Origin of the sequence: Halorarius halobius (genome assembly GCF_024298865.1) — an archaeon.
In the GTDB taxonomy this organism is placed as follows: domain Archaea; phylum Halobacteriota; class Halobacteria; order Halobacteriales; family Haloarculaceae; genus Halorarius; species Halorarius halobius.
The window spans coordinates 55,030-108,937 of sequence record NZ_CP101161.1 but is presented as its reverse complement, the minus strand read 5'-3'; the positions used below and the strand labels follow the sequence as shown (position 1 = coordinate 108,937).

At 70.5% G+C, this 53,908-nt stretch carries 61 protein-coding genes (2 of these 61 running past the window's edge); 39 read left to right on the top strand and 22 right to left on the bottom strand.

The window, feature by feature from the left end:
* The 9 genes from NL112_RS00580 to NL112_RS00540 form a co-directional block, all read left to right on the top strand.
* A protein-coding gene (locus NL112_RS00580; protein WP_255150676.1) for a type II secretion system protein crosses the window boundary here: on the top strand, positions 1-243 show its 3' end. Its footprint begins 1,443 nt before the window's first position; 243 of the gene's 1,686 nt are visible here — the last part of the coding sequence; its start codon lies off the left edge, out of view; the stop codon is at positions 241-243.
* Positions 244-275: 32 nt separating this feature from the next.
* Positions 276-746 (top strand): DUF7283 family protein, encoded by a 471-nt coding sequence (locus NL112_RS00575; protein ID WP_255150675.1) that lies wholly within the window; start codon positions 276-278, stop codon positions 744-746.
* Positions 727-1,104 (top strand): DUF7285 family protein, encoded by a 378-nt coding sequence (locus tag NL112_RS00570; protein WP_255150674.1) that lies wholly within the window; start codon positions 727-729, stop codon positions 1,102-1,104. The genes NL112_RS00575 and NL112_RS00570 overlap by 20 nt, the downstream gene beginning before the upstream one ends.
* A complete protein-coding gene (locus tag NL112_RS00565) occupies positions 1,101-1,967 on the top strand; it encodes a DUF7284 family protein (RefSeq protein ID WP_255150673.1) in 867 nt (288 codons plus the stop codon). Before NL112_RS00570 ends, NL112_RS00565 begins: the two co-directional genes overlap by 4 nt.
* Complete coding sequence (locus tag NL112_RS00560; protein WP_255150672.1) at positions 1,964-4,981, top strand: DUF7286 family protein; 3,018 nt, start codon at positions 1,964-1,966, stop codon at positions 4,979-4,981. The genes NL112_RS00565 and NL112_RS00560 overlap by 4 nt, the downstream gene beginning before the upstream one ends.
* A 22-nt stretch (positions 4,982-5,003) precedes the next feature.
* Positions 5,004-5,429: a DUF5791 family protein gene (locus tag NL112_RS00555; protein WP_255150671.1), complete on the top strand. Its 426-nt coding sequence runs from the start codon at positions 5,004-5,006 to the stop codon at positions 5,427-5,429.
* Positions 5,426-6,310 carry an NAD-dependent epimerase/dehydratase family protein gene (locus tag NL112_RS00550; protein WP_255150670.1) on the top strand — a complete coding sequence of 295 codons (885 nt, stop codon included), beginning with the start codon at positions 5,426-5,428 and terminating at the stop codon, positions 6,308-6,310. The genes NL112_RS00555 and NL112_RS00550 overlap by 4 nt, the downstream gene beginning before the upstream one ends.
* Before the next feature lie 119 nt (positions 6,311-6,429).
* A complete protein-coding gene (locus tag NL112_RS00545; protein WP_255150669.1) occupies positions 6,430-7,554 on the top strand; it encodes a DHH family phosphoesterase in 1,125 nt (374 codons plus the stop codon).
* A 24-nt stretch (positions 7,555-7,578) separates the two neighbouring features.
* Positions 7,579-8,652, top strand: coding sequence for an aldo/keto reductase (locus NL112_RS00540; protein WP_255150668.1), 1,074 nt, complete (start codon positions 7,579-7,581; stop codon positions 8,650-8,652).
* A 17-nt stretch (positions 8,653-8,669) separates the two neighbouring features.
* Here the strand turns inward: NL112_RS00540 and NL112_RS00535 are convergent, their stop codons facing one another.
* A complete protein-coding gene (locus tag NL112_RS00535; protein WP_255150667.1) occupies positions 8,670-9,023 on the bottom strand; it encodes a DUF7344 domain-containing protein in 354 nt (117 codons plus the stop codon).
* A gap of 131 nt (positions 9,024-9,154) precedes the next feature.
* Positions 9,155-9,325, bottom strand: a complete 171-nt coding sequence (locus NL112_RS00530) for an HVO_0758 family zinc finger protein (protein ID WP_255150666.1) — start codon at positions 9,323-9,325, stop codon at positions 9,155-9,157.
* Positions 9,326-9,425: 100 nt separating this feature from the next.
* On the opposite strand from NL112_RS00530, the gene NL112_RS00525 reads away from it, so the two are divergent.
* From NL112_RS00525 to NL112_RS00510, 4 genes are read left to right on the top strand one after another with little or no spacing between them, the layout of a single operon-like run.
* Positions 9,426-10,622 carry an MFS transporter gene (locus tag NL112_RS00525; protein ID WP_350356144.1) on the top strand — a complete coding sequence of 399 codons (1,197 nt, stop codon included), beginning with the start codon at positions 9,426-9,428 and terminating at the stop codon, positions 10,620-10,622.
* A 27-nt stretch (positions 10,623-10,649) separates the two neighbouring features.
* Complete coding sequence (locus NL112_RS00520; RefSeq protein ID WP_255150665.1) at positions 10,650-11,741, top strand: glycosyltransferase family protein; 1,092 nt, start codon at positions 10,650-10,652, stop codon at positions 11,739-11,741.
* Entirely contained in the window at positions 11,738-12,211 is a 474-nt protein-coding gene (locus NL112_RS00515; RefSeq protein WP_255150664.1) for a DUF7109 family protein, read from the top strand. Before NL112_RS00520 ends, NL112_RS00515 begins: the two co-directional genes overlap by 4 nt.
* A gap of 24 nt (positions 12,212-12,235) precedes the next feature.
* Positions 12,236-12,883 (top strand): NUDIX hydrolase, encoded by a 648-nt coding sequence (locus NL112_RS00510; protein ID WP_255150663.1) that lies wholly within the window; start codon positions 12,236-12,238, stop codon positions 12,881-12,883.
* On the opposite strand, the gene NL112_RS00505 is transcribed toward NL112_RS00510, so the two are convergent.
* Positions 12,880-13,119 carry a hypothetical protein gene (locus NL112_RS00505; RefSeq protein WP_255150662.1) on the bottom strand — a complete coding sequence of 80 codons (240 nt, stop codon included), beginning with the start codon at positions 13,117-13,119 and terminating at the stop codon, positions 12,880-12,882. The two genes, NL112_RS00510 and NL112_RS00505, sit on opposite strands and share 4 nt — an antisense overlap.
* A 211-nt stretch (positions 13,120-13,330) precedes the next feature.
* Here NL112_RS00505 and NL112_RS00500 point away from each other — a divergent pair, with 211 nt between their 5' ends.
* Both NL112_RS00500 and NL112_RS00495 read left to right on the top strand, forming a co-directional pair.
* Positions 13,331-14,107 carry a DUF7388 family protein gene (locus NL112_RS00500; RefSeq protein WP_255150661.1) on the top strand — a complete coding sequence of 259 codons (777 nt, stop codon included), beginning with the start codon at positions 13,331-13,333 and terminating at the stop codon, positions 14,105-14,107.
* Positions 14,108-14,137: 30 nt separating this feature from the next.
* Positions 14,138-15,268, top strand: coding sequence for an NAD(P)/FAD-dependent oxidoreductase (locus NL112_RS00495; RefSeq protein WP_255150660.1), 1,131 nt, complete (start codon positions 14,138-14,140; stop codon positions 15,266-15,268).
* A 3-nt stretch (positions 15,269-15,271) separates the two neighbouring features.
* Here the strand turns inward: NL112_RS00495 and NL112_RS00490 are convergent, their stop codons facing one another.
* Positions 15,272-15,790, bottom strand: a complete 519-nt coding sequence (locus NL112_RS00490; RefSeq protein WP_255150659.1) for an Hsp20 family protein — start codon at positions 15,788-15,790, stop codon at positions 15,272-15,274.
* Positions 15,787-15,945 (bottom strand): DUF7559 family protein, encoded by a 159-nt coding sequence (locus NL112_RS00485; RefSeq protein WP_255150658.1) that lies wholly within the window; start codon positions 15,943-15,945, stop codon positions 15,787-15,789. Before NL112_RS00485 ends, NL112_RS00490 begins: the two co-directional genes overlap by 4 nt.
* An 80-nt stretch (positions 15,946-16,025) precedes the next feature.
* Here NL112_RS00485 and NL112_RS00480 point away from each other — a divergent pair, with 80 nt between their 5' ends.
* Positions 16,026-16,832: a DUF429 domain-containing protein gene (locus tag NL112_RS00480; protein WP_255150657.1), complete on the top strand. Its 807-nt coding sequence runs from the start codon at positions 16,026-16,028 to the stop codon at positions 16,830-16,832.
* Here NL112_RS00480 and NL112_RS00475 read toward each other — a convergent pair.
* On the bottom strand, positions 16,823-17,665 hold the full coding sequence (locus NL112_RS00475) for a VOC family protein (protein ID WP_255150656.1): 843 nt from the start codon (positions 17,663-17,665) through the stop codon (positions 16,823-16,825). The genes NL112_RS00480 and NL112_RS00475 overlap by 10 nt on opposite strands.
* Before the next feature lie 79 nt (positions 17,666-17,744).
* Between NL112_RS00475 and NL112_RS00470 the strand changes: the two genes are divergently transcribed.
* Complete coding sequence (locus tag NL112_RS00470; protein WP_255150655.1) at positions 17,745-19,469, top strand: radical SAM protein; 1,725 nt, start codon at positions 17,745-17,747, stop codon at positions 19,467-19,469.
* A 156-nt stretch (positions 19,470-19,625) separates the two neighbouring features.
* Here the strand turns inward: NL112_RS00470 and NL112_RS00465 are convergent, their stop codons facing one another.
* Positions 19,626-19,859, bottom strand: a complete 234-nt coding sequence (locus tag NL112_RS00465) for a CDGSH iron-sulfur domain-containing protein (protein WP_255150654.1) — start codon at positions 19,857-19,859, stop codon at positions 19,626-19,628.
* A gap of 59 nt (positions 19,860-19,918) precedes the next feature.
* Here NL112_RS00465 and NL112_RS00460 point away from each other — a divergent pair, with 59 nt between their 5' ends.
* Positions 19,919-21,763, top strand: coding sequence for a flippase-like domain-containing protein (locus tag NL112_RS00460; protein WP_255150653.1), 1,845 nt, complete (start codon positions 19,919-19,921; stop codon positions 21,761-21,763).
* On the opposite strand, the gene yjjX is transcribed toward NL112_RS00460, so the two are convergent.
* A complete protein-coding gene (yjjX, locus tag NL112_RS00455) occupies positions 21,744-22,247 on the bottom strand; it encodes an inosine/xanthosine triphosphatase (RefSeq protein WP_255150652.1) in 504 nt (167 codons plus the stop codon). The two genes, NL112_RS00460 and yjjX, sit on opposite strands and share 20 nt — an antisense overlap.
* A gap of 219 nt (positions 22,248-22,466) precedes the next feature.
* On the opposite strand from yjjX, the gene NL112_RS00450 reads away from it, so the two are divergent.
* The 4 genes from NL112_RS00450 to NL112_RS00435 all read left to right on the top strand — a co-directional run bounded on the left by NL112_RS00450 (position 22,467) and on the right by NL112_RS00435 (position 25,501).
* Positions 22,467-23,408, top strand: coding sequence for a transcription initiation factor IIB (locus NL112_RS00450; RefSeq protein WP_255150651.1), 942 nt, complete (start codon positions 22,467-22,469; stop codon positions 23,406-23,408).
* 110 nt (positions 23,409-23,518) lie between these two features.
* A complete protein-coding gene (locus NL112_RS00445; protein WP_255150650.1) occupies positions 23,519-24,298 on the top strand; it encodes a hypothetical protein in 780 nt (259 codons plus the stop codon).
* A gap of 33 nt (positions 24,299-24,331) precedes the next feature.
* Positions 24,332-24,517 (top strand): DUF7333 family protein, encoded by a 186-nt coding sequence (locus tag NL112_RS00440; RefSeq protein WP_255150649.1) that lies wholly within the window; start codon positions 24,332-24,334, stop codon positions 24,515-24,517.
* Between the two features lie 90 nt (positions 24,518-24,607).
* Positions 24,608-25,501 (top strand): ArsR/SmtB family transcription factor, encoded by an 894-nt coding sequence (locus tag NL112_RS00435; RefSeq protein ID WP_255150648.1) that lies wholly within the window; start codon positions 24,608-24,610, stop codon positions 25,499-25,501.
* Between the two features lie 108 nt (positions 25,502-25,609).
* Here NL112_RS00435 and NL112_RS00430 read toward each other — a convergent pair whose 3' ends face one another.
* Positions 25,610-26,581, bottom strand: a complete 972-nt coding sequence (locus tag NL112_RS00430) for a phosphoadenosine phosphosulfate reductase family protein (protein WP_255150647.1) — start codon at positions 26,579-26,581, stop codon at positions 25,610-25,612.
* 332 nt (positions 26,582-26,913) lie between these two features.
* Between NL112_RS00430 and NL112_RS00425 the strand changes: the two genes are divergently transcribed.
* The 3 genes from NL112_RS00425 to NL112_RS00415 are packed head-to-tail and all read left to right on the top strand — an operon-like array spanning position 26,914 to position 29,463.
* Positions 26,914-28,311, top strand: a complete 1,398-nt coding sequence (locus NL112_RS00425; RefSeq protein ID WP_255150646.1) for a selenium-binding family protein — start codon at positions 26,914-26,916, stop codon at positions 28,309-28,311.
* 8 nt (positions 28,312-28,319) lie between these two features.
* A complete protein-coding gene (locus NL112_RS00420; protein WP_255150645.1) occupies positions 28,320-28,637 on the top strand; it encodes a 2Fe-2S iron-sulfur cluster-binding protein in 318 nt (105 codons plus the stop codon).
* Positions 28,638-28,662: 25 nt separating this feature from the next.
* Positions 28,663-29,463 carry a DUF2182 domain-containing protein gene (locus tag NL112_RS00415; protein WP_255150644.1) on the top strand — a complete coding sequence of 267 codons (801 nt, stop codon included), beginning with the start codon at positions 28,663-28,665 and terminating at the stop codon, positions 29,461-29,463.
* A 54-nt stretch (positions 29,464-29,517) separates the two neighbouring features.
* Here the strand turns inward: NL112_RS00415 and NL112_RS00410 are convergent, their stop codons facing one another.
* A complete protein-coding gene (locus tag NL112_RS00410) occupies positions 29,518-30,165 on the bottom strand; it encodes a DUF7110 family protein (protein ID WP_255150643.1) in 648 nt (215 codons plus the stop codon).
* A 120-nt stretch (positions 30,166-30,285) separates the two neighbouring features.
* Positions 30,286-30,627, bottom strand: coding sequence for a glutaredoxin family protein (locus NL112_RS00405; protein ID WP_255150642.1), 342 nt, complete (start codon positions 30,625-30,627; stop codon positions 30,286-30,288).
* Between the two features lie 94 nt (positions 30,628-30,721).
* Between NL112_RS00405 and NL112_RS00400 the strand changes: the two genes are divergently transcribed.
* Together NL112_RS00400 and NL112_RS00395 are read left to right on the top strand one after the other, a co-directional pair.
* The gene (locus tag NL112_RS00400; RefSeq protein WP_255150641.1) at positions 30,722-31,765 is read left to right on the top strand and encodes an NAD(P)/FAD-dependent oxidoreductase; all 1,044 of its coding nucleotides are present in this window, start codon (positions 30,722-30,724) and stop codon (positions 31,763-31,765) included.
* Positions 31,766-31,956: 191 nt separating this feature from the next.
* On the top strand, positions 31,957-33,402 hold the full coding sequence (locus NL112_RS00395) for an amidase (RefSeq protein WP_255150640.1): 1,446 nt from the start codon (positions 31,957-31,959) through the stop codon (positions 33,400-33,402).
* Here NL112_RS00395 and NL112_RS00390 read toward each other — a convergent pair whose 3' ends face one another.
* Positions 33,403-34,260: a hypothetical protein gene (locus tag NL112_RS00390; RefSeq protein WP_255150639.1), complete on the bottom strand. Its 858-nt coding sequence runs from the start codon at positions 34,258-34,260 to the stop codon at positions 33,403-33,405.
* 63 nt (positions 34,261-34,323) lie between these two features.
* Complete coding sequence (locus NL112_RS00385) at positions 34,324-34,662, bottom strand: 2Fe-2S iron-sulfur cluster-binding protein (RefSeq protein WP_255150638.1); 339 nt, start codon at positions 34,660-34,662, stop codon at positions 34,324-34,326.
* Between the two features lie 109 nt (positions 34,663-34,771).
* Between NL112_RS00385 and NL112_RS00380 the strand changes: the two genes are divergently transcribed.
* Positions 34,772-36,139 (top strand): geranylgeranyl reductase family protein, encoded by a 1,368-nt coding sequence (locus NL112_RS00380; RefSeq protein ID WP_255150637.1) that lies wholly within the window; start codon positions 34,772-34,774, stop codon positions 36,137-36,139.
* A gap of 199 nt (positions 36,140-36,338) precedes the next feature.
* Here the strand turns inward: NL112_RS00380 and NL112_RS00375 are convergent, their stop codons facing one another.
* The 3 genes from NL112_RS00375 to NL112_RS00365 form a co-directional block, all read right to left on the bottom strand.
* Entirely contained in the window at positions 36,339-36,851 is a 513-nt protein-coding gene (locus tag NL112_RS00375) for a hypothetical protein (protein WP_255150636.1), read from the bottom strand.
* Positions 36,852-36,959: 108 nt separating this feature from the next.
* The gene (locus NL112_RS00370; protein WP_255150635.1) at positions 36,960-38,240 is read right to left on the bottom strand and encodes an amidohydrolase; all 1,281 of its coding nucleotides are present in this window, start codon (positions 38,238-38,240) and stop codon (positions 36,960-36,962) included.
* A gap of 57 nt (positions 38,241-38,297) precedes the next feature.
* Positions 38,298-38,621 carry an uS10/mL48 family ribosomal protein gene (locus NL112_RS00365; RefSeq protein WP_255150634.1) on the bottom strand — a complete coding sequence of 108 codons (324 nt, stop codon included), beginning with the start codon at positions 38,619-38,621 and terminating at the stop codon, positions 38,298-38,300.
* A 97-nt stretch (positions 38,622-38,718) separates the two neighbouring features.
* Here NL112_RS00365 and NL112_RS00360 point away from each other — a divergent pair, with 97 nt between their 5' ends.
* Positions 38,719-39,219, top strand: a complete 501-nt coding sequence (locus NL112_RS00360; RefSeq protein WP_255150633.1) for a hypothetical protein — start codon at positions 38,719-38,721, stop codon at positions 39,217-39,219.
* 7 nt (positions 39,220-39,226) lie between these two features.
* Here NL112_RS00360 and NL112_RS00355 read toward each other — a convergent pair whose 3' ends face one another.
* Together NL112_RS00355 and NL112_RS00350 are read right to left on the bottom strand one after the other, a co-directional pair.
* Complete coding sequence (locus NL112_RS00355) at positions 39,227-40,972, bottom strand: GMC family oxidoreductase N-terminal domain-containing protein (RefSeq protein ID WP_255150632.1); 1,746 nt, start codon at positions 40,970-40,972, stop codon at positions 39,227-39,229.
* Positions 40,972-42,048, bottom strand: coding sequence for a hypothetical protein (locus NL112_RS00350; protein ID WP_255150631.1), 1,077 nt, complete (start codon positions 42,046-42,048; stop codon positions 40,972-40,974). Before NL112_RS00350 ends, NL112_RS00355 begins: the two co-directional genes overlap by 1 nt.
* A 150-nt stretch (positions 42,049-42,198) precedes the next feature.
* Here NL112_RS00350 and trpC point away from each other — a divergent pair, with 150 nt between their 5' ends.
* The 7 genes from trpC to NL112_RS00315 all read left to right on the top strand — a co-directional run bounded on the left by trpC (position 42,199) and on the right by NL112_RS00315 (position 47,503).
* Positions 42,199-42,957, top strand: coding sequence for an indole-3-glycerol phosphate synthase (trpC, locus tag NL112_RS00345; RefSeq protein ID WP_255150630.1), 759 nt, complete (start codon positions 42,199-42,201; stop codon positions 42,955-42,957).
* A complete protein-coding gene (trpB, locus tag NL112_RS00340; protein WP_255150629.1) occupies positions 42,944-44,185 on the top strand; it encodes a tryptophan synthase subunit beta in 1,242 nt (413 codons plus the stop codon). The genes trpC and trpB overlap by 14 nt, the downstream gene beginning before the upstream one ends.
* Positions 44,182-45,024 (top strand): tryptophan synthase subunit alpha, encoded by an 843-nt coding sequence (gene trpA / locus NL112_RS00335; protein ID WP_255150628.1) that lies wholly within the window; start codon positions 44,182-44,184, stop codon positions 45,022-45,024. Before trpB ends, trpA begins: the two co-directional genes overlap by 4 nt.
* A 24-nt stretch (positions 45,025-45,048) precedes the next feature.
* Entirely contained in the window at positions 45,049-45,843 is a 795-nt protein-coding gene (locus NL112_RS00330; protein WP_255150627.1) for a 2-amino-3,7-dideoxy-D-threo-hept-6-ulosonate synthase, read from the top strand.
* A 67-nt stretch (positions 45,844-45,910) separates the two neighbouring features.
* Positions 45,911-46,336 (top strand): hypothetical protein, encoded by a 426-nt coding sequence (locus tag NL112_RS00325; protein ID WP_255150626.1) that lies wholly within the window; start codon positions 45,911-45,913, stop codon positions 46,334-46,336.
* A complete protein-coding gene (locus NL112_RS00320) occupies positions 46,333-47,058 on the top strand; it encodes a DUF7546 family protein (protein WP_255150625.1) in 726 nt (241 codons plus the stop codon). The genes NL112_RS00325 and NL112_RS00320 overlap by 4 nt, the downstream gene beginning before the upstream one ends.
* Positions 47,059-47,104: 46 nt before the next feature.
* A complete protein-coding gene (locus tag NL112_RS00315; protein WP_255150624.1) occupies positions 47,105-47,503 on the top strand; it encodes a hypothetical protein in 399 nt (132 codons plus the stop codon).
* Positions 47,504-47,507: 4 nt separating this feature from the next.
* Here NL112_RS00315 and NL112_RS00310 read toward each other — a convergent pair whose 3' ends face one another.
* From NL112_RS00310 to coxB, 3 genes are read right to left on the bottom strand one after another with little or no spacing between them, the layout of a single operon-like run.
* A complete protein-coding gene (locus tag NL112_RS00310) occupies positions 47,508-47,777 on the bottom strand; it encodes a cytochrome C oxidase subunit IV family protein (protein WP_255150623.1) in 270 nt (89 codons plus the stop codon).
* A 2-nt stretch (positions 47,778-47,779) separates the two neighbouring features.
* Positions 47,780-50,335 carry a cbb3-type cytochrome c oxidase subunit I gene (locus NL112_RS00305; RefSeq protein WP_434084192.1) on the bottom strand — a complete coding sequence of 852 codons (2,556 nt, stop codon included), beginning with the start codon at positions 50,333-50,335 and terminating at the stop codon, positions 47,780-47,782.
* The gene (gene coxB, locus NL112_RS00300) at positions 50,332-51,099 is read right to left on the bottom strand and encodes a cytochrome c oxidase subunit II (protein ID WP_255150622.1); all 768 of its coding nucleotides are present in this window, start codon (positions 51,097-51,099) and stop codon (positions 50,332-50,334) included. Before coxB ends, NL112_RS00305 begins: the two co-directional genes overlap by 4 nt.
* 85 nt (positions 51,100-51,184) lie before the next feature.
* Here coxB and NL112_RS00295 point away from each other — a divergent pair, with 85 nt between their 5' ends.
* On the top strand, positions 51,185-51,709 hold the full coding sequence (locus tag NL112_RS00295) for a DUF6789 family protein (protein ID WP_255150621.1): 525 nt from the start codon (positions 51,185-51,187) through the stop codon (positions 51,707-51,709).
* Here the strand turns inward: NL112_RS00295 and NL112_RS00290 are convergent.
* Positions 51,701-52,375 carry an HAD family hydrolase gene (locus tag NL112_RS00290; protein ID WP_255150620.1) on the bottom strand — a complete coding sequence of 225 codons (675 nt, stop codon included), beginning with the start codon at positions 52,373-52,375 and terminating at the stop codon, positions 51,701-51,703. The genes NL112_RS00295 and NL112_RS00290 overlap by 9 nt on opposite strands.
* Before the next feature lie 104 nt (positions 52,376-52,479).
* Between NL112_RS00290 and NL112_RS00285 the strand changes: the two genes are divergently transcribed.
* Both NL112_RS00285 and NL112_RS00280 read left to right on the top strand, forming a co-directional pair.
* Positions 52,480-53,640: a 3-dehydroquinate synthase II gene (locus NL112_RS00285; protein ID WP_255150619.1), complete on the top strand. Its 1,161-nt coding sequence runs from the start codon at positions 52,480-52,482 to the stop codon at positions 53,638-53,640.
* Between the two features lie 44 nt (positions 53,641-53,684).
* Positions 53,685-53,908, top strand: the 5' end (the start) of a protein-coding gene (locus NL112_RS00280; protein ID WP_255150618.1) for a potassium channel family protein. The gene runs 2,377 nt beyond the window's last position; only the first 224 of its 2,601 coding nucleotides appear in the window; it begins with the start codon at positions 53,685-53,687; its stop codon lies off the right edge, out of view.

The following is a 53,908-nucleotide window of genomic DNA, read 5'->3' as shown; positions in this document are numbered from 1 at the left end:
GTCACCGTCGCGCTGGCCGGTCGGATGCACGGCGCCGAACTCGGTCGCGGCGTGGCCGTCGCGGCGCTCGGCCCGGTTGTCGGCTGGTACGTGCTCGTGCTGGCGGCGGTGTTGACAGCGCTCGCGGTCGGTCTCGAACGCGGATTCGACCGCGCCGTCGTCGGCTTCCGTGTCGGCGTCGCCCTGCTGGCCGCGACGACGACGTACCTCGTGGCGGTGCACGCCACCCGTCTGGTGGCCTGAACTTTATTACCCGGAACGCGGCCAGACGCCCCGTGTTCGAAACGACGGTCGACGCGTGGTACGTCTGGCTCGGAGTGAGCCTCGCCGGCGCCGCGGCGTTCGGCGTCGCGGCGTCGCTACCGACGACGGCACCCCCGGACGCGACGGCCGCGGCCCGAGTCGTTGACGGGGTCGCGGACAGTCGCTACGCCGCGACGGGTGAGGCTCCGCTGTCGCGAGCGACGGAGATTCGGCTCTCGCCGGCCGGCATCGGGCTCCGGGGGGCCGCGGGCGCGGCCCACGCGAGTTTTCGGGCAGAGTCCGTGACGCCCGTCGGGAGGGACGAACGTCTCCGCCGAGTGCTCGATGGTGCACGTCCCGGCGACGCGTTTGCGGGCCCGGAGTCGTTCCGTGCGGCGACCCGCTCCGCCCGTGCCCGTGCGCCGGCGTGGCGACCAGCGCCCGAGACGCTCCGCGTCCGCCACGTCACCTGGAGGGGTATCGATGTCACGCTCGTCGGATAGGGCGCAGGTCGACCCGCTGGTGGCGCTCGTCGGCGTCGCGGCGGTCGGCCTCGGGCTCTCGCTGTACGCCGGAGTGGTCGCGGACACGCTGGAGGAGCCTACCGGTCGAGCGCCGACCGACGCCCTCGATGCGGTCCACGACCGGACCGCACCGAACGGGGTGGTCGACCCCGGTCGCCTCGATGGTGCGACGGCGTGGCGCGGCAAACGGGTGAACGCCACGCTCCGGACCCGGAACGGGCGGTGGTCGGTCGGCCCCGTACCCCCCAGGACGGCCGACAGCGCCGCCCGGCGTGTGAGCGTTCGCCGCGGCCCGGCCCGAATCAAGGCGGGGCGTCTCCGGGTGAGCGTCTGGTGACCCGCGCCGTCTCGACGGCGCTCGATGCCGCGGTGTTCCTGCTTCTGGTGTCCGCGGCGGCCGCGACGCTTACGCTCCCAACGGGGTCGCCGGCCGCACCCGACGCGACGCCCGGACGGACCGTCGTGGCGACGACGACGGCGTCGGTGCACTACTCGCTGGCACCGGGTGCACGCGCCGGCCCGGACGAACGGTTCCCGCGGACCGCCGGCCCCGAGTTCCGCCGGCACGCACACGGCTCGCTGGCCGGCTTGCTCGCCGACGCGGCGGCCCGGAACGCGTCGGTCGACGGCCGGTCGGTCGACCACGCCCACGACGGGTTCCGCCGGGCCGTCGTGGCGGCGGTGCGGAACGCGACCGGTCCGCGGACGCGGGTCCGCGCGGCCTGGCGACCGTTCCCCGGTGCCGGGGTCGAGGGGCGAGTCACCGCGGGCCCCGCCCCGCCGGCCGACGCGCGGGTCGCGAGCGAGACGCTCGTCCTCGACAGCGGTGCCCCCGACGCCCGCAAGCGGGCGATTCGGGCGGCGAACCGCTCCGGCTACGCCGGCGTCGCGGACGTCGTCGCCACCGCGACGGTCCGGGCGCTCGTCCCGCCGGCGGGGATGCGACTCGCGCTCCACGGCGACTACCCGGTCGACCGACTGGCACGGCACCGCTATCGTCGCCTCGGCCGCCTATTCGGCGCCGACGTCTCGCCGGCGGTCGCCCGTGAGCGTCCCGCGCCGGCGAACGCGAACCTGCGTGGCGCACTCGCGGCTCGGTTCGAGCGGACGCTCCGAACGCGGTTCGATTCGCCAGCGGCGGCGGCCCGTGCCGTGCGCGTCGGCCGCGTCCGCATCGTCGTCCGGCGGTGGTCAGCGTGAACGACCGCGCCCGCGTCCCGTTCGCGCTCGTCGGCGTCCTGTTGCTCGTCGGGAGCGCGACGCTCTCGGCGTCGCTGGTGGGTCACGACCCCGTGACTGAACCCCGGACGGAGGCCGCGATGGAGGACGCGCGGGCGACGACGCTCTCCGCGCTCCGGTCGGCCACGCGGGCGGCCGCGAGACGGGCCGCCCGCGAGCCGGTGGTCGCGCCCGCGAACACCACCGTCGGCCGGGCGGTGAACGGCTCCGACACGTTCCGGGCGTATCTCCGGTTGCGGGTGTATCGGGCGTTCCGCGATACGCTGGACGGAGTCCGCGGCGACGCTGGCGTCCGCGTCGAGGCGCGACTCCCCGGCGTCGGGAACGCCTCGACGCTCCAGCGGGCACTCGACCGCGTCTCGGTCGCGGGTGCCGACGCGAACGGCACCGCCGTCAGGGTCACCGTGGCGAACGTCACTCTCGTCGCCGTCCGCGACGGCCGGGTCGTCGAGCGGGTCCACGTCTCCCCGACCGTCACGGTCGCCACGCCCGTCCTGCTGTTGCACGACCGGACGGCCCGATTCGACCGTCGGCTCGACCGCCCGGCGACCGCGCCCGGACTCGCTCGAGGCGTCACCGCTCGCCTCTACCCCCTGGCGTGGGGGCGTGGCTACGCCCAGTACGGCGGCGCGCCGGTGGCGAACGTCCTCGCGAATCGCCATCTCGAGGTCGCGGTCAACCACGCACTGCTCGCACAGCAACGGGCGGCGTTCGGTCGCACCGACCCGGCCGCCCGACGGGGCGTCACGACGCTCGCCGCGCGGACGCTCGGCACCGACCTCCTCACGGCCAGCGGCTACTCGGCCAAGCAGGCCGCGTACCTCCGCGAGCAGGTCGACGCCGCCACTCCCAACTCCACGCTGTCGCCCATCGAGTCGTTCAATCGAGAGTCGCAACCGGGTCCCGAGGAGCCGATGTCGGTCGGGGTAAATCGAACTGCGACCCGCGCGTTCCGCGGGTTCGTCGACGGACGGCTCGCTCGCGTCCTCGACCGGACGTACTCCGCCGAGGTGCGCCTCGTCGCGGCCACCGACCGCGTCGCGTCGTCGCGCTCCCGCGAGGGAAGCCCGGGACCGGAGTGGACGCTCGTCGCCACCGACCGGACGACACGCACGTCGACGGCCCGCCGCGACCTCGCGCCCACGTCGCCGCCCAACGGGACCCACACGCTCGCATCGTTCGACCGCCGGGTCACGGCACGGACGGTCATCCGCCGGACGTGGCGACGCGAGAACCGCACGACCGTCACGCGGTCGGTCCGGCGACGGGTGACGGACGTCGCCGTCAGCGTCGTCGGACGCCACGCCCCGAGCGACCGGGTTCCGGCGGCCCCCATCCGGGGCGTCCACCAGCGGGGCGCCGGGCCGCTCGACGGCCCCAACCTCGGCGGCATCGAGGCCCGCGCAGTCGCCCGACTCGTCGGGGAGCGCGGCGGGCCCGACGCCGTCGCGAAGCGGGCCGCCGCGGGCTCGCTCTCGACGGACGCGGTCCGCGCCGACGGCGCCCGCCCCGACGACCTGCGCGCGTGGGTGTACGCCGACCTGCGGGCGTTCCGCCGGCGTCTGGCGACCGTCTCGGTCAAGGTCGAACGGGGCGCGGTCGGCACCTACGCGGCGAACCCGGCGGCCGACCTGGCGAGCGAACTCCGGTCGCGCCGCAGGGCGCTCGTCGGGACTCCCGGCGAGTACGACGGCGTCGCCACCAAGGCCCGGTACGCCGCCCGCGCGGCGTACTTCGAGTCCGTCCTGGCTCGCCTCGACCGGCGCGCGTCCGACCGAAAATCGGTCGGAAGCCGGGTCAGCGACCGCCTGCGGTCGCTCGGCACCTCGCTGTCCCACGTCCGCGGGGCGATGGCCAACCGGTCGCTGGCCGTCGCTCCGTCCCGACGCGCCCCGTCGGGCGTCGCGGGGTCGGTCGAACTGTCCGTCGACGGTGCGCCGCCCGTGGTGACGCTCGCGGCGCTCGACAGGCGACGGCTCGACGTCGGCGGGACCGGTAGCTACCGGCCGCTGGTCGCGCGAAACCTGAACGTGTTCACCGCGCCACACGGCGACATCGCGGACAGCGTCGTCGGGTCGCTGTTCAGGTCGCGTCGCTCCCGGCTTCGGGTCGCCGCGGAGACGCTACGTGCCTCCCGGCGGCTCCCCGACGACGCAGTGACGGAAAAGCTTCGCGCTCGCCGGTCGGAACTCGCTCGCCGCCTCGATGCGGCCGTCGCGTCCCGCCGCGAGCGGCTCCGGCGGACGCTCACCGAAGCGGGCGTCGGCGCCGACCGGGCCGCGCGTCGGACGCTCGTCGGGGACGCGCTCGACCACTGGTCCACGCTCCCCGGGCGAGCGCTCGCGCTCGCCAACGGTTCCGCCGCCGACCGGGTCGCCGACCTCGCGGCGACCCGCTACCCCGACGCGCTGGTCGGCGTCGAGGCGCGCGACCGGCTCCGGCTGTCGCTGGACGCGGCCAGCCGGCGGGGCGAGGGCATCCCACAGCGGCCGGTGAACGAGACGGCGAGCGCGGTCCGTGCGGTCGGTCGGACCGTGGTGGGTGAGATGGCAAAGCAGGCGGCCGGGAGCGCCGTCAACGCCACGGCCGAGCGCGCTCGGCAGGCGTTCCGGCGGCGGACCGGCCGGTCGCTCGCGCGGGTGCCTGCCGGGCTACCGGTCACGCCGGTGCCGGCGTACTGGTACGCGACGACGAACCTCTGGCTGGTGGAGGCCCGTGGCGCGTACGCTCGCTTCACGGCGCGGGTCCCCCGCGGCACGCCCGGCCGTGGGCTCCGGTACGTGCGCGACGGCCGGGCCGTCAGGTACGACTGGGACGGCGACGGCACGCGTGAGCGGGTCGGAACGGCCAGCCGCGTCGACCTGCAGGTCCACACCGCCGTCGTGGTGGTCGTGCCGCCCGGCGGTCGCGGCGTGGGCGACACCGACGGCAACGCCGACGAGCGGTCGGCCGGCTGGAATGCCGCACGCACTTAACCCACGGCCCCGTAGCGGAGCCATGTTCCACGAACTCGCGGACGCGCCAGGGGAGCGCACGCCCGAGGAGCTGTACGCCGCCTACGAGGCGGAGTTGGTCGCCGTCATCGAGGACGTCGGCGTCGAGGCGGTCGCCGCCGAGTCCGGGGTCGACCCCGAGACGCTCCGGGCGCTCGTCGACGGCGAGTCGCCCGAACTGGAGTTGGAGGACGCGGCCGCGGTGCTCGCGGTCGGTGTCGAGGAGAGCGCCGACGACGTGACCGTGCTGTCACGCGACGCCCTCCTCATGGGCATGACGAACGCGGTGTACGACGTGGAGGCGCTGTCGCGTGAACTCGACGGTGAACTCGAGCCCCGCGAGATACAGTCGAAGGTCGAGGGGCGGTTCCCGATGACGCTCCGGGAGTTCGCACTACTGCACGCGACCATCCAGGAGCGAACGCGATGAGGGTCGCCATCCTCGGCTGTGGCTACGTCGGGCTCGAACTTGCCCGCCAGTTGACCGCCGACGCCCACGACATCGTGGGGGTCCGGCGCTCGGCGTCCGGACTGGACGCGGTCCGCGAGACGGGGGCGACGGCGGTGGAGGCCGACGTGACCGACGCCGACGCGCTCGATGCGGTGCCGGATGTCGACGCCGTCGTGTTCGCCGCTTCGTCCGGCGGGCGGGGCGCCGACGCCGCCCGCGAGGTGTACGTCGACGGGTTGCGGACGGCCGTCGACGCCTTTGCCGGCCGGGAGTCGCCGCCCGAACGGCTCGTCTACACCTCCTCGACCGGCGTGTACGGCGACCACGGCGGCGACTGGGTGGACGAGTCGACGCCCATCGAGCCGACGACGGAGAAGACGCGCGTGCTCGCGGAGGCCGAACGGGTCGCGACCGAGCACGCCGCCGAGCGTGGCATCGACGGCACCGTCGCGCGGTTCGCCGGCCTCTACGGGCCGGACCGCTACCGACTGGAGCGGTATCTGGAGGGGCCGGTGACGGCCGGCTACCTGAACATGGTCCACCGGGACGACGCCGCGGGCGCGGTCCGGTTCCTTCTGGAGCGCGACGGCCGCGAGGACGCCGTGGTCGTCGTCGACGACGAACCGGTCGACAAGCACGTCTTCGCCGACTGGTTGGCCGACGAGTGCGGCGTCGACCGGCCGGCCAAGCGGTCGAAACGGGAACGGCTCGACGCGGGTGACCTCTCGGAGGCGGCCGAGCGCCGCGTGCTGACGAGCAAGCGGTGTTCGAACGCCCTGCTCCGCGAGTTGGGCTACGAGTTCGCCTATCCGACGTATCGGGAGGGGTATCGAGCGGCCATCGAGGCGTACCGGGGGTAAGCGGCGTCTGTGGCAGGTTCTGTGGCTCGAAGCGGGTGGTAACCGACCGGTACGTACCGGGGGTAAGCCCCGGATAAACACGGGAAACTTCTTGTTGTAAACGACCAGTTGTACCCCGTATGGTCGAGGCCCTGGGGAGGGCGCTCGCGTCCGACCCGCTACTGGTGGGTGCGGCGGCGCTCCTTCTCGTCTGTGCCGCTATCGCCGGCGTCTGGGCCGTCCGGCGCTGGCGCGAACCCCCGGTCGCGCGGCTCGAGCGCGTGCTTGCGCGCCGCGAGGAGGTGGTAGTGCTGATGCACCCGAACCCCGACCCCGACGCGATGGCGTCGGCGATGGCGGTGGCCCACCTCGCCGAGTCCGCCGGCACGGAGGCGACGCTCCAGCACGCCGGCGCGGTCCGTCACCACGAGAACCGCGCGTTCGTCTCGACGTTCGGCCTCGACCTCGAACCAATCGAGGACGTCAACTGGCTCGCCTGCCGGGAGGTGGTACTCGTCGACCACAACGAGCCCCGCGGGTTCGCGGGCGCGGCGGGCATCGCCCCCATCGCCGTCGTCGACCACCACCCCGGCAACGGCGAGGGCGAGTCGTTCACCGACGTCCGGCCCGAGTACGGCGCCTGCGCGACGATACTCGCCGAGTACCTCCGCGACCGCGCCGACGGCGACGCGCTCCCGACGGAGCTGGCGACGGCGCTGCTGTTCGGCATCCAGTCGGACACGAAGTCGCTGACGCGCGGCTGTTCGCGCGCCGAGTTCGAGATGAGCGAGTATCTCCACGGGTTCGCCGACGCCGCGTTGCTCGACCGCGTCGCGTCGCCGCCGGTGCCCGCGGAGTTCCTCGACGTGCAGGCACGCGCCATCAGCGACCGGCACGTCGCCGGCTCCGTCGCGGTCAGCGACGTGGGCGAGGTGGACAACGTCGACGCGCTGGCGGCCGCCGCGGAGGAACTGCTTCGCCTCCAGGGCGTCGAGGCGGTGGTCGTTCTCGGGACCGACGACGGAACGCTCCACCTCTCCGGGCGGTCCAGCGACGAGCGCATCCACGTCGGGGAGGCGCTCCAGTCGGCCGTCGACGGCATCCCGATGTCGAGCGCCGGCGGCCACGCCCGCATGGGCGGGGGGCAACTCTCGGTGCCGCATCTCGACGGCATCGGTCCCGGGTCGGGCGTCGGCCGGAGCGAACTCCGTCGCCGCCTCGTCGACGCGCTCCGCTCGGACGCCGCCGCCGAGCGGCCGACTTAACCCCGCCCGGCCGGTAGCGGACACATGGCCACCCGAGAGGCGACGTGGGCGTACCGAAACGAGTTCCACGAGCAGTTCGCGCGCACGTACTTCCGCCGGTTCGCGGACGGCCTCGTCTCCTCGGTCGGTGCGGGGACGTATCTTGGCGACCCGACCGACGCGGCCGACGACCGCTACCACGCGGCGCTCGTCGAGGCGTTCGAGTCCGGCGTCAACGTCGTCGACACCGCCGTCAACTACCGGCACCAGCGCTCCGAGCGGGTGGTCGGCCGTGCCGTCGCCGACGCCGACGTCGACCGCGAGGCACTGCTCGTGGCGACGAAGGGGGGGTTCGTCCCGTTCGACGGCGCCCGGCCCGACGACCCGGCCGCGTACGTCCGCGAGCAGTTCCCCGAGCACGCCGACGCGTTCGTCCGGGGCAACTGCATCGACCCCGGGTTTCTGGGCCGGTCGCTCGACCGCTCGCTCGACAATCTGGGGCTCGACGCCGTCGACCTCTACTACGTCCACAACCCCGAGACGCAACTCGAGGCTCACGACCGCGAGACGGTGTACGGGATGCTCGAGACGGCGTTCGAGCGGCTGGAGCGGCGGGCCGCCGCCGGCGACCTCCGCCACTACGGCGTCGCCTCCTGGGAGTCGTTCCGGGTCCCGGAGGGCCACGAGTCGTACCTGTCGTTGCCGGAGGTGGTGCGGCGTGCGCGAGCGGCCGCGGAGTCGGTCGGCAACGCCGCCACCTCGTTCCGGGCGGTCCAGCTCCCGTTCAACGTGCGGATGGCCGACGCGTTCACCGTCGCCGCCCACGAAGGCGCCGAGGGCACACAGAGCGTGCTCTCCTTTGCCCGCGAGGCGGGCATCGACGTGTTCACCAGCGCCTCCATCCTTCAGGGCGACCTCGCGGCCGGCCTGCCCGACGAGGTGGCCGCCGAACTGGCCGGCGACACGCCGGTCCAGCGGGCCATCAACTTCGCCCGCTCGGGGCCGGGCGTGACGAGCGCGCTCGTCGGGATGGGCTCGCCCGAACACGTCGGTGAGAACGTCGCCGCGGGGACGCATCCTCCGCTGGGGGCCGACGCCTTCGACGCCGTCTTCGAGTGAGCGGACGCCGGGCGGTGCTACTCGGCGAAGACGGTTCGCATCTCCCCGAGTAGCCGGGCGACCCCGTCGTGACCGTAGTAGCGGACGAGTTCCTGTCGGGGGTCGTAGTCGATCCAGTCGTGGTCCCGGAGTTTGGGCAGGTGCGCGTGGGCGAACGTCATCCGCAGTTCCTCGCGGTCCCCGCCGGGGACGCGTCCGGCCACGTGTGCGACCAGCGAATCCAGGGTCGCGGTCGGCTCATCGGTATGGTTCTCGAAGTAGTGGACTATCTCGCGGCGGTGTCGGTGTCCGAGCACGTCCAACAGGTCGTCTATGCGCTGTGCCTTCTCGGGGTAGCACTCGGAACCGGACATCCCACTGACGTTTCTCATTATTGCACTTGTATCTGTGGCTTGACTATACGTTCTAGAGGCTAACGTCGCCGGGCCGAACACACGTTCGGGGAGGGGTGGTGTGGTGGGTCCGGGGGGCGTGTCGATGCCGTCTTCGAGTGAGCGGTCGGCTATCCGACCTGTTTGTACTCGCGCCCGCAGTCGGGGCAGGCCCGCACCTTGAACACCTCGTCCGGTGGGTTCCGCGTGTTCAGTCGCTCGTCACAGTGGGCACACAGCAGTCGCTCGTAGGTGTCCTTCTCGATGTCGCCAGCCCGTAACCCCTGCCGGACGGTGTCCATGCCCCGCGATATGCGGGGCGGGGTCAAAAGCCCGACGCCGCCCCGGAGGGGTCGACGACCGTATCGTGGCTCTCAAGCCTCCCCGCCGCGAACGCCCGCCGTGTCACGCCGACGGCTGTTCGGGTCGCTGTGTGCGATGGTGTTCCTCGTGAACTTCGGGCGGGTCGTGTTCGCCCCGCTTCTGGAGACGCTGGCGGCCGACTTCGCCGTCTCCGTCGGGTCGCTGGGGGTCGTCGCCAGCGCCGCCTGGGTCGGGAGCGCGCTCTCGCGAGTGCCGACCGGTTGGCTCCTCACCCGGACGACGCGGGTCCGGGCTGTCGCCGGCGCGGGGAGCGTGCTGTTCACCGCGGCCCTGCTCACCTCCTTCGCGCCGAACGTTCCGCTGTTGACCGTCGGCGCGTTCCTGATGGGGCTGGCAAGCGGCGTCTACTTCATCGCCGCGAACCCGCTCGTCTCGGAGCTGTTTCCGGCGAACGTCGGTCGGATGCTCGGCGTCCACGGGATGGCCTCCCAACTCGCCGCGGCGGGCGCCGGTGCCGTCGTCCTCGGCGTGCTCGCGGTGGGCGACTGGCGGCTCACGTTCCTGCTGACCGCGCTCGCGGCGGCGCTGGCGACGGTCGGCTTCCTCGCGGCCGCACGGCGTGCGGACCTGCCGGCCGCCGGCACCGAGGACCGCGACCTGCTCGGCGCGACGCTCGCGCAGTGGCGAATCGTGGCGACGGGTATCGTCGTCGTCGGCACCGTCGGCTTCGTCTGGAACGGCCTGTTCAACTACTATCCGACGTACATGGAGGCGAAGGGGCTCCGGCCGGGGACGGCGAAGTTGATGCTGACGGTGCTGTTCGGCGCCGGCGTCCCCGCGTTCGTCGTGACGGGCCGGCTGGCCGACCGCCTGCCGAACGTCCCGCTTCTGCTCGGGGTCGTGGTCGGGTTCGCCGGGGGGCTCCTGCTTCTGACCGCGACGACCGGTCTGTGGCCGCTCGTGGCCGTCACTCTCCTGCTCGGCTACGTCATCCACTCGCTGTTTCCCGCGGTGGACACCTACCTGCTCGCCTCCCTCCCCGACCACCACCGCGCGTCGGCGTACACCGCCTACAGCGCGACGGCGATGCTGACCCAGGCCGGCGGGAGCGCCGTCGTCGGGCGGCTCTCGGACGCCGGCGTCGGCTTCGACGCGGTGTTCAGCGTCGCGGCCGGCGCGCTGGGCGTCGTGTTCCTCGGCCTCGTCGCTCTCCACGCGACCGACCGACTTCCGGCCGGGCGGGTGCCGACGGAGGCCGGTTCCCACAGGTCTTAGGGGTCGCCCGCCCTTCCGACCGCACGAATGGAGTACGTCCAGGAGCGGGTTGCGACGCTACACGACTTCACCGACCCGGTGCCGGACGCGCCGACCGACCGCGCCGCGGTGGTCGTCCCGATGACCGAACGGGACCACGCCTCGCTGGCCGCCGAACGCGTGTTCACCGCGCTCGAACGGGTCGGCCCCGACCGCGTAGTGGTGGCACTGCGGGCCGACGAGGCGACCGCGCCCCGGGTCGTCGACTGGCTCGACAGGTTCGACCTCGCGCTCGACGTGCTGTGGTGTGACGGCCCCGAGGTGAACGAGGCGGTCGATGCCGCGGGGCTGGACGGCGAGCGCGGCAAGGGGCGTGACGTCTGGCTGGCGCTGGGGGTCGCGGCCCGCTCCGAGTACGTCGTCGTCCACGACGCCGACACGAAGACGTACTCGAAGCGGCACGTCCCCCGTCTCCTCTTTCCGCTCGACCACGGCCGCTCGTTCTCGAAGGGGTACTACGCCCGCGTCGAGAACGACCGACTGTACGGCCGGCTGTTCCGCCTCTTTTACGCGCCGCTGGTGCGGGCGCTCGCCGACGCCCACGACGCGCCCGTCGTCGAGTACCTCGGCGCGTTCCGCTACGCGCTGGCCGGCGAGTTCGCCGCGACGTGCGAGGTGGCCCGCTCGCTACGCGTCCAGCGTGGCTGGGGGCTGGAGGTGGGGACGCTCGGCGACGCGTTCGACGCCGCGGGCGTCGCAGGCACCGCGCAGGTCGACCTCGGCAAACACGAGCACGACCACCGCGCCGTCTCCGGGCCCTCCGGGCTGTCGACGATGAGCCAGCAGGTGGGCGCGGCGCTGTTGCGCGTCGTCGAGGAGGGTGGCGTCGCCCCCGACTACGGGACGCTGTCGAACCGCTACCGCGAGGCCGCGGCCACGCTGGTCGACGGCTACGCGCTCGATGCGGCGTTCAACGGCCTCTCGTACGACGCCGCCGACGAACGCGAACAGGTCGAGACGTACGCGGACGCCGTCGCCCCGCCCGGGGAGGACACCCGCCTGCCAGCCTGGAGCGAGGCGCCGCTTTCGGCCGACGAGGTGGTCGCGGCCGCCGAGCGCGACCTGGAGGCGATACGATGAACCTCGACACCGACGAGGTGGCGGGCATCGTCGACCTGTTCGGCGCGCTCTCGCGGGCGGAACTCGACGAGGCGCTTTCGGAACTCGCCTACCGCCGGGACGCCGACCCCCCCGACGGCGCGGTCGAAGCGGCCGTCGACGCCTACGCAGTCGTCGCGTTCGAGACGGCGGCGTTCGGCGACGAGGGGACGTATCTCGCCGTCGGACCGGCGGCGTTCCCGACGCTTCCGGAGGGCGCGACCGACCTGCCCCACATCCTCGACGTCGACTCGCGGACCCCGGACCGCGAGGCGCTGGCGGCGGCCGTCGAGTCGCGGTTCCGCGGCGACGTGGCCCGCGCCGTCGCCGCGGACGACGCCGCCGAGATGCGGCGCCTGCTCGACGTGAGCTACGACCTCGAAGCCTGGGGACCGGTCGAGTTGGCCGACATGCGCGCCCGCCTCGACGACGCGCTGGAGGGGGCAAACTAAGAGCCGTCGGCCCGTTGGCGGGGTATGGACCTCTCTCGGGTGGTCGGCCACGACCCCGTCGCCGTCACGGACGAGAAGCGCGAGGCGGCGGTGCTGGTGTCCGTCGTCGAACCCGAGAGGAGCGCCTCGACAGCGGCCGGCGAGCGGAGCGACCCGGGTGCCGGCGACCCACACCTCCTGTTCATCAAGCGCGCGGACCACCTCGGGGAGCACGCCGGCCAGATGTCGTTTCCCGGCGGCGGTCGCGAACCCTCGGACGACGACCTGCTGGCGACGGCCCTCCGGGAGTGCCGCGAGGAGGTGTCGATGAACTCCGAGGGCGTGGAGGTGGTCGGGCGACTCGACGACATCCGCACCGTCACCCGGTACTCGGTGCGGCCGTTCGTCGCCCGCGTCCCCGACCAGGAGTGGCGGGGCGACGACCGCGAGGTCGCCGAAATCGCGCTCCTGCCGGTCGCCGGACTCACCGACCTCGACAACTACGAGAGCGAGCGGCGCGACCATCCCCACTACGGCGACATCCGCATCCACTTCTTCCGGGTCGACGGCTACACCGTCTGGGGGGCGACCGGCCGGATGCTCGCGCAGTTCCTCGAACTCGCGACCGACTGGGAGATGCCCGCCGAACCGGACCGGGTGGTCGACCCCGACGCCGACTTTCCCGTCGACTAGCCGGGTTCGTACCCCGCGAGGAGATGTGCGACGCCGACCGACACCAGCGGCGTCACGGCGTAGATGAGCATCACCTCCAGCCATAGCTCCCCGAACAGCGTGAAATCCAGGGTGACGACGCCGCCGGTCCCCGCGGCGTAGAACACGATGCCGGCCAGCATCGAGAACGCCGCCAGTAGCCACAGCACTGCGTTCACCACGAGCGCCGTCACCACGAGTCCGCGGTTGGGGAACACGCTCCTGCGGGTCTGGGCGCCGCGAGGGGTTTGTTATGGAGGACCAAACCCTCGGAAGGCGGTTCCTGAAACCCGCACCGGCGGCGTCGGGGTTCGGCAAGCCTCGCAGGAAGCGACGGCTATTAGCCCGCGAGTGGCCGACCCCGGACACGGTCGCGGACGCGGTCGGTCGCGGTCCGCGCCCCACTCACGCCATGACAGGTGATACGGCATGCTGACCGAGGAGTCGCTCGCCGCCCGGGCGGGCCTCGACGCGCTCGCGCTCAAGCCGACGGAGCACGACCTCTCGCGGGCGGCCGACCTGCCGGTCGATACGCTGAACGTCGACTACGAGGGCCACGAGCACGTCCCCGACCCCGACGCGATGCGGGCGCTCGCGGCCGACCGAGAGCTACTGGTGACGACGCCGGTGCGCGCGGACGGGTTCGACCCGCTCGGTGACGACTCCCTGCTCCCGCTACCCGACGAGGTGAGTCGCGTGCTCGTCGCCGGCCACCGGGCGTATCTCTCGGCGGCGGAAGCCGAGAAGGCCATCGCGCCGCGACTGGGCGCCGCCCGCGAGGCCGCACCCGACGCCTGGGTCGGCACCGAGGGTGTCGAACGGCTCGCGCTGGCGGCCGGCGGCACCCAGTACGAACTGCTCGCCCGCGATACTGCCCGTCGCGTCCGCGGACTCCGCGCGGCGGGGTTCGACGGCGAGGTGGCGGTGTACGCGCCGGTCGTCCTCGAGGACGCGGAGGACGCCATCCTCGATGCGGTCGGCGGCTACGCCGCCCGCCGCGGCCCGGTCGCACGAGCCCTGCCCGAGGGCGCCGCGACGGACGGCACCGCGACCGCCCGCGCCCGCGAGGTGCTGTCGGCGGCGGTCCGCGACTACGCGCTCGTCGGCGACACCGCGACGGTTCGCGAGCGGGTCGACGCGCTCCGCGAGGCGGGCGTCGACACCGTCGTCGGCTACCCCGCACGCGGCCTCGACGCGTTCTTGTAGCCTTTTTACTCCCCGCCCCGAACCGCCGGTATGCACGTCGCAGTCGTCGGCGGTGGTGCGGTCGGCGTGACGGTCGCACACGACCTGACCGAGCAGGACGCCGAGGTGACGCTGTTCGAGGCCGACGAGGTGGCCGCCGGCGCCAGCGGCCGCGCCGCCGGGCTCTGTTACGACGCCTTCTCCGACGAACGGGACGCCGCACTCGGCGTCCGTGCCCTCGAGCGGTTCCGCGAACTGTCGGGGGGCGGCAGTTTCAGCTTCGAGGAGTGCCCGTACGTCTGGCTGGCCCGCGAGCCACGGCCGGGGGACGACGGTCGCGCCGACGAGCGGGTCGCGACCATCCGCGAGCACGTCGACCGGATGCGCGACCACGACCTCGACGTCTCGCTTCTGACGGGCGCGGACCTCGCCGAGCGGTTCCCGGGCGTCGTCGGCCGCGACGTGTCCGTCGCCGCCGTCGCCGAGAACGCCGGGTACGTCGACCCCGAGGAGTACACCCGGACGATGGCGCTCATGTCGCGGATGGCCGGGGCCGACATCGTCGAGGACGCACCGGTCGGCGTGACCACCGACGGGACGGTCGAGACGCCCGACGGCGAGCGCGCGTTCGACGCCGTCGTCGTCGCCGCCGGCGCCCACACGCCGCAGGTGGTCGCGGACCTCGCGCCGATTCCGGTGAAACCGTACCGGGTGCAGGCGCTCACGACCGAGGCGGCCGACGTCGACCCGCCGATGCTGTTCGACGCGACCAACGGCTTCTATCTCCGCCCGCACGGCGACGGCCTGCTGGTCGGCGACGGCACCGAACCGGTCGAACAGGACCCCGACGACTACGACGCTGAGGCCGACGAGGCGTTCCTCACCGAGTGTGCGATGTACCAGGAGCAGGCGCTCGGGTGGTCGTGGCCGACGGACCGCGCGTGGGCCGGGCTCTGTACGGCGACGCCCGACGGCGACCCACTGGTGGGCGAACTCGCAGACGGCGTCTACGTGGCGACCGGCTGGCAGGGCCACGGCCTGATGCGTGCGCCCGCAATCGCGGAGCGGCTCGTCGGGCAACTGCTCGACGACGCCGACCCGATTCCGGGGTTCGAGCCGGGCCGGTTCGACGGCGACGAACAGTTCGAAATCGTCGAAGGAATGGACGTCGAGCGCCGATAACGGCTACTCCTCGTCCGCGTCGTCGTCGTCGGCCGCCTCATCGTCGACCGACTCGGTCTCCTCGTCCGCGGCGTCCGGCGTCTCCTCGTCCGCGTCCCCGTTCTCTTCTTCCTCCTCGCCGACGGTGATGGGGCCGTCGCCTTCGTCGACTTTCGGCACCTCGACTCGGAGCGTGCCGTTCGCCGCCAGCGTCGCGCTGGCGGCCCGCGGGTCGACGACGGCGTCGTCGGGCAGGTCGGCCTGGCCCTCCAGCGTCAGGCCGCGGCCGGGAAACAGCATCTCGTACCCCTCCTGGAACTCGCGGAACCGCTCGACGCGGACGCGGACGACCCCGTCCTCGTAGCGCACGTCGATGTCGGCCATCTCGGCGCCGGGCGCGTCGAACACGACGAGGTAGGCGTCGTCGCTCTCCAGCAGGTCCGACGCGAGCGGCCGCCGCTCCTGGACGCGGGCGGAGACCCGCCCGACGCCGTCGAGGACGACCTGTCCGAGCGATTCGGTTACCTCGCGGAGCCGCGTCATGCCCGTATCTCCTCCAGCCCCTCCGACTGCTCGCAGTACGGACAGCTGAACGCCTCGACGCCCGTCCCGTCGGGCATGTCGTACGTGTAGTGGAGTTCGAACATGTCCAGTTCGCAGTCGGGGCGCGTACAGACGACCTCCAGGGTCTTCGGCATGTACGCGTGTAGGCCGTCGCGGGTATTCAAGTCCCCGGCCGGCCACCGCGCTTTTCCGGTATCCCCGGATACTCCCGCGGGTGCAGGTTCACGGCGTCGACTTCAGCGCCGCGCGCTCGGCGGGCGAAAAACTGTGGCTGGCGTCGGCCGACGACGACGGTGAGCGGCTCCGAGTTGAGCGCGTCCGGCCGGCCGCCGACGCCTACGGCCCGGACCGCGAGGCGGCCCACGCCGGACTGCGGGCGTTCGTCCGCGACTGCGAAGCCGACGCGGCGGTCGGGCTCGACTGCTCGTTCGGCCTCCCGCGGGCGGTGGCCGACGCCGAGAGCTGGCGGGCGCTCGTGGACGGGTTCGGCGACCGCTTCGACGCCGTCGACCGTCTGAAAGGCGACTGCGCCGAGCGCGCCAAGCGGCGCACCGGCGGCGAGCGGACGTATCTCAAGCGCGCCACCGACGCTCGGACCGGCGCGCAGTCGCCGTATCACTGGCTCGTCGCCGCACAGACGTTCTACGGCATCCGGGACGTGGTCGCGCCGCTCGCCTCCGAGGTGAGCGTCGAACCGATGGCGCCGTCTCCGGACGCCACCTCGCTTCTGGAGGCGTACCCCGCGGCGACGCTCCGGGCGCTCGGCCTGCCGAGCCGACGGTACAAGAACGACGGCGACCATCCCGGGGCGCACGAGCGCCGAGAGACCATCCTCGAGGGGCTCCGCGAGTGGGGCGTTAGCCTCGCGAACGGCGTCGAGCGGGTCCTGCTGGACGACACAGGCGGCGATGCGCTCGACGCGGTGGTCGCGGCCGTCGCCACCGCACGGGCCGCGCGCGAGGAGTTCGCCGTCGAGGACACCGACGCCTACGACCCTCTGGAGGGGTACATCTACGTCTGACCGGCGACGCGCACCCGCACCGGAATCCCATCCGGGTCGGCCGCGACGACGGCACCGTCGTCCGCGTCGAACGTCACTCCCCTCTCGGTCAGTCGCTCCCGGACCGCCGCCAGCGCCGCCTCGTCGGGTACCAGTAGTTCCCACTCGGCGAGTCCGCGGCCCGAAAGCGGTTCCGTACATTCGTTCCAGGTGTTGAGGCCGACGTGGTGGTGGTAGTCGCCCGCGGCGACGAACAGCGCGTCGGCGCCCCAGTCGTCGCGGACGCCGAACCCGAGGCCGTCGACGTAGAACTCGCGGGCCGCCGCTGTCGACGACACTTCGAGGTGGACGTGGCCCACCGCCGTCGCGTCGGGGACGTGGCTCGCGCCGTCGCTCTCGGCCGCCAGCGCCTCCACGTCCAGGGGCAGGGTGTCCATCTCGACGGTGCCGTCGGGCGTCGTCGGCCACGCTTCCCGGGGCCGGTCCCGGTATATCTCGATGCCGTTCTCCTCGGGGTCGGAGATGTACAGCGCCTCGCTGACGCGGTGGTCGGAGGCGCCGTCTATCAGCCACCGGTCCGCGACCCGGTCGACGACCGCCCCGAGCGCCGTCCGGTCGGGCACGCGGAACGCCGTGTGGAACAGGCCAGCCTCCTCGCGGCCGCGCTCCGGCGCGTCGGGGTCGGCGCGGAGCACCAGCAGGGGGTCGCCGCCCGCACCCAGCACCGCCCGGTCGGGCGTCCGCTCCTGCACGTGGAGGCCGACGACACGCGCGTAGAAGTCGGCCAGTCGGTCGAGGTCGTTCACGCGCAGGGTGACGCGGCCGACGCGCGCGTCGGCGGGGAGCAGGCTCATAGATACTGTTGGGTCGCTCCCGCGAAAAGTCTCACTCCCCGACCGGCGGCGTTTTACTTCTCGAACCGTTTCCACCGGTATGACCGACCCCGCGGACCTCTCCGTCACCCTCGTCGACGGCTACGTCGACGAACCCGCCCACTTCGGGGTCCCGCCGTACATCTCGACGTATCCGCGCTACACCGCGGGTGCGCTCGTCGACGCCGGCGTCCCCGCGGAGGGGGTGACGTACCACACCATCGACGAGCTCCGCGAGGACCGCCGCAAGTGGCAGGACGTCGAGGAGGCGGACCTGTTCGTCTACGTCGGCGGCATGACCGTCCCCGGGAAGTACGTCGGCGGCACGCCCGCCGAACCCGACGAGGTACGGGAGATGGCCTGGACCGCCGACGGCGTGAGCCTGATGGGCGGCCCGGTCCGGTTCGGCGTCGGCGAGGAGAACGCCGGCGCACAGGACATGGAGCGAGACGACCTCGACTTCGACTTCCTCGCGATGGCCGACGTGGAGGCCGCCGCCTACGACCTCGTCCACGGCGGGCTCGAGGGGTTCGAGGACCGCTACCGCTCGAACGCCGAAATCGACCGGTGGGCCGCGAAGGGGGCGTTCGTCGTCGAACAGCATCCGAACCACCCCGAGTACCTCATCGCGGAGATGGAGACCTCCCGGGGCTGTGCGTACCGCTGTTCGTTCTGCACGGAGCCGATGTACGGCGACCCCGCCTTCCGGTCGGCCGACTCCGTGGTCAAGGAGGTCGAACATCTGTACGACCGCGGCGCGCGCCACTTCCGTCTCGGCCGGCAGGCCGACATCCTCGCGTTCGGCGGCGACGGCGAGGCGCCGAACCCCGAGGCTCTGCGGGACCTCTACGGCGGCATCCGCGAGGTGGCCCCCGACCTCGGCACGCTCCACCTCGACAACATGAACCCCGTGACCATCGTCGACTACCCCGAGGCGTCGCGGGAGGCCATCCGCGTCATCGCCGAGCACAACACGCCCGGCGACACGGCCGCGTTCGGCCTCGAATCCGCGGACCCGGTCGTACAGGAGCAGAACAACCTGCTGGTGACGGCCGAGGAGTGTCTGGAGGCAGTGCGGGTCGTCAACGAGGCGGCGGGCTGGCGGCCGGGCGAGTCGCCCGCGGCCGCGCCCACGTTCGGGCCGGACGCGCCGAAGCGCCTGCCGAAACTCCTGCCGGGCATCAACCTCGTCCACGGGCTGATGGGCGAGCGCCCGGAGACGTACGAGCACAACAAGCAGTTCCTGCAGGACGTGCTCGACGAGGGGCTGATGCTCCGGCGGGTGAACATCCGGCAGGTGATGGCGTTCGAGGGCACCGAGATGGCCGAGACGGGCGCCGACATCGCCAAGGAGCACAAGCGGAACTTCAAGTCCTACAAGCGGGAGGTCCGGGAGACGATAGACAACCCGATGCTCCAGCGGGTCGCGCCGCCCGGGACCGTGTTGCCGGACGTCCACCTCGAGTACCACCAGGACGGCAAGACGTTCGGCCGGCAGTTGGGGACGTACCCACTGCTGGTCGCGGTGCCCGAGGAACTGGAACTCGGGCGGACCATCGACGTGGCCGTCACCGACCACGGCTACCGCTCGGTGACCGGCGTGCCCCATCCGCTGGACGTGAACACGGCGTCGATGACGGAGTTGACGACCGTCCCCGGCATCGGGCAGGGAACGGCGGGGGACATCGTCGTGAACCGGCCGTACGCCGACCTCGGCGAGGTGGCGGCCGACGAGGCCCGCCTCGACGACTTCTTCACCGCCGACACGCCCGACGCCGCCGACTGACCTCCACCAACGTTTTCCGGCCCGCTTCGCGACGGCCCACACGAATGTTCGGACTCGCGTTAGCCCTCCTGGTGGTGTTGCTCCCCGTCGCCGTCTACGTGTGGCTCCGGTATCGGGGGACGCTCGGGGACGCGCCCGGCCGCGGATTGCGGTGAGTCAGCCGTCGACGTCGACCAACTCGACGACCCGGCGTTCGCCGTCGGCGCTGTCGTCCGGGTACTTGTAGCGGACGCCGGGCACCTCGTCACGGGTCGTGCGGTGCGAGCCGTCACAGAACGGGTAGTCGTCGGAGAGTCCGCAGAGACAGACAGCGATGTCGCCCTTTTCGGGGTCGATGTCGTCCTCGTCGAGTTTCAGCGGCCCCGTCGCGGTGTGGGTTACCTCGCGCATGGTCGGCGTTTCGTCCCCGTCCAGAAGGTTCTTACTCGCGTCTATAGTAGCCGGACCCGATGAGTGACGTGGAGGTGAGCGTCGTCCTTCCGGCCTACAACGAGGCGGACACCCTCGAACACACCGTTCAGGTGACGCTCGAGACGCTCGCCTCCTTCCTGCCCGACGACGCCGTCGAGGTCATCGTCGCGGAAGACGGCTGTGACGACCGGACTCCCGAAATCGCGGACCGACTCGCCGCCGAGGACCCGCGAGTCCGGCATTTCCACAGCGACGAACGGCTCGGCCGCGGCGGTGCCCTGGAACGCGCGTTCCGGGCCGCCGCCGGCGACACGCTCGTCTACTTCGATACGGACCTCGCCACCGACATGTCCCACCTCGAGGAGCTAGTCGAGTCCGTCCGCTCGGGGGAGTACGACGTGGCGACCGGCTCGCGGCGGATGCCCGGCAACGAGCAGGACCGCGAACCCGAGCGGGGGGTCGCCTCCACGGGGTTCAACACGCTCGTCCGCCTCATGCTCCGCTCCGAGCTTCACGACCACCAGTGCGGGTTCAAGGCGTTCGACCGCGAGGCGCTGTTCGACCTGCTCGACGACGTGGAAGACGACCACTGGTTCTGGGACACCGAGGTGCTCGTCCGCGCCCAGAAGCGCGGCTACCGCGTCAAGGAGTTTCCCGTCGACTGGACGCCGAAGGGCGACACGAAGGTCGACCTCGTGCGCGACGTGTTCGGGATGGGGAGCCAGATAATCCGCGTCTGGTGGGAGTTCTCCGTGCGGCCCCGCGCCACTCGCCGGGTCGCGCTGGTCGCGGGCACGCTTCTGGTCGTCGCGGCGCTGGCGCTGATGACCGTCTATCTCGACCCCCAGGCGGTCCTGCAGGCCATCGGCGGCGCGGACCTCGGCTTGGTCGCGCTGTCGGCGGTCGTCTACGTGCTCTCGTGGCCGCTCCGGGGCGCCCGCTACCGCGACATCCTCGCCGAGTTGGGGTACGACGGCGAGTTAGGGTTCCTGACGGGCGCGGTGTTCATCTCACAGACGGGTAACCTCGTGTTCCCCGCCCGGGCCGGCGACGCCGTCCGTGCGTACGTGATGAAAGCGCGGCGGGCGGTGCCGTACCCGACCGGGTTCGCGTCGCTGGCCGTCGAGCGCGTGTTCGACCTGCTTGCCATCACGGTGCTCGCGGGCGCGGTGCTCGTCGGCCTCGTCGCCACCGGCGGCACCGACGGGCTGGCGGCGGCCATCGCCGCCGACATCGGCACCGTCACCATCGGCGGCGAGACCATCCAGCCGGGGGAGGCCGCGCGGGCGGCCCTCCGGGTCGCCGCACTCGTGGGCGCTATCGCGGTGGCGGCCGTCGCTGTCATCGTCGCCTCCGCCGGCCGGGACACGGACCTCGTCCACCGGGCGGTCCGTGCGGTCAGCGACGACTCCTACGCCGACTACGTCGCCGGCGTCGTCGGCCGGTTCGTCGGCGACGTGCAGGCCGTCGCGGGCGACCGGGCGGCGTTCGCCCGCGTCGGCGCCACCAGCCTCCTCGTGTGGGGCGTGGACGTGGTGACCGCCGTCGTCGTCCTCGCGGCGTTCGGGTTCACGCTCACGCCGTATCTGGTGGCGGTCCTCTTCTTCGCGGTCAGCGTCGGCAACCTCGCGAAGGTGGTGCCGCTGTCGCCGGGCGGTATCGGCCTCTACGAGGGGGCGTTCACGCTCATCGTCGTCGGCCTGACGGCGGTGCCGGGGCTCACCGCGGCGGTGGCACTCGCCGTCTCCATCGTCGACCACGCGGTGAAGAACGTCGTCACCGTCGTCGGCGGCGTCGCCTCGACGCTCCTGTTCAACGTCTCGCTCACCGAGGCCGTCGAGGGCGCGAAGGAGGCCGAAGAGCCTATCGGTAGTGGTCGGTGACGAACGGGCCGACGGCACCCGCCACGGCATCGCGGAGCGCGGTCGCCCGGTCGGTGACGCCGCCGGTGAGCGCGCCCGCGGCGCCCTGGTTGCGCGCGACGCCGTCCTCGCCGAGCACGTCGTCCATCACCGGTCCCAGTTCCTCGCCCGCCTCGACCCGCGTGGCGATACGCTCGGGCAGACGGATGGTGGGACCGCCGCCCCGACCCCATCGCTCGCCGTCCGTCGCGGCGGCCCACATCACGAGCCACAGGCCCTCCCCGGCGTCCAGGTGGGCGACCCCACCCTCGATGCCGACCGCGAGGTCGTGACCGTCCAGCGCGCGCCGCGCGCGGTTCTCGGCGCCGGTCAGCGTCTCCCCGATGCCGAACGGCTGTTCGGGGACGCCGCTGTCGACGGCGACGGCTTCGACCCGCGCGTCGGGAAGCGCCGCCGCGACTGCCTCCCGTTTCACCGGGTTCCCGCTCCCGACTGCGATTTCCATACCGGACCGTCGTCCGTGGGGGTCTTGTGGATTGGTAACGCAGTGCTTACTTAAACGAAGGGTGGGACTTCTTCGAGGCGTCCGAATTCGGCAGTCTCGCCCCACGGAGGATGAACCGTCCACAACAACTAAATGGGTGTATTCCGAACCGGGTTATCAGCGATAGCTAGCCGGGTGCTTCTCCAGTAGCTCCCCCGGGTAGCCCCCGCCAGCCTACCGATGACCGAGAACGTACGAACGCGAACGACCGACGAAGAGGAACGGACCACGGGCTGTCCCGAGTGTGGCGGCTCGCTGAACCAGACCGGCGACCACGAGACGGTGTGCGAGGACTGCGGCCTCGTCATCGAGGAGGACCAGATAGACCGCGGGCCGGAGTGGCGCGCGTTCGACGCCAAGGAGAAAGACGAGAAGTCCCGCGTCGGTGCGCCGACGACGAACATGATGCACGACAAGGGGCTCTCGACGAACATCGACTGGCGCGACCAGGACGCGTACGGCAACTCGCTGTCCTCGAACCAGCGCCAGAAGATGCAGCGGCTCCGCAAGTGGAACGAGCGGTTCCGGACGCGTGACAGCAAGGAGCGGAACCTGAAGCAGGCGCTCGGCGAAATCGACCGGATGGCCTCGGCGCTTGGCCTCCCGGACAACGTCCGGGAGACGGCCAGCGTCATCTACCGGCGTGCGCTCGACGAGAACCTCCTGCCCGGCCGCTCCATCGAGGGGGTCGCCACCTCCGCGACGTACGCCGCCGCGCGACAGGCGGGCGTCCCGCGGAGTCTCGACGAGATCGCGGACGTGAGCCGCGTCGAAAAGAGCGAAATCGCGCGCACCTACCGCTACGTGGTGCGGGAACTCGGCCTGGAGGTTCAGCCAGCGGACCCCGAGAGCTACGTCCCCCGGTTCGCCTCCTCGCTCGACCTCTCCGACGAGGCGGAGAACCGCGCCCGACAACTGCTCCGCAACGCGAAGGAACAGGGCGTCCACTCCGGCAAGAGTCCCGTGGGGCTCGCGGCCGCGGCGGTGTACGCCGCCGCCCTGCTGACCAACGAGAAGACGACGCAGGCGGCGGTCAGCGAGGTGGCCGACATCTCGGAGGTCACCATCCGCAACCGCTACCACGAACTGCTGGAAGCCGAGCAGGACATCCCGGTCGCGTAGCCGGGCCGCGCTTCTGCGGCGTCGCTCGCGTCCCGTGAGCCACGGCCGTCGCTGGATTCTGCTCACGCGGGGCCGGAAAATTCACGTTCGGGGACGCGCACGGTTCCCGCATGGCAACCGAGGGGCAGCAGGAGGAACGGGCGGGCGTCGTCGACGGCATCAAGGTCGACGTCGTTCGACTCCACGAGACGTGGATGGAACTGCTGTTCCCGCGACAGCGCGGCGCCGCACACTCGGTGCTCGGGAAGTGGAAGCCGACCACGACCGCCGACACCGTGAAGTACCGCCTGTGGGCGGCGCTCGGCGTCCCGATAATCGCCCTCCTCTACCCGCTGGCGCTCGCGGGCTTTGCCGCCAGGTTCTACTCGCGGCGCATCGACCGCGGCGTCGCGCGGGTCGGCCTCGTGGGGGTCGTCCTCCTGGCCGTGCTCGCGTGGGGGGCGCTGACGTTCGCGGCCAGGGTGCAGTTCGGCGCCTCAGCGGAGGGGTTCTACGCCGTCGCGGCCGCCTCGCTGACGGCGGTCCTCGCCAGCGTGCTCGCGGTGGTGTTCACCCGCGTCGACGGCCGGCCGGTCACCGTCCTGCTCGCGTACCCGTTCGGGATGACGGCCATCTTCCTGCCGCCGGTCGTCGCGGCGCTCTACTCGCCGGTCGTCGCCGATGCCGTGCTCCCGGGGAGCTACGACCTCGCGGTGTGGTTCCTGGACAACGTCGCCCCGGAGCCGCTGGCCGAGTTCCTCCGCGGGACGTACGACCTCGAGGGCGTCGCCTACGTGCTGATGTGGTTCGGTATCGCCGTACCGCTGGGGTGGCTGTTGGGACTGCTCGTCTCGCTTGCGGACGTGGTTCGGCCGAAAGGAGATGGGGACGCGGAGTCGTCCGGTTCCTGAACCGTTTTGCCGGTCGCGCACCTCACGCCCGGTATGGAGTTCGACGCCAAGACGACGGCCGCGGTGTTCGTGGTACTGCTCGTGGTGCTGGTCGGGGGCACCGTCACCAGTCCGATGCCGACGACTCTCTCGCTGGGCATCAGCGCGGGGCTCGTCGTGTTCGGCCTGCTGGCGCTGTTCGTCGGCGTGAAACACGGCGAGTACCGCGCGAGCGGGTGATACCCCGTCCGGGAGGCCCTGCCGTCACGGCGTGTCGGTGGTTCCCGGCCCGGCGAAACTACTAATCCCGGGACTGCCCGAACGTGGGGTATGTCTTCGGAATCAGGCGACCCGGACGCCCCGGGGCTCTCGGCGGACGACGCGTTCGCGCTGGTGGGCGACGACACGCGCATCCGCATCCTCCGGGCGCTCGCCGACGCCGACGGCGCACTCTCCTTCTCGGAACTCCGCGAGCAGGTCGGGATGCGCGACTCGGGGCGGTTCAACTACCATCTCGACAAACTCCGGGGCGAGTTCGTCACCGACGCCGAGGACGGCTACCGGCTCACGCGGCCGGGGCTCCGACTGGTCGGCTCCATCCTCGCCAACGCGTACACGCCAGTCGAGGGTGACGCCTCGGAGACGGCCACTGCCGAGTGTGCGCTCTGCGGGAGCGACGCCACGCTCACCTACCGGGACTCCCTGTTGCGTGTCGAGTGCGACACCGTCGAGGACCACGTCTGGGTCAGCGACCTGCCGCCGGGCGCGCGGACCCACGTGGACCTGCCGGACCTGCTCGACCTCGGTGCGAGAGTGAACCGACAGCGCGGCGAACTCGCCCGGACGGGGACGTGTCCACAGTGCTTCGGCTCCACGACCTGCGAAATCGTCCGCAGCGACGAGCATCCCGCGCCGGCGTTCGACGAGGAGGACCACGAGTACTTCTTCCGAGCGACCTGCGACCGGTGCAGTTACCCCATCGGGGGGCTGGTCGGCTCGCTCGTGACGCCTCACCCGGCCGTCGTGGCGGCCTACCACGACGTGGGCGTCGACGTCCGCGAGGAGGTGCAACTCCCCCACGAACGCGAGCCACCCGCCGTCGAGTCCGACGACCCGCTCCGGCTCCGCATCGACGTCGAGCATCCCGAGGCCGGCGACCGGCTGGTCAGCGTCGTCGTCGACGAGGCGGGGTCGGTCGTCGACGTCGAGGAGTCTGGTGAATAAGGCGGAAACGAGCCACAGCGTCCGGGCCGCGGCGAAGCCGCGCCGATGCGGTTCACCGAGCGCGACCGGAGGGAGCGCTCGGGACCAAGAGCCGACTACAACGGTGCGCTACATGTAGCCCAGGTCGCGGAGGCGCTCCATGAGGTCCTCCTTGTCCTGGGCGCGGCCGGCGCGTTCGGTCGTGTTCTCCATGTCCTGGAGCCACGCGGGCTTTTCGGCGGACTTGTCGGTCGACACCTCGCTGCCGAGCGACCGGAAGCCGGCGAAGTACTTCGGCGAGACGGGGATGTCCTCGTGGGTGAGGTCGTTCGGCAGGTCGTCGTAGTCCTGCGGGACGTAGCCGTCGTCCGGGAACTCGTCGACCGTCTCGGGGACGACGAAGTACCAGAACGCGTCCCAGACGTCGGCCTCCTTGAACTGGAGGATGGGCTGGATGCGGTCGTGGGGCGGGTAGATGTCGGGGTCGTGACGCGGCGAGAAGAACGTCTCGTCGGCACGCGCCTCCTGTTCGTCCCACCGGATGCCGGAGATGATGCCGTCGATGTCGTGGCTCTCGAGCGCGTCGTTGAGCGCCACCGTCTTCAGGAGGTGGTTGCCGACGTACGTGTCGAGCAGGAACGGGAACGTCTCCTCCTCGTACTCGAGGATGTTGCGGATGTGGTGCTGGTTGTGCTCCGAGAGGTCATCGACCGGGATGTCGTCGCCCGGCGTCAGGTCGTTCTCGTCGACGTACTCGCCGACGTCGGTGTTGCGCGCCCAGACGACCTCGAGGTCCCACTCCTCTGCCCACCGCTCGACGAACTCCATCAGTTCGTCGAAATGCTGGTAGTGGTCGATGAACACCGTCGGCGGCAACTCCAGATCGTCGTACTGGTCGACGACCTCCTTCACGAAGTACAGCGTCAGCGTCGAGTCCTTCCCGCCGGTCCACATCACCGCGGGGTTCTCGTACTCGCGCAGGCCGGTCTCGACGACCTCAAGCGCCTTCTCCAGTTTGTCCTCGATGCTCGGGTAGTCGTCGGGCGACTCGCCGTCGCCGTCCGTGTAGTCGACGTCGAGGTAGTCGGGGAACTCGCTCATGACTCGTAATAACATGTAATTACCAGCTAAAAGTGTCTTTTGGCTTCGGAACGCGGCTATGTGACGGTGTGACACGCCGCTCGCGTCGCCGTCCCTCCCGCCAGCGAGAGGTCGCTACTCGGATGGGGCCCGAGCGCCACGGGCGCGACGAACGCCCGGGCTTACTCGGAGTAAGTCGGGCGGACGCCGGCCCGTGGACCTGCTGGACGTGGCGAGCGGGTCCGGGTAAGGTCGGGAATCTCTCCCCCTCGTCGCTCGACGGCGCCGGTAACCTCGCGGTCGCGTGTCGTTGCTGGTTCATAACGAAGTCGGTTCGGGTACACCCCGACACGATGTCCGAACCCGAACACGCACCCGCCGACCACGACCGGACGGAACACGCGGAACACGAACACGCCGGACCGGGATACATGACGCCGCAGGCGGCTATCGAGGAGTCCGAGCGGGAGAAACTCGCCTACGTGATGGGGCTGTACGTCGGCACCGACGTCGACGCCCCCGACTTCGTCGCCGTCGTCGACGTCGACCCCGACTCCGATAGCTACTGCGAGATAATCGACCGCGTCGAACTCCCGAACGTCGGGGACGAACTCCACCACTTCGGCTGGAACGCCTGCTCGTCGTCGTGTCACATCGGCGGCCTCGAACGCCGGTATCTCGTCGTGCCGGGGAACCGCTCGTCGCGCATCCACATCGTCGACACGCAGGACCGCGAACACCCCGAAATCGAGAAGGTCATCGAACCGGAGGCCGTCCACGAACACGACCTGAGCGCGCCCCACACCGTCCACTGCATCGGCGGCGGCACCGTCGTCATCTCGATGCTCGGGAACGCCGACGGCGACCTGCCGGGCGGGTTCCTCGAACTCGACGAGGACCTGAACGTGAAGGGCCGGTGGGACGCGCCCGGCGAAATCGACTTCAACTACGACTTCTGGTACCAGCCCCGCCACAACGCGATGATTTCGTCGGAGTGGGGCGCACCGAAGACGTACCAGCCCGGGTTCGACATCGAGGACGTCGAAGCGGGCAACTACGGCCGGGAACTCCAGTTCTGGAACTGGGAAGAGCAGACGGTCGAGCAGACGCTCGACCTCGGCGAAGAGGGGCTGATACCGCTCGAAGTCCGGTTCCTTCACACCCCGGAGCACGCCCACGGGTTCGTCGGCGCGGCCCTCTCGTCGAACATCTTCCGCTTCTGGAAGCGGAACGGTGAGTGGCACGCCGAGAAGGTCATCGACTTCGAGAGCCGCGAGATGGACGGCTGGGAGATGCCGGTGCCGGCGCTCCCGACGGACATCCTGCTGTCGATGGACGACCGCTACCTGTTCGGGTCGAACTGGCTCCACGGCGAGGTGTGGATGTACGACGTCTCCGACCCCGCCAATCCGAGACACGCCGACTCCATCTCCATCGGCGGCTACTTCGGCGACGTCCGCGACGTACAGGGCCGGGAACTGGTCGCCGGTCCCCAGATGCTCCAGTTGAGCCTCGACGGGACGCGCCTCTACTGGACCACCTCGCTGTACTCGTCGTGGGACAACCAGTTCTTCCCCGAGGAGGCCGAGAAGGGGTCGGTGATGCTGAAAGCCGATGTCGACCCGCGCCGCGGGACGATGGAACTGGACGAGGAGTTCCTGGTCGACTTCGGCGACCTGCCGGCGGGGCCGGCCCGCGCCCACGAGATGCGGTGGCCCGACGGCGACTGCACCAGCGACGTCTGGGAGTAGCCCCGCCGATGTCAACGGTCAGGCTGGTGTGGCGCGACGGCCGCGAAGCGACGGTACCAGCCGACGGGGAGACGGTGCTCGAAGCGGCCGAGCGTGGCGGCGTGCGCCTCCCGTACGGCTGTCGTACCGGCGTCTGCGCCAGTTGCACGGGGCGACTGCTCGCCGGCGAGGTGACCCACGAGCGACCGCCGCGTGCGCTCAAACAGCGGCATCTCGACGACGGCTACGTCCTGCCGTGTATCGCCACGCCGGTCGGCGACTGTACGGTCGAAGTCGGTCCCGAACTGCACCGGGAGTTACTGGTGAACCCGTGGCGGCAGGGATGAGCACCGGGTCGCCGTGACCTCACCGATGATGCACCCGGAGCTACTGGCGCGCCTGCGCAGTGGTGGCCCGCGCTCCGTCGCGGTGGCGACCTACGCCGTCGCCGGGATGGCGTGGCTCGCCCTGTTCCTCCACGACCCCATCGAGGGTGCGGTCGGCCACGCCCACGGCGGGTCGATGACGGCCGCCGACCCGGGCGTCTTCGAGGCCGTCGCGCTCGCCGGTGGCCCCCTCGGCGTGCTCCACTACCTCGCCATGTGGGGGCTGATGATGGTGGCGATGATGTATCCGTCGTCGGCCGGGGCGTTCCAGTGGTACACTGAGGTTCGAGCGCACCTCCGCCCCGCCGAGATGCTGACCGGGGTCGCAGTGTTCGTTGGGACGTACACGCTCGTCTGGGTCGCGGTCGGTGTCGTCCCGCTGGCCGTCGACGCCGTCGTCCCGATCGGCTCGCTGGCCGCGACGTGGGGGGCGCTCTACTTCGGGGTCGCGTTCCTCGCCGTCGCCGCGTTCCAGCTCTCGCCGGTGAAGCGCCGATACCTCGGGCGCTGTCGGTCGCCCTCAGGGTTCCTCGTCTCCCACTACCGCCCCGGACTCCCGGGTGCCGTACGGCTGGGCTGGGACTTCGCCCGACAGGACGTAGCGGCCTGCGGCGTCCTGATGGGGCTGATGGTCGTCGTCGGCTCGATGAACCTCGGCTGGATGGCGCTCATCACGGCCGTTCTCACGGTCGAGCGGCTGACCGCTCGCGGCCTGGTGTGGGCGCGCCGGTTCGGCGCGCTGTCGGGCGTCGCAGGGCTGGGGCTCGTCGGGCTGTGGCTGTGGTAGCTCCCGCGGGTCGCGCCGCTACGGGACTGGAGTGACAGAAGCGTCGGAACCGTTCTAGTTGATGAACTTGTTGTCGCGCCACTTGACCGAGCTATCGGCCTCGCGCTCGGTCGGGTCCTCGACGATTTCGATGGTGGCGGCGCGGTCCTCGCCGTCGACGATGCGGTGGGCCTCGAGTTGGTCGTCGACCGCGGCGACAGCGGTCAACTCGCCGCGTTCGGCGAAGCGAGCGAGGTCACACAGCACCTCGAACATCGGATACTGCAGGGCGGTGTTCTGGAGCACGGTCTCGCGGTCGCCCTTGAAGCAGGCGTACTCGCGGAGCTTGGAGTTGACCTGCGGCTCCTCCTCCTGGGCCTGCCCGAGACTGCCCCACGACGGGCCGTCGCCGCCGCCCCCGCCGCTACTACTGCTCGTGGAGCCGAAGCCGGTGCCTTCCTCCTCCGGTGGTTCTTCGACCCACTCGCCCTCGTCGTTCTCGTAGACCCGGTTCTCGGTGATGCTGGCTTTCAGCTGTGCGGTCGGGGTGTACTTCGAGATGTTGTCCTCCGCCGCGACGGCGCTGATTATCAGCGTGTTGTTGCGGCGAGTTATCTCGACGTCGGCTATCTCAACGGGAAGCTCGACTTCGTCGAAGAAGTCGTGGACGTCGTCGAGCGGCAGTTCGAGTGTCGAATGGAGTCTGAATACACGACTGGTCATGGTATTCCCTGTCCCGATTCGGGGCAAGCGGCCCCGGACCGCTGCATGGTCGAGTGTTCCTAAGGGTTTCTCACTTATAGTGTCTGCCCTTCCCCACGTGACTCGGTATCACGGCGCGGGTCAGGCCGACAGCGTCGCTCCCAGGTCGCCGTCCTCGTGGAGCTGTTCGAGCACGTCGCTCCCGCCGACGAACTCGCCGTCGACGTACGTCTGGGGGATGGTCTCCCAGCCGCTGTGGCGTTCGAGGGCGGCGCGGAACTCGTCGAGCGATTCGAGCACGTCGACCGTCTCGAACTCGTCGCGCTGGCTCCCGATGAGCGTCAGCGCCTTGTCGGAGTAGCCGCACTGCGGCATCATCGGCGTCCCCTTCATGAACAGCACCACGTCGTTGTTCTCGATGGCCTCGTCGACGATGTCGTCGACCTCCTCCTGCGGGAGGCTCTGGTTGGGGTCGAACGTCATGTCCCCGTCTCGGGCGCGCGGCGGGAAGGGCGTTTCGGGGCGGGGTTACTGCCAGTTCACCGTGGAGTTATGGGTTTCAGGCCGGTAGGGACGGATGATGACCGACACTCAGGAGTACGACGTGACCGTCGTCGGCGGCGGCCCGGCCGGGCTGACGACGGCGCTGTACACGACGCGGCTCGGACTCGACACTGCGATGGTGAACCGCGGCGGCGGCCGCGCGGCGATGATGCTCGACACCCACAACGTCATCGGGGTCACCGAGGACGTGTCGGGCAACGAGTTCCTCCAGACCGCCGTCGAGCAGATTCAGTCGTACGGCGCCGACTACTATCGTGACACCGTCACCGACGTCTCGGAGACCGAGGACGGTCGCTACCGAATCGAGGCGAGCGACGTGACGACGCTGACGGAGTACGTCGTGTTCGCCACCGGCTTCTCGGACGTGCGGCCCGACCCGCCGCTTCCGCGGACGGGGAAGGGGCTCCACTACTGTCTTCACTGTGACGCCTACATGTTCGTCGACGAACCCGTCTACGTGATGGGTACCGGCGACTCGGCGGCGTACGTGGCGATGATACTGCTGAACTTCACCGACGAGGTCGACCTGCTCACGCGCGGGGAGGCGCCCGAGTGGTCCGAGGAGACGGCCGCCCTGCTGGAGGCCCACCCCGTCGACGTGATTCACGAGGAAATCGACTCGATGGAGAAGGGCGAGGACGGCTGGCTGGAGGCGTTCGTGTTCGAGGACGGCACGCGCCGCGAGTACCGCGGCGGATTCCCGATGTACGGCTCCGAGTACAACACCGCCCTGGCCGAGAGCGTGGGCGTCGAGTTGAACGACGACGGCACCGTCGCCGTCGACGACCACGGCCGCACGAACGTCGACCGGGTGTACGCGGTCGGCGACGTGACGCCCGGCCACAACCAGATCCCCGTCGCCCTGGGCGAGGGGGCGAAAGCCGGCATCGCCATCCACATGGACGCCCGCACGTTCCCGATGGACCGCGAGGAGATAGACGCCCACGGTGGACGCGTCCCAGACGACGCCGTGCCGGCCATCTCCGACCGCCTCCGCGAGCGCGCTCGCGCTCACGAGGGCGGCCCGTCGGAGGAGACGGCCGCCGCGGACGACTGAGGCGGCGAAGATTCAAGTACCGGAACGCGACCACCGTCCCCGTGACGTAGCGCACGTCGCGGACGGAACTCGGCGGGAGCGTGGTCCACCCGTCCGCGCGACGTTGCGGGGGCCGCCTGTCAGCCATCCGAAACCGGTAGCGCCTGCTGGGTGGGAAAACGCCTATGCTACTCCTCGCCACACCGCCGGGCATGGACTACTACCGGAGTGCCGTCGAGACGGCGGCGGCCGTGAAAGCCGGTGACATATCGCCGGTCGAACTCGTCGACGCGTTCCTCGAGCGCATCGCCGAGCGCAACGACCTGTCGAACGCCTACGTCACGGTCATCGACGAGGAGGCCCGCGAGATGGCCCGCGAGGCGGAGCGTGCGGTCGAGCGGGGCGACGACCTCGGCCCCCTGCACGGTGTCCCGGTCGCGCTGAAGGACCTCTACGCCCACAAGGCGGGGGTCCGGACGACGTTCGGTGCGAAGCCGTTCGCCGACCACGTCGCCGACAGCGACGCGGTCATCACCGAACGGCTCGAAGCCGCGGGCGCCATCCCGCTCGGGAAGACGAACACGCCGGAGTTCGGCCACAAGCCCCGCACGGACAACGAACTCGTCGGGCCGACGGGGACGCCGTTCGCCCGCGACCGCATCGCCGGCGGCTCCTCGGGAGGGTCGGCGGCGGCGCTGGCGGACGGGCTCACCACCGTCGCCACGGGGTCGGACGTCGGCGGGTCGCTCCGCGTGCCCGCCTCCTGCTGTCACGTCGCCTCCGTCAAGCCAACCTACGGGCTGATTCCAAGCGACCGGCGGCCCGACGCCTTCTCGTCGCACACGCCGACTGGGGTCGTCGGACCGATGGCCCGGACGGTCGACGACCTCGCACTGTTGCTCGACGTGCTCGTCGGTTCGGACGACCGCGACCCGTTCTCCGTCCCGCATCCCGGCGACGACTACCCCGCGGCGACCGACCGCGCTTCCGAGGACCTCTCGGTGGCGTACTCGCCGGACCTCGACGCGTTCACCGTCGAGCAGGCGGTACTCGAGGCCGTCGAGGACGCGCTCGATGCCGTCGGTGACGCGGGCGTCACCGTCGCCGAGGCCGGCCTCGACGGGCCGCCGAAGTCGGACCTCCAGCACGCCTTCTCGGTGCAGGCCACCGCGAAGTTCGCCACGCTCGCCCGCGAAATCGAGGACGAACACGGCATCGACCTCGCGGGCGACCGGGCCGACGAGATGTCGCAGTCGTTCGTCAACACGGTCCTGATGGGCCGGGGTCACGAGGCCGTCGAACACAACGTCCAGAACGTCACCCGGACCGCGATGTACGACGCCGTCGAAGCGGCGCTGGAGGGTCACGACGCGCTGGTGTGTCCGACCCTGGCGGTCCCGCCGTTCCCGCTCGACGACCCGGACCCGACCGAAATCGCGGGCGAACCGGCCAACGGCACGCTCACCGACTGGACGCTGTCGTGGGTGTTCAACGTCACCGGCCATCCGGTCGTCTGCGTCCCGGCCGGGCTGACCGACGACGGGCTCCCGGTCGGGCTCCAGTTGGTCGGCAACCGCTACGCGGAGGCGGACCTGCTTGCGGTCGCGGCCGTGTTCGAGCGGGCGAACCCGTGGGTGAAAACGTACCCCGGCCGGTAGTCACGCGCTCGTGGGTCGTGGAGCGTCCTGTCGTTCCCGGTCGATGCCCGGCGACACCAGCGTCGTGACGTGCGCGACGATGAAGCCGAGGGCGAACCCCAGCAGGTGAGCGTGCAGGTTCACCATCGTCCCCGCCGCGCCGGGGTCGCGTGGGAACGCGACGAAGGGGTACGCGACGAACAGACCGACGGCGACGCCGGCGAGTTCGAAGTACCCCGGTTGGGCCGCCGCCGCGCGGAGACGCGGGACCACGTCGCTCGGTCGCCCGATGCCGCCGACGAACAGCATGGCGGCCAGAAGCGCCGCCGCGGCCAGCCCGACCGACTGGACCGTCCCCGGGACGGCGACGGCGGCGATGAGCGCCGCCGCGAGGAAGAACGCAGGCGGCGCGTAGGCGGGGTCAACGCGGCCTGCGAACCGGGCGCCCACGTATCGGGTCAGCGTGAACGCCAGCAGGCCGACGAGGGCGGCGTTGATTCCCGAGAAACCGAGGAGGACCGACCCGCCGCCGACCACCAGCTCCAGGCCCGAGAGCGCGAACGGGAACGCGACGAGGAACGTCGCGAACCCGGTGAGAAACAGCCAGCGGTCGCCACTCAACAGACACAGCAGGTACACCAGCGGGGCGAAAAGCAGGTAGGCCGCGAGGTTCGACAGCAGGTGTCCGGTCGTCAGATGCACGTAGTGAGAGACGAACGCCGTCACCAGCGTCGGGTCGGCCGGACTGAACGCGAGCGCGACACGTCCGGCCCGCGGAAGCGTCGCCAGCACGGCGAGCACCAGCGGCACCACGGCCAGCAGGGCTACGTCCCGCCGTCGGGCACGGTCACGCACCTCCCGGGTGAAGCCGCCGTCCATGCACTGCAAAACAACGGCTCCATACTTGAGGGTCGGACGCGGCTCAGGACTCGAAACGGCGCGTCAGTCGTCGTCCGCGAACGCCGCGCCCGCCGCCTCGTCGCCGGCGTCCTCGATGCTCGGCGGGTACTTCCCGCGGTCGAGTTTCAGGTCCGAGGCGGGACGAGCCATGCACGTTAGTGCGAACCGCTCGGCCTCCTCCTCGGTGAGGCCCCGCTTGACCGCGACTGTCTGCTCGACCTCGCCCTCGATTATCTCCGCGGTGCAGGCCAGACACATGCCGACGCGACAGGAGTACTCCTGTGCGATACCCTCCTCGATGCACCGCGACAGGATGGTCTCCTTGTCGGAGACGGTTATCTCCTCGCCCGTCCCCACGAACTCGACGGTGTAGTCGGTCATACCGGAACGAGCCCACCCGACGGCAAAACTCTTTCCGGATTCACTGACCTCCGCGAAACGACGGAACGGTGAATAAAGAGTTTTCCCCGTCGCGCGGTACCAAACTGGCATGACTACCCACGAGTACGACGTCGTCGTCGTCGGCGCGGGCACGGGCGGGTCGTACGCCGCCGCGACGATTGCGGAGGCGGGCTACGACGTCGTCATCGTCGAGCGGAAAGACGCCGAGGAGGCCGGGCATATCGCGTGTGGCGACGCGCTCAAGGGTGCGAACAACTTCCCCGAGGAGATACCGAAATCGCGGCTCGAACCCGCGTTCACGAACACCGCGGTCGACCACGGGCGGTTCGAGGCCCCCCGACAGGACGTGGAACTCGACATCCCCGTGCCGGGCGAGTTGGCGGTCATCGACCGCAAGAAGTACGGCGAACTCGTCATCGAGGGCGCCGTCGACGCCGGCGCCGAGGTCCACTACGACACCGTCGTCAAGTCGCTGAAACAGGAAGACGGCCGCGTCACGGGCGTCACCGCGGTCAAGCGCGGCACGCCCGTGACGTACGAGGCCGAGATGGTCATCGACGGCGCCGGCGCACTCTCGATTCTGCAGGACACTGCGGACTTCTCGGAGGCGACGTTCGACACGAACGTCCGGTTCTCGCAGTTCTCATCGGCGTACCGCGAAATCGTCGAGGTCGACGAGCCGGTCGACTGGTACGACGCGCTGGTGTTCAAGCCGACGAAGCGGTCGGCGGGCTACCTCTGGTACTTCCCGCGCACGCCGACGGAAATAAACGTCGGCCTGGGTTTCCAGATGAGCGAGGAGCCGATGAAACTGGTCGGTGACCTCCGGGAGGACCTCCAGCAACGCGAGGAGTTCGAGAACGCGACCGTGAAGGACAAACTCGGCGCCGCTCTCCCGACCCGCCGCACGTACGACTCGGGGACGGCCCCGGGCTACATCGCGGTCGGCGACGCCGCGGCCCACGTCAACCCCATCTCCGGCGGCGGCATCGCCGGCGCCGCCTACTCCGGCAAGTACGCCGGCCAGCAGGCAATCGAGGCCATCGAGAGCGAGGACTACTCCGAGGCGAGCCTCTGGGAGTACAACAGCCGCGTGATGGACCACTTCGGCGGCCGCTACGCCGCGCTCGACGTCTACAACATCTTCTCGACCGCCTACGAGATTTCGGACCTGACTGCGCTCGCCGGGGCAATCCCGGGTCGACAGATTTCGGAGGCGCTGTACTCGGGGTCGTCGGGCGTCAGCCCCCTGCTGGCGCTCCGGACGCTGTGGCGCGCACGCGGCCACCTCGACACCATCCGCGACCTCTACGGGACGAAACAGCTCGCGGACCGCCTGCTCGACCACTACGAGGACTACCCGGACGCGCCGGCAGGGTTCGACGCCTGGAAGGACCAGCGCGACGCCATCATGGACGACATCTACGCGGAGACGGGCGCGGAAGCGAAGTACTGAGGTCACGCGCCACGGCGCTTTTGTCGCGCCCGACGCACACGTTCGTCCGTATGTCCGCGTTCGAGGAGAGGCGTCCCCAGCCGCAGTGACTTCGACGCCGGGAGAAGGCGAAACGGCCCCCGCCCCGTGATGGAGCGAGGGCCGGTGGGTGCCTCTGGGAGGGAAACAGCTACTGCGCGAGCGGGGTGAAGGGCCGAACTTACGCCTGCGCCCGGTCCGGGAGCGCCTGCGGGTCGTCGTCGGTCTCGTCGTCGGCCGTCTCGTTGGCGTCCTCGTCGCTCGCCTCGTCCGGCGTCACGCCGTCGAGCGCCTCGCCGAGGCTGTCGACGGTGCCGTCGAGGTAGCCGTTGATGACCGAGTGAATCTCCTCGACGTGGTCCGGGACCTGCTCGGGCATGTCAGCCGGCGGCCCCTGCTGGCCGTCAGCGGCCTCGTCCGCGTCCTCGGCGTTCCCGTCGTCCGCGTCCGAGGCGTTCGTCGGGTCGTCCTCGCGCTCGTCCGTCGCGGTGTCGTTGGCGTACTCGTCACCGCGCTCCTCCGACGCGTCGTCGTCACCGTCCTCGGCGTCGGTCACGCCGTCGTTCGCGTGTTCGTCCGCCTGTGTCCCCGAATCGTCCGGTGCGTTGCCCGGCATGGCGGCGACGGCGCCCGCGCCGCCGGCCACCACGACCATGGCCGCGAGCAGCGTCGCGGCGAGCTGTTTCACGTTCATCGCATCCTTCCCTACACTGCTCGGGGTACTTAGAGGGGTGTTTCAGTTCTCCCGAATTCAGGAGCTTGAACGGCTCTGAACGGCGATAAACGGAGTAAACGGTCGTCGTCAGCGCGACGATGCGCCGAGGTCCAGTATCGTCCCCGCCAGCGTGTCGACGGCGATGGGGATGGTGGCCTCGTCGGTGTCGAACGTCGCGGTGTGGTGGCCGGTGGGGTGGTCGGTGCCGACGCAGACGAACGAGGCCGTCCCGCCCCGGTTCTGGACGTGCCGCATCAGGTACGTCGCGTCCTCACTGCCCCCGAGGTCGTCGTTCCGGACGACCGAACTGACGCCGTCGACGCCGCTCGCCACCTCGGAGACCACGTCGACGAGCGCGTCGTCGCTGACCGCGCTGGGCGCGTCCCCCACCACGTCGACGTCGACCTCGCAGTCGTAGCTCCGGGCGGCGCCTTCGAGCGCGCTCATCGCGTGCTGGTACATGTACTCCTTCAGGTCGGTGGTCTCGCCCCGGACTTCGGCTTCGAGGCGTGCGGACTCGGGGATGATGTTCGAGGCCGTGCCGCCCTCGACACGGCCGGCGTTGACCCGCGTCTCGCCCGCCGAGTGGCGGGGGATACCGTACAGCCCCTGTATCGCGGCCGCGAGCGACTGCACCGCGTTGCGCCCCTCCTCGGGCGCGTCGCCAGCGTGGGCCGGCGCGCCGGTGAACTCCGCGTGGAACTGCGTCACCGCGAGGAACCCGTCGATGCCCGCGACGACTTCGCCCGTGGGGTGATGGAGACCGACGTGGACAGCCAGCAGGTGGTCGACGTCGTCGAGATGGCCCGACTCGGCCATCGCCTTCCCGCCCCCGACGACCTCCTCCGCGGGCTGAAAGAGTACCTTCAGCGTTCCCTCGAAGTCGCTGTCCTTCACGCGCTGGAGCACGCCCAGGCCGATGGTCATGTGGGCGTCGTGGCCGCAGGCGTGCATCGTCCCCTCGTGTTCGGAACGGAACCCCTCGCGTGCGGGGAGGTGGTCGTCGTCGGTGCTCTCGGTGATGGGGAGCGCGTCGATGTCGACGCGGAGCGCGACGGTCGGCCCCTCGCCCTTCTCCAGGACGGCGATTGCGCCGGTGTGGCCGCCCGCGCATTTCTCCAGCACGTCCTCGCGGGCGCCCGCCTCGCGGGCCCGCTCGTACCAGTCGGCGATCTCCTCGTCGTCCGGGACGGCCATCCGTGCGTCGCTGTCGAGCACCTCGCGGCCGACGTACAGGTCGTCGACGCCGATGCGCTCTATCTCGTCGACGACCCGCGAGGTGGTGTAGAACTCCCGCCACGCCGGCTCGGGCGTGCGGTGTAGCTCCCGGCGCAACTCCACCAGCGCGTCGCGCGAACTGAGACTCATATCCTCCCCGTCGGTCCCCGGGGTTAACTGCCTTTCCGGGACCGGCCCTCCGGCGCGTTACCGTCCCATCCCGCGCGTCTGCTTCACGTCGGCCTCGATGTGGATGCTGGAGGGGTAGTCGTCGCCCGCCACCTGGCGGGCGAACTCGTCGTTGCCGTGAATCTCTATCTCGCGGGAGTAGACCGTGTACCGCCAGTTATCGAACCCCTCCGTCGCGTCGAGTCGCTTCTTCTGGGGGACGTGCAGGTCGCTCGTCGGCTTCGGGTGCGGTCCCTTCAGTTCGACGCCCTTCTGCTCGGCGCTGTGTTTGATGTCGTCGACGACGCGGTCCAGCGCGTCCCGGTCCCCGCTCTGGAACGTGAGTTTGGTGACGAAGGGCATCCTTGCCGGGTCAAGCGTGCGCGCGGCCAAAAGCTCACCCCTTCGCGCCGGGTGGGGTCGCCGGACGATTTTTCGCTCCCCGGTTCGAGGCGCGTCCATGAGCAACGGGCTGGGTGCGGGGTTCGGGTTCCTCCTGCTGGTGGGCGTGCTCCTCGTCGTCGCGGGACTGCTCGGAGTCGTCACCGTGGCCGCCCTCGTGCTCCGTCTACTCCGGAGTCGGGTGCCGGTCGTCGTCCGCTATCTCGCCGGCGGCCTGCTCGGCGTCGTCGTCGCCGTCGCCGGGTTCGGTGTCCTCGCGCTGTACGACGAAGCGTGGCTGGGGGCGGTCCTGCTGGTCGCGCTCGTGTGGGTGCCGCTGGCGGCCGTCGCGGGGCGGGCACGGCTGGCCGGTCGCCGGTGGCGCGTCGTCGTCGTCACCGCGGCGATGGCGTGGCCGCTCCCGTTCGCCGCGGGCGTGGCCCTGACGTTCGGCGTCTCGGTGGTCGGCGTCCCGTCGCCTGCCGTTGGGGCGGTCCTCGCCGGCGTCGTCGCGGCCGGTGGCACGCTCCTCGTGGGCGAGTTCCTGCCGCGGGGTCTGGTCGAGGGAGCCGGGACCTGACGAGCCGTCAGTTCGTGCTCGCGCGGTCGGGGAAGTAGCGCTCGACGATGTGGTCGGCGGTCCGCGCGGCCAGCGCCTGTCCCGTGTTCGTCGGGTTCGGCCCGCCGAGCGAGTTCGCCATCACGGAGTGGTCCGCGACGAACAGGCGGTCGAGGTCGTACGCCTCACAGCAGGGGTCGACCACCTTCCCCATCCGCATCGTCGAGTGGATGTGGATGGCCGTCGGCGGCGAGTCCGACCGGTGGACGTGGTCGGCGCCCGCCGACCGCAGGATGCGCGCACAGATGCGGGAGAGCTCGTCCCGGCGCTGGATGTCGCCCTCGCTGGGCGAGTAGTTGACCAGCGGCACCGGCCCGTGTTCGTCGGACGCGCCGGGCGCGACGGTGACGTTGTTCCGCTCGTGGGGCCGGTCGTCCGTCACCACGAGCACCGGGAGCATCCGCCGGTAGTCCGACAGCAGGCGCTTCAACTGTGGCCCGGCCAGCCGCCCCTCGGTGTCCCACGGCTCGTTCGCGGGGTCGTTCGTGAACGTGAACCCCGACGAGGAGGCGCCAAACCCGAGGATGGCCTGGATGCCCGGCTTCGTACCGGTGGTCTGCAACATCCCGAGGCCGGGGTAGTCGAACCGCGCGGCGATGACCTCGCCCTCGTGCTGGTCGACGCGCTCCTTGCCGACCCGCTGGAGCAGTTCGGCGCGGGCGTCGTCGCCGCGCCACAGCCCCATCACGTTGTCGCCGAAGTGGATGGTCAGCCCCTTGCCGACGTGCTCGTTGTTCGGCAGGTCGGAGTTGAGCCAGAGCCGCGGCGTCTCTATCGACCCCGCGGACAGCACCACCACCTCGGCGTCGACCCGTTCGGTGGAGCCGTCCCAGGTGTCCCGGAAGGTGACGCCCGTCGCCTCCGGCGTTCCCAGCACCGAATCCGTGTGCACGTCCGTCACGAACGCGTTCGGGCGGACCGTGACGTTGCCCGTCTCCATCGCCGCGGGCACGAACGAGATGTTGGCGGACTGCTTCGCCTTCTCCTCGTAGGGTGCGCCCTCGGGGAACGGGTTACCCGATATCTCCCCGAGCGCCATCGTGTGCCCCTCGACGTCGGGGTACTCGACGGCCCCCTCGTAGTCGGCGTCGACGTGGAGCTTCTCGCTGGGCTGTTTGATGGCGTTCGGCTGGGGCCGGTAGCCGGGTTCGTCGACGTTCTTCTTGTCGAGCAGGTCCCAGCCCTGCTCCTCGGCGCCCTGGAAGAACAGTTCCTCCTTGGCCGTGACCGGTGCGGGCGCGACGCCGGTCATCGCCTCCACCTCCTCGTAGTAGGGGACCAGGTCGTCGTAGGTGAAGTTGGAGGGCCAGTGGCCCTGCTCGTCGATGGCCGCGGGGTAGGCTCGCGGGTGGTTCGACGTGTAGATGAGGGTGGTGCCGCCGACGCCCGCGGCCTGGATGGTGGCGCCGTCGCCGGGGAACTTGCGGAACCAGAAGCCCCGGTCGTGGTCCGCCGGACCCCACAGCAGTTTCTCGGTCATCTCCAGTTCCCGGGTCGTGAACTGCTCGTCGAGCAGGTCGCCCGAGAGATCACTCGGGTCCGAGGAGGCCTCCCCCCCGGGCTCCTCGTGGGGGTTCGGCCACTGCTCGTTGCCGTGGAACGGGCCGGCCTCAAGCACCAGCACGTCCAGCCCCGCCCTCCCGAGTTTCCACGCGGCGACGGGGCCGTCGCCGCCCGCCCCGACGACGACCACGTCGTACGAGTCCTGCACCATCAGCGGTCACCTCCGGCCGCGTCGAGCAGGCCACCGTCGAGGAGTCCGCCGTCGCCCGGTCGCCCGTCCTCGGAAGTGCCGCCGGTCGGGGCCTCGGGTGGGCTGGGCGCGTCGCCGCCGGTCTGTCCGGTGCCGAGCGGGTCCTCGGTCGCCGGCTCCCCGTCCGTGGGGAACACCTCCTCGTAGCCCGAGGTGTCGTACTCGTTGTCGCGGAACTCGCCCGACTCGAAGGTGATGGTGCGCTCGCCCACCTCGTCCCAGACGTCGCCCGCGCCCAGCGACACGTCGTCGCCGCCCCAGTAGCCGCGGAACGCCGCGTAACCGTCCGCGAACCCGGGGAAATCGGTCTGTCGCCACGACTGGACGGCGTCGTCGTCGTTCGTGAACGCCCGCTCGGACGGCGGCACGGAGATGTCCTCGTACCCCTGCCACTCGCTGTAGTAGACGACCTCGGTGAACCCGACAAGCAGGGTCGGCACCAGTCCGCCGTCGCTCTCGACGAGCGGGAGCGGGGTGTCGGTCGCTAGCTGTGCGACGTCGAGTTCCTTCTCGTCGAACAGCGTCAGGGCGTTCAGCCGGTCGCGCCGCGAGAGCCGGGGGAACAGCCCCGCGGCGGCCACGTCGACGGCCTCCCCGAGCGTCGTCGAGCGGTCGGTCAACTCGCGGACGAACCGCGGGGACGGCTGGTCGTCGTTGCGGCCCCGCGCGAGCAGTTCGACCGCCGCCTCCTCCAGAACGGTCGCCACTACCTCGGCGAGTCGCAGGTCGCCCGTGCGGTCACCGACCGGCGTCAGCCCCGAGAACAGCGTGTTGACGTACTCGACGAGGTAGGCGTCGAGCCCGGTTTCGAGGCCGCCCGGGACGTGCTCGTCGCCAAGGTCGTCGGCCAACTCGGGCGTCCGCGGGATGACCGCGTCCGTGACGGCCGCGTACGTCAGTTGCGTGTGCGGGTCGGTGTCCGGGACGGGCGGTTCGTCGTCGCTCGCGGCCTCCGCCGCGGCCGACAGCAACGACAGCCCCCCTGCCGCTCCGACCGACCGGACGAGGCTCCGTCGGTCGAGCGTAAACTCTGCCATCGTTGTCCGTGTATTCGGTACACAGCCCGTTAGGCGTTCGGCCCGTTACGTCCGGGCGTTGAAGTCACGGGCGCGAGCGGGTCACGTCCGCCCGCTCGGCGCTCCCACGACGCAAGCCTTATGTACAAATCAGTCCGGTAGTGTACAGTAATGAACACTGAGGAGATGGCCCCGGCCGTCCGCTCCATCCTCGACGCCGCCCGGAAGCGCGGTGCCGGCGGCGAGCGCGTGTCGGTCGCGGCCCGGTCGCTTCCGGCGGCGTTCGCCGCCGCGGAGGCCGACGGCCGGGTACCGATTATCGCGGAGGTGAAGCCGACGAGTCCGACGACCGACGGCCAGCGGGACGACGACCCCGTCGACCTCGCCGAGGAGATGGTCGCCGGCGGCGCCGCGGCGCTGTCGGTGCTGACCGAACCCGACCACTTCGGCGGGTCGCCCGAGACGCTCCGGCGCGTCCGCGAGGCCGTCGACGTGCCGGTCCTCCGGAAGGATTTCCTGCTGGAGGAAGCGCAACTGGACGCCGTCGCGGCCGACGTCGTCCTGCTCATCGCGCGGTTCGTCGGCGACGACCTCCCCCGACTGGTCGATGCGGCCCGCGACCGGGGGTTCCAGGTGCTCGTCGAGACCCACTCCCGCGCGGAGGTCGCGGCCGCCGTCGAGGCGGGCGCCGACATCGTGGGGGTCAACAACCGCGACCTCGCGGCTCTGGAAGTCGACCTCGGCACGTTCGAGCGCGTCGCGCCCGCGGTGCCAGACGACGCCACGTTGATTGCGGAGAGCGGCATAGCCACCGACGACGACGTTTCGCGGATGCGCCGTGCCGGGGCCGACGCCTGTCTCGTCGGCTCCGCCATCATGGACGGGGACGTCCGCGAGAACACACACCGACTCACGCATGTCTCAGAGTAAGTTCGGAGAGTACGGCGGACAGTACGTGCCCGAGGCACTCATGCCCGCCATCGAGGAGTTACAGGACGCCTACCAGCGGTACGTCCTCGACAACGAGGACGGGTTCATGGACGAGTTCCGCGAGCGCATCCGGGAGTTCGGCGGCCGCCCCACGCCGCTCCAGCGCGCGGACAACCTCTCGGAGCGGTACGGCTTCGAGGTGTACCTCAAACGCGAGGACCTGCTCCACGGCGGCGCACACAAACTCAACAACGCCCTCGGGCAGTGTCTGCTGGCGAAGTACATGGGGAAGGAGCGCATCATCGCCGAGACGGGTGCGGGTCAGCACGGCACCGCGACGGCGATGGCCGCGGCCCACCTCGACATGCCCTGCGAGATATACATGGGCCGGCGCGACATCAACCGCCAGCGCCCCAACGTGTTCCGGATGCGCATCAACGGCGCCGAGGTGAACCCCGTCGACGTGGGGCGGGGCACCCTGAAGGAAGCCATCTCCGAGACGATGCGCGACTGGGCGACGACGGTGGAGAACACCCACTACGTCATCGGGTCGGTCGTCGGGCCGGCCCCGTTCCCGGCGATGGTGCGTGACTTCCACCGAGTCATCAGCGAGGAGACGGTCCGGCAGTCCCGCGAGCAGGTGGGCCGCCTGCCCGACTCCGTAGTCGCCTGCGCCGGCGGCGGGTCGAACACGATGGGCATCTTCGCCGAGTTGGTCGACACCGACGTCGACCTGTTCGCGGTGGAGGCCGGTGGGTCGTCGCTCGCCGTCGACGAACAGCGCGGCGTCGCTCCCAACTCCGCGTCGCTGTCGACGGGCACCGAGGGCGTACTCCACGGTGCGCGCACCAAACTCCTGCAGGACTCCGACGGGCAGATAATGGAGTCGCATTCGGTCTCGTCGGGGCTCGACTACGCGGGCGTCGGCCCGGAACTCGCGCACCTCGTCGACGAGGGGCGCGTCCGCGCGGTCAACGTCGACGACGACGCCGCGCTGGAGGCGTTCCACCGGCTCTCCCGTGAGGAGGGTATCATCCCGGCGCTCGAATCCGCCCACGCCGTCGCCTACCTGGAGGCGGCGACTGCCGAGGAACTCGGCGACGTGGTGGTCGTCAACGTCTCCGGCCGGGGCGACAAGGACCTCGAGGCCGTCATCGAGGAGACCGACGACCGCGACATCGACGCGGCGCCGACGATGGACGTGTTCGACGAGCGGGGGGACCGATGACGAACCCCGCCATCGCGGCGGCGTTCGCCGACGAACCGGCGTTCGTCCCGTATCTCGCGGCGGGCGACCCGTCGTTCGAGGCCTCGCAGGCGTACGTCGAGGCGCTCGTCGCGGGCGGCGCCGACGTCGTGGAACTCGGCCTCCCCTTCTCGGAGCCCATCGCGGAGGGCGAGACCATCCAGAACGCCATCGTCCGCGCGCTGGAGGCGGGGATGACCGTCGAGCGCTACTTCGAGTTCGTCGAGGCGCTCGACGTGGACGTGCCCGTCGTCTGCATGACCTACTACAACCTCATCTACCAGTACGGAACGGAGGGGGGGCCGGCACCGTTCGTGCGCCGCGCCGCCGAGGTGGGCATCGACGGGTTCGTCGTGCCGGACCTGCCCGCGGAGGAGGCCGACCCCCTGCGCGAGGCCTGCGACGAACACGGACTCGATTTGGTGTTCATCGTCGCCCCCACGACGGACGACGCGCGACTGGAGCGGCTGGCGTCGCTGTCGTCGGGCTACCTCTACGTGCAGGCGCGGCTCGGGGTCACCGGCGCACGCGACGACGTGAGCGGCCAGACCACCGAGAGCCTCGCGCGGTTGCAGGCGTACGACCTGCCGAAGGCCGTCGGGTTCGGCATCAAGACCGGCGAGCACGCCCGCGACATCGTCGCCGGCGGTGCCGACGGCATCATCGTCGGGAGCGCGCTCGTCGACATCGTCGCCGAGGGCCACGAGAACGACGCGCCCGTTTCGGAGACGGCGGACCGCCTCGAAGCGAAGGCCCGCGAACTCAAGGAGGGCGCGGTCGCCGGCGCGGCGCAACGCACGCCGGGACCGGAACGGACTTGAACGGACGTGCCACAGGATACCACAATGACCGCCGGCCTCACAGCACGACTCGAACGCATCGCCACAGGCGGACGGTACGTCATCGTCCCCATGGACCACGGCATCACGATGGGCGCGGTGGCGGGCCTGAAGGACATCGAGGGCACCATCGACGCGGTCACCCGCGGCGGCGCCGACGCCGTCCTCACCCAGAAGGGCATCGCGCCCCGCGTCCACCCCAACAAGAACGGCAAGGGGTACGTCGTCCACCTGAACGCCTCGACGACCATCGGCCCCGACGAGCAGGACAAGCGGCTGACCGGCACCGTCGAGGAGGCGGTCCGCGCGGGCGCCGACGCCGTCTCCTTCCACATCAACGTCGGCTCCGAGTACGAACCCGACCAGATAGCCGAACTCGCGGAGCTGACCGACGCCGCCGCCCGCCTCGGGATGCCCGTCCTCGCCATGGCGTACGCCCGCGGGCCGGGCGTCGACGAGTCCGACCCGGAGGCGCTGGGTCACGCCGTCCGCCTCGCGGAAGAACTCGGCGCGGACGTCGTCAAGACGGGCTACTCGGGCGACGGCGACTCGTTCCAGCACGTCGTCGAATCGACGCGTCTCCCGGTCGTCATCGCGGGCGGGTCGAAGGGGACCGACCGCGAGACGGCCGAGATGGTTCGGGGCGCGATGGACGGCGGCGCCGCAGGCGTCTCGATGGGGCGGTCCATCTTCCAGCACGACGACCCCGAGGCGATTACGCGGGCCGTCGCGGCTGTCGTCCACGACGACGCCACCGCTGAAGCGGCGCTCGAACGGGCCGGGCTGACCGTCGAGGCCTGAGCCGCGACCGCGCGACGGCGAGGATTTATTAGCTCGCGGGGTTTGTCACCGGTAGTCACGGTACACCATGGCAGACCTCGCGTACACGGCGACGGCGGTGCTGATGACCGCGTTCGTGCTGGCGGTCGTCGGCGCAGTGTTGCGGTTCCGACACTGGGAGTCGTACGCCCCGACCGACGGGGCCGGACTGCTCGACCGCCTCGACGCCCTGAAGTCGAGTCCGGCGGTGTGGGGCGTGACGTTCCTCCTGCTGGTGTTCGCGTTCGGGGGCGCGGCGGTCGTCTGGGTCAGCGGGATGCAGGTGCCCGGCGCTGGGATGGTCGGCGTCGCCATGGCCGCGCTGGGCGGCGTCGTCATCGCCGGCTACCTGTTCGTCGGCGTCTACAGTTCGGCCCGGTCGCGGGGCCGGCCCGCCGCCTGGGGCGTCGCTGAGGGCGCGATGCTGGTCGGACTGGCTATCGTGCTCGCCATCGCCGCGAAACTCGTGGTATGAGCACCGCCCGGGTCGCACGCGCCCTCGACCCGCCGGCCGACTGGCCGCTGTGGGCCGGCCTGCTGGCCGCCGAAACGGTGGCCGTCGCCACCTACCTGCTGACGGTCGGGCACGTCGCGGAACCGCGCTACCTCGTCTACCCGTTCCTGTGGATAAACGTCGGTCTCTACGCCGTCGCCCGGGCCGACTCACCGCCGGGCGACGCGGCGTTCTCGACTGCGCTCGCCCGGTTCCTGAGCGTCGGCCGCGACCTCTCGGACCGCGACCGGCGCCGGATGCTCGCGGCCGGGGTCGCCGGCGGCTACCTGCTCCTGCTGGCGGTCGTCACCGGTCTCGTCGGCCTGCCGCATCTCGGCCACGCCCACTCGCACGGCTACGTCCCCGACGGCTGGCTGGTGTCGCTGTCCGTTCCGGGGTGGGGGCCACGCGTCGCGTACGTCGCCGGGAGCGCCCACGTCTACTTCGTCCCCTACCGGGTCATCGGCTACGTCGCGCTGGCGTACCTGCTGTACGCGCGGCTCGCGTCGGCGTCGCTCGCGTCGAGTGCGGGCCTGCTCGGTCTCGCCTCCTGCATCAGTTGCTCGTTCCCGCTGGTCGCGTCGCTCGTCTCCGGCGCCGGCGTGGGTGCGGCCGCCGCTCTCGGCGGCTTCTCGCTGGACGTGTCGACAGCGGCGTATCTCTCGGCGGTCGTCCTGCTGTGGTGGCCGTGGGGCGACGGCTGAGTGCCACGCGTCACGTTCAACACCCGCCGGCGCGAACGTCGACCCGATGGTCCCCGACAGTACGACGCCCTCCAGACGCAGCCTCCTCGCCGCCGTCGGCGCCGGCGTGACCGCCGCGACGGCCGGCTGTAACGGCCTCTCCTCTCGAGAGGGCGAGGGCGACACCCACGAGATAATCCTCACGAACCAGACCGGGGAGTTCGCCAACGTCGCCGTCCGCGTGACAGACGCCGACGGCGCGGCGCTGTTCAGCCGCGTGTACGAACTCGGTCCCGGCAAGGCCGACGAGTCGGCCGGCGTCGAGACCCGGCCGGCGACGGTGAAGGCGTTCACGCCCGACGGCACCACCGCGGCGTGGGCGTTCGACCCGGACCTGGACTGCGAGGGGCCCGACGTCGGCATCCGGCTGACCGACGACGGGTTCGAGGAGTGGTACGGCTGTTGAGCCGTCAGAGGATGGAGTAGCTGGCCGCGACGGTCAGCGCCAGCGCCGCGGTCAGCCCCATCAGCATCAGCACGGTGAGCGACCGCGGCTCCCACCGGAGATGCTGGTAGTAGCCCGCGACGACGACGGCCTTCGCGAACGACAGCACGATGATGAGCCCGAACGCCGCCCAGTAGGCGGTCTCGAGCATCCCCGTCACTTCCACCAGCGCCTGGACGGTCGCCAGCACGAACAGTACGACGTATATCGCGGTGTAGAGTTTGAGGTGGCTCATTGTCACAGGATGTAGAACAGCGGGAACAGGAACAGCCACACGATGTCGACGAAGTGCCAGTAGAGGCCGAAGTACTCGATGGCCTCCGGGTCGCCGTTCGTGTAGGCGCCGTTCCGTGCCCTGACTATCATGTACAGTGCGATTATCAGTCCGACGATGACGTGGGCGCCGTGGAGCCCGGTCGTGAGGTAGAACGTCGACGACGCGATGTTCGTCGAGATGTCCCACCCGTGGGGGAACGCCTCGCTGTGGACGTGGAACAGGTGGTTCCACTCGATGCCCTTGTTGACGAGGAACCCGACGCCCAGAAGCACCGTCGTCACGAGGCTGGCGACGACGCCGCGCTCGCTCCCGCGGCGGGCGAACACCAGCGCCAGCACGACGGCGAAGGAACTCGTCAACAGCAGGTAGGTGTTGATGAGCCCCGGCAGGGTGACGTGGGCCTCGGGGATGAGGTGGTGCCAGGTCGTCCACCCCTCCGCGACGCGGGCGAACACGTACGAGCCGATGAACGCGCCGAACAGCACCACGTCCGACGCGAGGAACACCCACATCCCCATCTTCATGTTCTCGACGCCGGCGAACGGCCACCGCTCGGCGACGTGCATCGTCGGCCCGGTGAACGACTCTCGGGCCATCCCGACGAGGCTGTACAGCAGGAGGCCGATGCCGAGCACGAGCGTGCCGACGTAGAAGGCACCCTCCATCCCCGAGGGGAACGCCGCCTCCCGCATGCCGGAGGCGCCCACGAGCACGACGAACGACGCCGCCCCGATGGCGAACGGCCAGATGCTCGCGTGGTCGGCGTGCTCCTCCTCGCCGTCGTGAGCGACGATTTCACCCCCGTCCGCCGTCGTGCCGCCGTCCGTCGCCGCCTCGCCACCGTCGGCGGTCGCCGCCCGGTCGCCCCGCGTCACGAACTCCAGTTTCCCGCTGACGTACGACGGCATGCCGTCGGTGAAGTTCTCCAGCGGCGGCGGCGACGGGACGGCCCACTCGGCGGTGGTGGCGTAGTCCCAGACCTGGCCGTCGACCTCCTCGCCGCGGGTGTAGCTAACGTAGAGGTTGTACAGCGTCACGAGGAACGCCAGTCCGAGCAGGAACCCGCCGATAGTCGCCACCCGGTGCCAGGTGATGTACACGTCGCGGTACTCGAACACCCGGCGGGGCGTCTCCCACGCGAGGAACATCGGGAAGTAGAGCAGGTTGAACCCCACGAAGTAGAGGCCGAAGCTCACCTTCCCGAGGAACTCGTCGTACATCTTCCCCGTTATCTTCGGATACCAGTAGTAGATGGCCCCGATGAGCGCGGTGACGCCGCCGACCATCACGTAGTGGAAGTGGGCGACGACCCAGTACGTCCCCCGGAACGAGTAGTCGAGCACGACCGCCCCCAGGAACACCCCGGTGATGCCGCCGAGGATGAACAGCACGAGCGAGCCGAACGCGTAGAGGAACGGCGTCTTGAACCGGATGTCGCCCTTCAGCATCGTGTAGATGAGCGCGAACACCATCAGGTCAAAGGGCAGGGAGATGCCGATGGTGGTCGCCATGAACAGCGTCTTCACCTCGAGGTTGATGCCCGTCAGGAACATGTGGTGCATCCAGACGATGAACGACTGGATTGCCACCAGTATCATCGACCCGATGAAGTACTTCCGGCCGACCAGCCGGCGGCCGGTGAACGTCTGGAATATCTCGGCCATCGCCCCCAGCGCGGGGAAGAACACGATGTACACCTCCGGGTGGCCGAAGAACCAGAACAGGTGTGCCCAGAGGATGGAACTGTTCGCGCCCGACGTCGAGAAGTAGAGCGTCCCCAGCAGGCGGTCAGACGAGAGGATGATGAGCGCGGCCAGAAGCGCCGCGAACGCGAACAGCATCATCCACACCGTCAGCAGGATGGACCAGGTGAAGATGGGGAGGTTCCACATCGTCAGCCCCTTCGCGCGCATCCGGTGCATCGTCGTCAGGAAGTTCACCGACGACACCGTGACGGAGGCGACGAACAGCGTCAGCGCCAGTATCGCCGTCGAGGCGCCGATGTGTGGCGTGTAGACGGGGACGTTCAGCGGCGCGTACATCGTCCACCCGCCGGAGAACGTCGCCCCCTGGAAGAACGACACCATCAACAGCAGGCCCGAAAACAGGTACAGCCAGTACGACAGCGCGTTCAGCCGTGGGAACGCGAGGTCCTTCGCCCCCATCTGGAGCGGGACGATGTAGTTGGCGAAGCCGAAGGCGAACGGGGAGAGGAACCAGAACACCATGATGAGCCCGTGTGCGGAGACGGCCTGGTTGTAGGAGACGCCGTCCAGAAGCAGGCCGCCCGGCACCCACAGCTGGGCCCGGATGAGGAGTGCGAGCACTCCGCCGAACAGCAGGAAGAACAGCGACGTGACGATGTAGAGAATGCCGATGTCCTTGTGGTTGGTCGTGACGAACCACCGGCGTATCGAGCCCATCCCGGGGAACTCGTGGCCGTGGTCGGTGTCGCCGCCGGTGAGTTCACCGGCCGTCGCCCCTGCGCCGTCCGCCCGTGTCTCGTCGTTGCTCATGTGGTCGCCTCCGTGATGTCCGCCTGGCTACTGCTCGATGCGTTGGTCGCGTTCGTTCCGTTGGTGTTCGCGTACCACTGCCGGTAGTCGTCGGCCGGCATCACTTCCACCGGTGCCTTCATGTAGGAGTGGCCGACGCCACACAGCTCGTAACAGTTCACCGTGTAGCTGGCCGGCCCCTCGCTGACGAACCAGGTGTCCGTCGTCTGTCCGGGGACGGCGTCGGTCTTCACGTTCAACTGGGGGATGCCGAAGTTGTGGAACACGTCCCGGGAGGTCACCCGCAACTCCACGGCCGTGTTGGCCGGCACGCGGAGCGTCCCCGTCTCGTGGCCGTTCGGATAGGTGAACGACCAGCCGAACTGATACCCCTCCACCTCGACGGTGAGATGCTCGGCGTCACCGGACACCGGGGAGTCCTCCTCGACGTACAGCAAGGTCCCGTACGTCCAGCCGATGAGCGAGACGACGATGATGGCCGACAGCGTCAGCGACAGAAACAGTTTCCCGCCCTTCCCGCCCCCCGTCGGCACCTCGCCGAGCTCCGGGTGGTCGTCGCCTTTCTCGACGGGCACCTCGCCGTCCCGGTGCCGGTACTTGTAGGCGTTGTACACCATGTAGCCGATGACCACCACGCCGACGAGCACGCCGAGCGCCAGGAACACCCAGTATATCTGCTGAAACACCTCGACGCGGGAGCCACGAGGAACGATGCCGCCACCCCCGGTCTGTAACGGTATCGTTCCCGTGTGTGCCCATACCATGGTCCTTGCTCTCTGTTCACTCGGCCTTAGGCGTTTCCCCGGATTCCCCGACAACGTTTTTGTCCCCCGCTGTCGAAAGGGCTCCATGGTTGAGAATGACTCACAGGGCGTCGACGTGGAGATGGAGTCCGCGGAGGCGACGCCGGACTACGACCGGCTGTTCGGGGTCATCACCGACGGATTGATAGGCGCGCTCGGCGGGCTGGTCGGCACCGTCGTGCTGACGGTCGGCCTGCTCATCGCCGCTTCCGTCGGCGCGTTCGACCGCGGCTCCTTCACGGTCATCGCGGAACTGGCGGGCGCGACGCTGTTCTTCGACTCGGGGCTCGCGGCCATCGGCTTCATCATCTTCCTCGTCGGCGGGATGACGGTGTGGCCGCTACTGCTGGCCTCTATCGGCAACTACCTGCCCGGCGACCGGTTCGCCATCAAGGGGCTCCCGTTCGGCTTCATCCTCTGGACCGGCTTCGCCCCCTCCTTCTACACGGGACAGACGGGCCTGTTCCTCGTCGGCTACCTGTTTTTCACGTTCTTCGCGCACCTGTTCTACGGGTTCACCCTCGGCTCGGTGTTCGACTACTTCCGCGAGCGGCCCGAGACGCTAGTGTAAGAGCGGGCCGAGTTCGGCGAGGTTGTCGAACCTGTGGTCGGGGGCGTGCTCCTCGGGCGTCGCGCCACGGTCGCGCTCGCCCGGGAACCACGCGACCCGCCAGCCGGCGCGTTTCGCGCCCGCGACGTCGTGTTCCAGCGAGTTGCCGACGTACAGCGTCTCGGTCGGCCGCGCGTCGAGTTCCAGCGTCGCCTTCTCGAACGGGTCCGTCGCCGGCTTCGGCGGCGTCTCCTCGCCCGCGTACACCCGGGTGTCGAACGCGTCGGCGATGTCCAGCGCGTCGAGCTTCAGCTCCTGTGTCTCCCGCGAGCCGTTCGTGATGAGCCCGACCGGACCGTGCTCGCGGGCGATGTCCAGCGCCCGCTCGGCCCCCGGCCGGAAAGAGACGTCCGTGTGGTCGATGGCCTCCTCGTAGGTGCGCGCCAGCGTTCCGGCGCTCTCGGTTGGGCCGCCGTGGCGCTCGGCGGCCAGCCGGAACAGCCGCGTCAGGAACTCGCGGTCGCTCTCGGCGTGCCCCACGTCGTTCGCGCCGGCCCACAGCTCCTCGTCCGAGCAGAACCGGCCCACGCCGGCCGCCCGGTGGGCGGCGTCGAGCGCCTCCCCCGGGTTCTGGTTGTAGGAAAGGAGCGTGTCGTCGAGGTCGAAACAGACGGCGGAGGGCGTCATTGCTCCCTGTAGGCGCTCGACCGCGGATAAGGGTTCGGGCCACGGGTCGCCCGGTCGCGCGCGCTTCCGCCACGTTGAATACCCGACCACGCACAGGCGGGGACATGACACGGTCCGTCTGGCTGAAGGCCGACGACGAGGTCGGCGACTGGGAGGCCCGCCGCGAACGCATCACCACCGGCCTGGAGGCCGGCGTCGACGTCGTCCTCGTGGACGCCCGCGACGTCGAGCGCGTCCGCGAACTCGGGCAGGTGACGGTGGCCGCGTTCACCGGCGACGACGTCCACGTGATGGACGCCGAATCCGAACCCGCGGAACCCGACATCCGGGTCGTCGGCAAGGGCGGTGAGGGCGATGGCACGGTCGACCTCCCCTCCGATTTCTCGGGGAGCGCCGACCTCACCACCCTGCGGCGCGACCAGGCGGAAGCGGCGTACGTCCGCATCCTGAACTCCGACTACGAGACGTTCGCGGAGGCGGCGGCGACCGACGCCGACTACACCGTCGTCGTCGGCGAGGACTGGAAGATAATCCCGCTCGAAAATCTCATCGCCCGCATCGGCTCGGAGACGGACCTCGTGGCGGGCGTCCAGACGGCCGAGGAGGCCAAGACAGCCTTCGAGACGCTGGAGATAGGTGCGGACGCGGTGCTTCTGGACACGGACTCGCCCGACGAGATACGCGCCGCGGTCGACGTGCGCGACGAGAGCCGCCGCGAGACCCTCGACCTGCAGTACGCGACGGTCACGGCCGTCGAACAGACCGGCTCCGCCGACCGGGTCTGTGTCGACACCGGGACGATGATGGACCACGACGAGGGGATGCTCGTCGGCTCGATGTCCCGCGGCCTCTTTTTCGTCCACGCCGAGACCGCCGAGTCGCCGTACGTCGCCTCCCGGCCGTTCCGCGTGAACGCGGGCGCGGTCCACGCGTACATCCGCACGCCCGGCGGCGAGACGAAGTATCTCGCAGAGCTACAGTCCGGCGACGAGGTGCAGGTCGTGGACACCGACGGCGGGACCCGCGAGGCCATCGTCGGCCGCTCGAAGATAGAGTCCCGACCCATGTTCCGCGTCGAGGCCGAAACCGAGAGCGGCGACCGCATCGAGACCCTGCTCCAGAACGCCGAGACCATCAAGGTCTCCACCGAGGAGGGCCGGAAAGCCGTCACGGACCTCGAGGAGGGCGACCGGGTGCTCGTCTACTACGAGGACACCGCGCGCCACTTCGGGGAAGCCGTCGACGAGAGCATCATCGAGAAGTGAGAGCCGTCACTACTGTTAACTCCCGTCGGTAGATAGGCGGAGCCATGACCGGTGGGGGGTCCGACGACGCTGTCACGGACGGTGGCATCGACGGCGTGCGCGAGGTGCTGGCGACCGGCGGCGCCGCGCCGACGGGCGAGGCGACCTGCGCGCACACCGAGGAGATGGACGGCTTCCGGTGGCACTGTCACCGCGAACCGTCGGACGGCTCCGATCGCTGTCTCTTCCACCGGCCGGTCGACGAGACCGACGACGCGGCGGTGACAGA

Excerpts from the sequence above, each read along its gene's own strand:
- NL112_RS00570 (WP_255150674.1), top strand. The coding sequence starts at position 727 with ATGTCACGCTCGTCGGATAGGGCGCAGGTCGACCCGCTGGTGGCGCTC.
- NL112_RS00555 (WP_255150671.1), top strand. The coding sequence starts at position 5,004 with ATGTTCCACGAACTCGCGGACGCGCCAGGGGAGCGCACGCCCGAGGAG.
- NL112_RS00550 (WP_255150670.1), top strand. The coding sequence starts at position 5,426 with ATGAGGGTCGCCATCCTCGGCTGTGGCTACGTCGGGCTCGAACTTGCC.
- NL112_RS00545 (WP_255150669.1), top strand. The coding sequence starts at position 6,430 with ATGGTCGAGGCCCTGGGGAGGGCGCTCGCGTCCGACCCGCTACTGGTG.
- NL112_RS00540 (WP_255150668.1), top strand. The coding sequence starts at position 7,579 with ATGGCCACCCGAGAGGCGACGTGGGCGTACCGAAACGAGTTCCACGAG.
- NL112_RS00535 (WP_255150667.1), bottom strand. The coding sequence starts at position 9,023 with ATGAGAAACGTCAGTGGGATGTCCGGTTCCGAGTGCTACCCCGAGAAG.
- NL112_RS00530 (WP_255150666.1), bottom strand. The coding sequence starts at position 9,325 with ATGGACACCGTCCGGCAGGGGTTACGGGCTGGCGACATCGAGAAGGAC.
- NL112_RS00520 (WP_255150665.1), top strand. The coding sequence starts at position 10,650 with ATGGAGTACGTCCAGGAGCGGGTTGCGACGCTACACGACTTCACCGAC.
- NL112_RS00515 (WP_255150664.1), top strand. The coding sequence starts at position 11,738 with ATGAACCTCGACACCGACGAGGTGGCGGGCATCGTCGACCTGTTCGGC.
- NL112_RS00510 (WP_255150663.1), top strand. The coding sequence starts at position 12,236 with ATGGACCTCTCTCGGGTGGTCGGCCACGACCCCGTCGCCGTCACGGAC.
- NL112_RS00500 (WP_255150661.1), top strand. The coding sequence starts at position 13,331 with ATGCTGACCGAGGAGTCGCTCGCCGCCCGGGCGGGCCTCGACGCGCTC.
- NL112_RS00495 (WP_255150660.1), top strand. The coding sequence starts at position 14,138 with ATGCACGTCGCAGTCGTCGGCGGTGGTGCGGTCGGCGTGACGGTCGCA.
- NL112_RS00490 (WP_255150659.1), bottom strand. The coding sequence starts at position 15,790 with ATGACGCGGCTCCGCGAGGTAACCGAATCGCTCGGACAGGTCGTCCTC.
- NL112_RS00485 (WP_255150658.1), bottom strand. The coding sequence starts at position 15,945 with ATGCCGAAGACCCTGGAGGTCGTCTGTACGCGCCCCGACTGCGAACTG.
- NL112_RS00475 (WP_255150656.1), bottom strand. The coding sequence starts at position 17,665 with ATGAGCCTGCTCCCCGCCGACGCGCGCGTCGGCCGCGTCACCCTGCGC.
- NL112_RS00470 (WP_255150655.1), top strand. The coding sequence starts at position 17,745 with ATGACCGACCCCGCGGACCTCTCCGTCACCCTCGTCGACGGCTACGTC.
- NL112_RS00465 (WP_255150654.1), bottom strand. The coding sequence starts at position 19,859 with ATGCGCGAGGTAACCCACACCGCGACGGGGCCGCTGAAACTCGACGAG.
- NL112_RS00460 (WP_255150653.1), top strand. The coding sequence starts at position 19,919 with ATGAGTGACGTGGAGGTGAGCGTCGTCCTTCCGGCCTACAACGAGGCG.
- yjjX (WP_255150652.1), bottom strand. The coding sequence starts at position 22,247 with ATGGAAATCGCAGTCGGGAGCGGGAACCCGGTGAAACGGGAGGCAGTC.
- NL112_RS00450 (WP_255150651.1), top strand. The coding sequence starts at position 22,467 with ATGACCGAGAACGTACGAACGCGAACGACCGACGAAGAGGAACGGACC.
- NL112_RS00445 (WP_255150650.1), top strand. The coding sequence starts at position 23,519 with ATGGCAACCGAGGGGCAGCAGGAGGAACGGGCGGGCGTCGTCGACGGC.
- NL112_RS00440 (WP_255150649.1), top strand. The coding sequence starts at position 24,332 with ATGGAGTTCGACGCCAAGACGACGGCCGCGGTGTTCGTGGTACTGCTC.
- NL112_RS00435 (WP_255150648.1), top strand. The coding sequence starts at position 24,608 with ATGTCTTCGGAATCAGGCGACCCGGACGCCCCGGGGCTCTCGGCGGAC.
- NL112_RS00430 (WP_255150647.1), bottom strand. The coding sequence starts at position 26,581 with ATGAGCGAGTTCCCCGACTACCTCGACGTCGACTACACGGACGGCGAC.
- NL112_RS00425 (WP_255150646.1), top strand. The coding sequence starts at position 26,914 with ATGTCCGAACCCGAACACGCACCCGCCGACCACGACCGGACGGAACAC.
- NL112_RS00420 (WP_255150645.1), top strand. The coding sequence starts at position 28,320 with ATGTCAACGGTCAGGCTGGTGTGGCGCGACGGCCGCGAAGCGACGGTA.
- NL112_RS00415 (WP_255150644.1), top strand. The coding sequence starts at position 28,663 with ATGATGCACCCGGAGCTACTGGCGCGCCTGCGCAGTGGTGGCCCGCGC.
- NL112_RS00410 (WP_255150643.1), bottom strand. The coding sequence starts at position 30,165 with ATGACCAGTCGTGTATTCAGACTCCATTCGACACTCGAACTGCCGCTC.
- NL112_RS00405 (WP_255150642.1), bottom strand. The coding sequence starts at position 30,627 with ATGACGTTCGACCCCAACCAGAGCCTCCCGCAGGAGGAGGTCGACGAC.
- NL112_RS00400 (WP_255150641.1), top strand. The coding sequence starts at position 30,722 with ATGATGACCGACACTCAGGAGTACGACGTGACCGTCGTCGGCGGCGGC.
- NL112_RS00395 (WP_255150640.1), top strand. The coding sequence starts at position 31,957 with ATGGACTACTACCGGAGTGCCGTCGAGACGGCGGCGGCCGTGAAAGCC.
- NL112_RS00390 (WP_255150639.1), bottom strand. The coding sequence starts at position 34,260 with ATGGACGGCGGCTTCACCCGGGAGGTGCGTGACCGTGCCCGACGGCGG.
- NL112_RS00385 (WP_255150638.1), bottom strand. The coding sequence starts at position 34,662 with ATGACCGACTACACCGTCGAGTTCGTGGGGACGGGCGAGGAGATAACC.
- NL112_RS00380 (WP_255150637.1), top strand. The coding sequence starts at position 34,772 with ATGACTACCCACGAGTACGACGTCGTCGTCGTCGGCGCGGGCACGGGC.
- NL112_RS00375 (WP_255150636.1), bottom strand. The coding sequence starts at position 36,851 with ATGAACGTGAAACAGCTCGCCGCGACGCTGCTCGCGGCCATGGTCGTG.
- NL112_RS00370 (WP_255150635.1), bottom strand. The coding sequence starts at position 38,240 with ATGAGTCTCAGTTCGCGCGACGCGCTGGTGGAGTTGCGCCGGGAGCTA.
- NL112_RS00365 (WP_255150634.1), bottom strand. The coding sequence starts at position 38,621 with ATGCCCTTCGTCACCAAACTCACGTTCCAGAGCGGGGACCGGGACGCG.
- NL112_RS00360 (WP_255150633.1), top strand. The coding sequence starts at position 38,719 with ATGAGCAACGGGCTGGGTGCGGGGTTCGGGTTCCTCCTGCTGGTGGGC.
- NL112_RS00355 (WP_255150632.1), bottom strand. The coding sequence starts at position 40,972 with ATGGTGCAGGACTCGTACGACGTGGTCGTCGTCGGGGCGGGCGGCGAC.
- NL112_RS00350 (WP_255150631.1), bottom strand. The coding sequence starts at position 42,048 with ATGGCAGAGTTTACGCTCGACCGACGGAGCCTCGTCCGGTCGGTCGGA.
- trpC (WP_255150630.1), top strand. The coding sequence starts at position 42,199 with ATGAACACTGAGGAGATGGCCCCGGCCGTCCGCTCCATCCTCGACGCC.
- trpB (WP_255150629.1), top strand. The coding sequence starts at position 42,944 with ATGTCTCAGAGTAAGTTCGGAGAGTACGGCGGACAGTACGTGCCCGAG.
- trpA (WP_255150628.1), top strand. The coding sequence starts at position 44,182 with ATGACGAACCCCGCCATCGCGGCGGCGTTCGCCGACGAACCGGCGTTC.
- NL112_RS00330 (WP_255150627.1), top strand. The coding sequence starts at position 45,049 with ATGACCGCCGGCCTCACAGCACGACTCGAACGCATCGCCACAGGCGGA.
- NL112_RS00325 (WP_255150626.1), top strand. The coding sequence starts at position 45,911 with ATGGCAGACCTCGCGTACACGGCGACGGCGGTGCTGATGACCGCGTTC.
- NL112_RS00320 (WP_255150625.1), top strand. The coding sequence starts at position 46,333 with ATGAGCACCGCCCGGGTCGCACGCGCCCTCGACCCGCCGGCCGACTGG.
- NL112_RS00315 (WP_255150624.1), top strand. The coding sequence starts at position 47,105 with ATGGTCCCCGACAGTACGACGCCCTCCAGACGCAGCCTCCTCGCCGCC.
- NL112_RS00310 (WP_255150623.1), bottom strand. The coding sequence starts at position 47,777 with ATGAGCCACCTCAAACTCTACACCGCGATATACGTCGTACTGTTCGTG.
- NL112_RS00305 (WP_434084192.1), bottom strand. The coding sequence starts at position 50,335 with ATGAGCAACGACGAGACACGGGCGGACGGCGCAGGGGCGACGGCCGGT.
- coxB (WP_255150622.1), bottom strand. The coding sequence starts at position 51,099 with ATGGTATGGGCACACACGGGAACGATACCGTTACAGACCGGGGGTGGC.
- NL112_RS00295 (WP_255150621.1), top strand. The coding sequence starts at position 51,185 with ATGGTTGAGAATGACTCACAGGGCGTCGACGTGGAGATGGAGTCCGCG.
- NL112_RS00290 (WP_255150620.1), bottom strand. The coding sequence starts at position 52,375 with ATGACGCCCTCCGCCGTCTGTTTCGACCTCGACGACACGCTCCTTTCC.
- NL112_RS00285 (WP_255150619.1), top strand. The coding sequence starts at position 52,480 with ATGACACGGTCCGTCTGGCTGAAGGCCGACGACGAGGTCGGCGACTGG.